At 73.9% G+C, this 57,671-nt stretch carries 47 protein-coding genes (1 of these 47 running past the window's edge); 25 read left to right on the plus strand and 22 right to left on the minus strand.

Annotated elements, in window-relative coordinates; genetic code table 11:
* Nucleotides 1–71: 71 nt before the first annotated feature.
* Nucleotides 72–1,571 carry a M1 family metallopeptidase gene (locus DQ238_RS10110; protein ID WP_233495864.1) on the plus strand — a complete coding sequence of 500 codons (1,500 nt, stop codon included), beginning with the start codon at nt 72–74 and terminating at the stop codon, nt 1,569–1,571.
* 12 nt (nt 1,572–1,583) lie between these two features.
* On the opposite strand, the gene DQ238_RS10115 is transcribed toward DQ238_RS10110, so the two are convergent.
* The 3 genes from DQ238_RS10115 to DQ238_RS10125 all read right to left on the minus strand — a co-directional run bounded on the left by DQ238_RS10115 (nt 1,584) and on the right by DQ238_RS10125 (nt 4,628).
* Nucleotides 1,584–3,140, minus strand: a complete 1,557-nt coding sequence (locus tag DQ238_RS10115) for a succinic semialdehyde dehydrogenase (protein ID WP_113781165.1) — start codon at nt 3,138–3,140, stop codon at nt 1,584–1,586.
* A gap of 170 nt (nt 3,141–3,310) precedes the next feature.
* Nucleotides 3,311–4,027: an FAD-binding oxidoreductase gene (locus tag DQ238_RS10120; protein WP_113781166.1), complete on the minus strand. Its 717-nt coding sequence runs from the start codon at nt 4,025–4,027 to the stop codon at nt 3,311–3,313.
* Nucleotides 4,020–4,628 carry a molybdopterin-dependent oxidoreductase gene (locus DQ238_RS10125; protein ID WP_113781167.1) on the minus strand — a complete coding sequence of 203 codons (609 nt, stop codon included), beginning with the start codon at nt 4,626–4,628 and terminating at the stop codon, nt 4,020–4,022. Before DQ238_RS10125 ends, DQ238_RS10120 begins: the two co-directional genes overlap by 8 nt.
* 184 nt (nt 4,629–4,812) lie before the next feature.
* On the opposite strand from DQ238_RS10125, the gene DQ238_RS10130 reads away from it, so the two are divergent.
* The 4 genes from DQ238_RS10130 to DQ238_RS10145 all read left to right on the plus strand — a co-directional run bounded on the left by DQ238_RS10130 (nt 4,813) and on the right by DQ238_RS10145 (nt 9,451).
* Nucleotides 4,813–5,508, plus strand: coding sequence for a succinate dehydrogenase cytochrome b subunit (locus tag DQ238_RS10130; RefSeq protein ID WP_113781257.1), 696 nt, complete (start codon nt 4,813–4,815; stop codon nt 5,506–5,508).
* 12 nt (nt 5,509–5,520) lie between these two features.
* Entirely contained in the window at nt 5,521–7,467 is a 1,947-nt protein-coding gene (locus DQ238_RS10135) for a fumarate reductase/succinate dehydrogenase flavoprotein subunit (RefSeq protein ID WP_113781168.1), read from the plus strand.
* 143 nt (nt 7,468–7,610) lie between these two features.
* Nucleotides 7,611–8,366: a succinate dehydrogenase/fumarate reductase iron-sulfur subunit gene (locus DQ238_RS10140; RefSeq protein WP_113781258.1), complete on the plus strand. Its 756-nt coding sequence runs from the start codon at nt 7,611–7,613 to the stop codon at nt 8,364–8,366.
* Nucleotides 8,367–8,560: 194 nt separating this feature from the next.
* Nucleotides 8,561–9,451: an acetoacetate decarboxylase family protein gene (locus DQ238_RS10145; RefSeq protein WP_113781169.1), complete on the plus strand. Its 891-nt coding sequence runs from the start codon at nt 8,561–8,563 to the stop codon at nt 9,449–9,451.
* Nucleotides 9,452–9,457: 6 nt separating this feature from the next.
* Here DQ238_RS10145 and DQ238_RS10150 read toward each other — a convergent pair whose 3' ends face one another.
* The 3 genes from DQ238_RS10150 to DQ238_RS10160 form a co-directional block, all read right to left on the minus strand.
* Entirely contained in the window at nt 9,458–10,075 is a 618-nt protein-coding gene (locus tag DQ238_RS10150; protein WP_199506250.1) for a hypothetical protein, read from the minus strand.
* A gap of 94 nt (nt 10,076–10,169) precedes the next feature.
* Nucleotides 10,170–10,517, minus strand: a complete 348-nt coding sequence (locus DQ238_RS10155; RefSeq protein ID WP_233495866.1) for a PspC domain-containing protein — start codon at nt 10,515–10,517, stop codon at nt 10,170–10,172.
* 168 nt (nt 10,518–10,685) lie between these two features.
* Complete coding sequence (locus tag DQ238_RS10160) at nt 10,686–12,086, minus strand: TonB-dependent receptor (RefSeq protein WP_113781172.1); 1,401 nt, start codon at nt 12,084–12,086, stop codon at nt 10,686–10,688.
* Nucleotides 12,087–12,502: 416 nt separating this feature from the next.
* On the opposite strand from DQ238_RS10160, the gene DQ238_RS10165 reads away from it, so the two are divergent.
* Together DQ238_RS10165 and DQ238_RS10170 are read left to right on the plus strand one after the other, a co-directional pair.
* Nucleotides 12,503–13,441 (plus strand): hypothetical protein, encoded by a 939-nt coding sequence (locus tag DQ238_RS10165; RefSeq protein ID WP_147263042.1) that lies wholly within the window; start codon nt 12,503–12,505, stop codon nt 13,439–13,441.
* Nucleotides 13,441–15,030, plus strand: coding sequence for an asparagine synthetase B (locus tag DQ238_RS10170; RefSeq protein WP_113781174.1), 1,590 nt, complete (start codon nt 13,441–13,443; stop codon nt 15,028–15,030). Before DQ238_RS10165 ends, DQ238_RS10170 begins: the two co-directional genes overlap by 1 nt.
* A gap of 58 nt (nt 15,031–15,088) precedes the next feature.
* On the opposite strand, the gene DQ238_RS10175 is transcribed toward DQ238_RS10170, so the two are convergent.
* The 7 genes from DQ238_RS10175 to DQ238_RS10205 all read right to left on the minus strand — a co-directional run bounded on the left by DQ238_RS10175 (nt 15,089) and on the right by DQ238_RS10205 (nt 25,935).
* Nucleotides 15,089–16,486 carry a sugar porter family MFS transporter gene (locus DQ238_RS10175; RefSeq protein WP_113781175.1) on the minus strand — a complete coding sequence of 466 codons (1,398 nt, stop codon included), beginning with the start codon at nt 16,484–16,486 and terminating at the stop codon, nt 15,089–15,091.
* Between the two features lie 11 nt (nt 16,487–16,497).
* Complete coding sequence (otsB, locus tag DQ238_RS10180) at nt 16,498–17,322, minus strand: trehalose-phosphatase (protein WP_113781176.1); 825 nt, start codon at nt 17,320–17,322, stop codon at nt 16,498–16,500.
* Nucleotides 17,319–20,567 (minus strand): HAD-IA family hydrolase, encoded by a 3,249-nt coding sequence (locus tag DQ238_RS10185; RefSeq protein WP_113781177.1) that lies wholly within the window; start codon nt 20,565–20,567, stop codon nt 17,319–17,321. The genes otsB and DQ238_RS10185 overlap by 4 nt, the downstream gene beginning before the upstream one ends.
* A 389-nt stretch (nt 20,568–20,956) precedes the next feature.
* Complete coding sequence (locus tag DQ238_RS10190; RefSeq protein ID WP_113781178.1) at nt 20,957–22,408, minus strand: sugar porter family MFS transporter; 1,452 nt, start codon at nt 22,406–22,408, stop codon at nt 20,957–20,959.
* An 84-nt stretch (nt 22,409–22,492) separates the two neighbouring features.
* Complete coding sequence (locus DQ238_RS10195) at nt 22,493–23,440, minus strand: ROK family glucokinase (RefSeq protein ID WP_113781179.1); 948 nt, start codon at nt 23,438–23,440, stop codon at nt 22,493–22,495.
* Between the two features lie 61 nt (nt 23,441–23,501).
* Nucleotides 23,502–24,467: a carbohydrate kinase gene (locus DQ238_RS10200; RefSeq protein ID WP_113781180.1), complete on the minus strand. Its 966-nt coding sequence runs from the start codon at nt 24,465–24,467 to the stop codon at nt 23,502–23,504.
* A 436-nt stretch (nt 24,468–24,903) separates the two neighbouring features.
* Nucleotides 24,904–25,935, minus strand: coding sequence for an aldo/keto reductase (locus tag DQ238_RS10205; protein WP_113781181.1), 1,032 nt, complete (start codon nt 25,933–25,935; stop codon nt 24,904–24,906).
* Between the two features lie 124 nt (nt 25,936–26,059).
* On the opposite strand from DQ238_RS10205, the gene DQ238_RS10210 reads away from it, so the two are divergent.
* From DQ238_RS10210 to DQ238_RS10220, 3 genes are all read left to right on the plus strand, one after another.
* Nucleotides 26,060–27,028, plus strand: coding sequence for a zinc-binding dehydrogenase (locus tag DQ238_RS10210; RefSeq protein ID WP_113781182.1), 969 nt, complete (start codon nt 26,060–26,062; stop codon nt 27,026–27,028).
* 198 nt (nt 27,029–27,226) lie between these two features.
* Nucleotides 27,227–28,858 (plus strand): hypothetical protein, encoded by a 1,632-nt coding sequence (locus DQ238_RS10215; protein ID WP_113781183.1) that lies wholly within the window; start codon nt 27,227–27,229, stop codon nt 28,856–28,858.
* A gap of 76 nt (nt 28,859–28,934) precedes the next feature.
* Entirely contained in the window at nt 28,935–30,113 is a 1,179-nt protein-coding gene (locus tag DQ238_RS10220) for an acyl-CoA dehydrogenase family protein (RefSeq protein ID WP_113781184.1), read from the plus strand.
* Between the two features lie 30 nt (nt 30,114–30,143).
* On the opposite strand, the gene DQ238_RS10225 is transcribed toward DQ238_RS10220, so the two are convergent.
* Genes DQ238_RS10225 through DQ238_RS10240 form a run of 4 tightly spaced genes read right to left on the minus strand, consistent with a single transcriptional unit; the run spans nt 30,144 to nt 35,370 of the window.
* Nucleotides 30,144–31,565 (minus strand): amidohydrolase family protein, encoded by a 1,422-nt coding sequence (locus DQ238_RS10225; RefSeq protein WP_113781185.1) that lies wholly within the window; start codon nt 31,563–31,565, stop codon nt 30,144–30,146.
* Complete coding sequence (locus tag DQ238_RS10230) at nt 31,562–33,889, minus strand: xanthine dehydrogenase family protein molybdopterin-binding subunit (protein WP_113781186.1); 2,328 nt, start codon at nt 33,887–33,889, stop codon at nt 31,562–31,564. The genes DQ238_RS10225 and DQ238_RS10230 overlap by 4 nt, the downstream gene beginning before the upstream one ends.
* 1 nt (nt 33,890) lies before the next feature.
* Nucleotides 33,891–34,421 (minus strand): (2Fe-2S)-binding protein, encoded by a 531-nt coding sequence (locus DQ238_RS10235; protein WP_113781187.1) that lies wholly within the window; start codon nt 34,419–34,421, stop codon nt 33,891–33,893.
* Nucleotides 34,422–34,473: 52 nt separating this feature from the next.
* On the minus strand, nt 34,474–35,370 hold the full coding sequence (locus DQ238_RS10240) for a xanthine dehydrogenase family protein subunit M (protein ID WP_113781188.1): 897 nt from the start codon (nt 35,368–35,370) through the stop codon (nt 34,474–34,476).
* Between the two features lie 173 nt (nt 35,371–35,543).
* Here DQ238_RS10240 and DQ238_RS10245 point away from each other — a divergent pair, with 173 nt between their 5' ends.
* Complete coding sequence (locus DQ238_RS10245; protein WP_147263043.1) at nt 35,544–37,118, plus strand: PucR family transcriptional regulator; 1,575 nt, start codon at nt 35,544–35,546, stop codon at nt 37,116–37,118.
* On the opposite strand, the gene DQ238_RS10250 is transcribed toward DQ238_RS10245, so the two are convergent.
* Both DQ238_RS10250 and DQ238_RS10255 read right to left on the minus strand, forming a co-directional pair.
* On the minus strand, nt 37,046–37,246 hold the full coding sequence (locus DQ238_RS10250; protein WP_113781190.1) for a hypothetical protein: 201 nt from the start codon (nt 37,244–37,246) through the stop codon (nt 37,046–37,048). The two genes, DQ238_RS10245 and DQ238_RS10250, sit on opposite strands and share 73 nt — an antisense overlap.
* 396 nt (nt 37,247–37,642) lie before the next feature.
* Nucleotides 37,643–38,458: an SRPBCC family protein gene (locus tag DQ238_RS10255; RefSeq protein ID WP_113781191.1), complete on the minus strand. Its 816-nt coding sequence runs from the start codon at nt 38,456–38,458 to the stop codon at nt 37,643–37,645.
* 127 nt (nt 38,459–38,585) lie between these two features.
* Here DQ238_RS10255 and DQ238_RS10260 point away from each other — a divergent pair, with 127 nt between their 5' ends.
* From DQ238_RS10260 to DQ238_RS23170, 5 genes are all read left to right on the plus strand, one after another.
* Nucleotides 38,586–40,067: a YdiU family protein gene (locus DQ238_RS10260; RefSeq protein WP_113781192.1), complete on the plus strand. Its 1,482-nt coding sequence runs from the start codon at nt 38,586–38,588 to the stop codon at nt 40,065–40,067.
* Nucleotides 40,068–40,148: 81 nt separating this feature from the next.
* Nucleotides 40,149–40,463, plus strand: a complete 315-nt coding sequence (locus DQ238_RS23160; protein ID WP_199506251.1) for a hypothetical protein — start codon at nt 40,149–40,151, stop codon at nt 40,461–40,463.
* A gap of 56 nt (nt 40,464–40,519) precedes the next feature.
* The gene (locus DQ238_RS10270) at nt 40,520–41,632 is read left to right on the plus strand and encodes a winged helix DNA-binding domain-containing protein (protein ID WP_113781193.1); all 1,113 of its coding nucleotides are present in this window, start codon (nt 40,520–40,522) and stop codon (nt 41,630–41,632) included.
* 86 nt (nt 41,633–41,718) lie between these two features.
* Entirely contained in the window at nt 41,719–41,970 is a 252-nt protein-coding gene (locus DQ238_RS23165; RefSeq protein WP_199506252.1) for a carboxymuconolactone decarboxylase family protein, read from the plus strand.
* On the plus strand, nt 41,949–42,185 hold the full coding sequence (locus tag DQ238_RS23170; protein ID WP_199506253.1) for a hypothetical protein: 237 nt from the start codon (nt 41,949–41,951) through the stop codon (nt 42,183–42,185). The genes DQ238_RS23165 and DQ238_RS23170 overlap by 22 nt, the downstream gene beginning before the upstream one ends.
* Before the next feature lie 214 nt (nt 42,186–42,399).
* Here the strand turns inward: DQ238_RS23170 and DQ238_RS10280 are convergent, their stop codons facing one another.
* On the minus strand, nt 42,400–44,853 hold the full coding sequence (locus tag DQ238_RS10280; RefSeq protein ID WP_158550754.1) for a LuxR C-terminal-related transcriptional regulator: 2,454 nt from the start codon (nt 44,851–44,853) through the stop codon (nt 42,400–42,402).
* Nucleotides 44,854–45,766: 913 nt separating this feature from the next.
* On the opposite strand from DQ238_RS10280, the gene DQ238_RS10285 reads away from it, so the two are divergent.
* The 5 genes from DQ238_RS10285 (at nt 45,767) to DQ238_RS23175 (ending at nt 49,781) form a co-directional block, all read left to right on the plus strand.
* Nucleotides 45,767–45,964 carry a hypothetical protein gene (locus tag DQ238_RS10285; RefSeq protein ID WP_113781195.1) on the plus strand — a complete coding sequence of 66 codons (198 nt, stop codon included), beginning with the start codon at nt 45,767–45,769 and terminating at the stop codon, nt 45,962–45,964.
* 80 nt (nt 45,965–46,044) lie between these two features.
* Nucleotides 46,045–46,602, plus strand: a complete 558-nt coding sequence (locus tag DQ238_RS10290) for a CAP domain-containing protein (RefSeq protein WP_113781196.1) — start codon at nt 46,045–46,047, stop codon at nt 46,600–46,602.
* Nucleotides 46,603–47,016: 414 nt separating this feature from the next.
* Nucleotides 47,017–48,192, plus strand: a complete 1,176-nt coding sequence (locus DQ238_RS10295) for a serine hydrolase (protein WP_199506254.1) — start codon at nt 47,017–47,019, stop codon at nt 48,190–48,192.
* A 172-nt stretch (nt 48,193–48,364) separates the two neighbouring features.
* Nucleotides 48,365–49,171 carry a DUF4239 domain-containing protein gene (locus DQ238_RS10300; protein ID WP_113781198.1) on the plus strand — a complete coding sequence of 269 codons (807 nt, stop codon included), beginning with the start codon at nt 48,365–48,367 and terminating at the stop codon, nt 49,169–49,171.
* Between the two features lie 286 nt (nt 49,172–49,457).
* Nucleotides 49,458–49,781: a hypothetical protein gene (locus DQ238_RS23175; protein ID WP_199506255.1), complete on the plus strand. Its 324-nt coding sequence runs from the start codon at nt 49,458–49,460 to the stop codon at nt 49,779–49,781.
* A gap of 209 nt (nt 49,782–49,990) precedes the next feature.
* On the opposite strand, the gene ychF is transcribed toward DQ238_RS23175, so the two are convergent.
* Nucleotides 49,991–51,064 (minus strand): redox-regulated ATPase YchF, encoded by a 1,074-nt coding sequence (ychF, locus tag DQ238_RS10310; protein ID WP_113781199.1) that lies wholly within the window; start codon nt 51,062–51,064, stop codon nt 49,991–49,993.
* A gap of 90 nt (nt 51,065–51,154) precedes the next feature.
* On the opposite strand from ychF, the gene DQ238_RS10315 reads away from it, so the two are divergent.
* The gene (locus tag DQ238_RS10315) at nt 51,155–53,218 is read left to right on the plus strand and encodes a transglycosylase domain-containing protein (RefSeq protein WP_158550755.1); all 2,064 of its coding nucleotides are present in this window, start codon (nt 51,155–51,157) and stop codon (nt 53,216–53,218) included.
* 7 nt (nt 53,219–53,225) lie between these two features.
* On the opposite strand, the gene DQ238_RS10320 is transcribed toward DQ238_RS10315, so the two are convergent.
* Nucleotides 53,226–54,647 (minus strand): LCP family protein, encoded by a 1,422-nt coding sequence (locus DQ238_RS10320; RefSeq protein ID WP_113781200.1) that lies wholly within the window; start codon nt 54,645–54,647, stop codon nt 53,226–53,228.
* Nucleotides 54,648–54,983: 336 nt separating this feature from the next.
* Between DQ238_RS10320 and DQ238_RS10325 the strand changes: the two genes are divergently transcribed.
* The 3 genes in view from DQ238_RS10325 to DQ238_RS10335 are tightly spaced (each overlapping or abutting the next) and all read left to right on the plus strand, a layout consistent with a single transcriptional unit that may run on beyond the window.
* Complete coding sequence (locus DQ238_RS10325; protein WP_199506256.1) at nt 54,984–56,180, plus strand: inositol-3-phosphate synthase; 1,197 nt, start codon at nt 54,984–54,986, stop codon at nt 56,178–56,180.
* Nucleotides 56,177–57,076 (plus strand): hypothetical protein, encoded by a 900-nt coding sequence (locus tag DQ238_RS10330; RefSeq protein ID WP_113781202.1) that lies wholly within the window; start codon nt 56,177–56,179, stop codon nt 57,074–57,076. The genes DQ238_RS10325 and DQ238_RS10330 overlap by 4 nt, the downstream gene beginning before the upstream one ends.
* Nucleotides 57,073–57,671, plus strand: partial view of a bifunctional 2-polyprenyl-6-hydroxyphenol methylase/3-demethylubiquinol 3-O-methyltransferase UbiG gene (locus tag DQ238_RS10335; protein WP_233495867.1) — the 5' portion only. The gene runs 493 nt beyond the window's last position; only the first 599 of its 1,092 coding nucleotides appear in the window; its start codon is at nt 57,073–57,075; its stop codon lies off the right edge, out of view. Before DQ238_RS10330 ends, DQ238_RS10335 begins: the two co-directional genes overlap by 4 nt.

Raw genomic sequence — 57,671 nt, forward strand, 5'->3', positions numbered from 1 at the left:
CGGCCGCGACCGCCGGGGCTAGCGTCCGGCTGTCCCGGGGCGGGACGACGGCCGGCACGCGGGGAGGGGCCATGACCTGCACGATCGCCCGCAGGGGGGCGGTGCTCGCGGCGACGACGCTGCTCGTGGGGCTGGTCCCGGCGACCGCGGTCGCCGACCCCGCCCAGCCCGACGCCGACCAGCCCGGCGCCCCGAGCCCGGGCGCGCCCGGCATCGGGGACCCGTACTACCCGCTGGACGGCAACGGCGGCTACGACGTCGGCCACTACGACCTGGACCTGCGCTACGACCCCGCGACCGACGTCCTCTCCGGCACCGCGACCGTCGCGGCGACGGCGACCCAGGCCCTCTCCCGCTTCGACCTGGACCTGCAGGGCCTGCAGGTCCACGCGGTGACCGTCGACGGCGCGCCGGCGACCTGGACCCGGGACGGACAGGAGCTGGTGGTCACCCCGGCGCGGCCGCTGTGGCCCGGCGAGGACTTCGCCGTCGCCGTCACCTACGACGGCGTGCCCGCCACGCTCACCGACGAGCTCGGGGAGTCGGGCTTCTTCCACACCGACGACGGCGCCCTGGTCGCCGGCCAGCCCCACGGCGCGGCCACCTGGTTCCCGGCCAACGACCACCCGCTCGACGCCGCCTCGGTCGCCGTGTCGATCACCGTCCCGGAGGGGCTGCAGGGGGTGTCCAACGGCGCGCTGGAGGGCAGCCAGACCCGCGACGGGTGGACGACGTGGTCGTGGGACGCGACCGAACCGATGGCCACCTACCTGGTGACGCTGGCCGTCGGCCACCTCGACCTGCGCGCGTACCAGGCCGGCGGAATCCGGTACTGGGACGCCGTCGACCCGGCCCTGGCCGACCTCGACCTGGACCCGGCGACCGAGGGGCCGCCCGCCGGCGAGGTCGTCGACGCCGCCCTGGCCCGGCAGCCGGAGGTCATCGGCTTCCTCTCCGACACCTTCGGCCCGTACCCGTTCGGCACGGCGGGAGCCATCGTCGACGACGTCCCCGACCTGCCGTTCGCCCTGGAGACCCAGACCCGGCCGGTGTACTCCCCCGTCTTCTTCACCGACGAGGAGACCGCCGACTCCGTCGTGGTGCACGAGCTGGCGCACCAGTGGTACGGCGACTCCGTCCGGCTCGCCGCCTGGCAGCACATCTGGCTCAACGAGGGCTTCGCGACCTACGCGGAGTGGCTGTGGGCCGAACGCGAGGGCATCGAGACGGTGCAGCAGCAGTTCGACGAGCTGTACGCCGACGCGGAGACGGAGTTCGCCGGGTCGGGGCCGTCCTTCTGGAGCGTCGTCATCGGTGACCCGGGTCCGGCCACCGACCTGCTGTTCCACCCGGCCGTGTACTACCGCGGTGCCATGACGCTGCACGCCCTGCGGCTCGCGGTCGGCGACGAGGCGTTCTTCGACATCCTCCGGGAGTGGGCCGCCTCCCGGGCCGGGCAGGCCGTCACCACCGGCGAGTTCGTCGACCTCGCGGAGAAGGTCTCCGGGCAGGACCTCGACGCGCTGTTCCAGGCCTGGCTGTTCACCCCGCAGCGGCCGGCGCTCGGCTGAGCCCCGACCGGGTCAGGCGACCGGCACCCGGCGCAGCAGCCGCAGCGCCGCGGTCATCACCCGCGCGTAGCGGTCCAGCGGCATCCCGGGCAGCGGTCCCAGCGGCAGTCCGCGCTGGACGGCGACGGTCTGCGCCTCGGTGACGGCGAGGATGCCCTCCCGGCCGTGCCGGCGCCCCAGGCCGGAGTCGCCCATGCCGCCCATCGGCGCGTCGTGGGATGCCCAGGCGGCGGCGTAGCCCTCGTTGACGTTCACCGTGCCGGCGCGGATGCCGGCGGCGACCGCGGCGCCCCGCCGCGGGGTGGACCACACGGAGGCGTTGAGGCCGTAGGGGGTGTCGTTCGCCCGCCGCACCGCCTCGTCGGCGTCGCGCACCCGGGTCACGGTCGCCACCGGCCCGAAGGTCTCCTCGCGGGCGACCGGCACGTCCCCGCCGACCCCCTCGAGCAGGGTCGGCTCGTGGAACAGCGGGCCGAGGTCCGGGCGGGGGCGGCCGCCGGCGAGCACCCGGGCCCCCGCGGCCACGGCGTCGGCGACGTGCCGGGTGACGACGTCGAACTGCGCCCGGTTGGCCAGCGAACCCATCTCGGCGTCCCAGCCGAACCCGCCGCCGAGCCGGATCCGCCGGGTGCGCTCGGCCAGCGCGGGCACGAAGCGGTCGTACACCGCGTCCTCCACGTACAACCGCTCGAGGTGCATGCACAGCTGGCCGCCGTTGGAGAAGCAGCCGCGCACCGCCCCCTCGACGGCCCGGTCGAGGTCGGCGTCGGCCAGCACCAGCATCGGGTTCTTGCCGCCGAGCTCGGCCGAGCACGAGACCAGCCGGCGGCCGCACCGCTCGGCGACGGTCCGCCCGGTGGCGGTCGACCCGGTGAACACCAGGTGGTCGACGCCGTCGACCAGCGGTGCGCCCAGCACCGACCCGCGGCCGGTGACCACGCCGAGCAGCTCCCGCGGCAGCCCGGCGCGGACCAGCAGGTCGACGGCGGCCAGGGCGGAGAACGGGGTCTGCGCGTCCGGTTTGAGCACCACGCCGTTGCCGCCCAGCAGCGCGGGGACGGCGTCGGACACCGCCAGCGCCATCGGGGTGTCCCACGGGCTGACGACGCCGACCAGCCCCTTCGGCCGGCGGTGCACGACCGGCCTGGTCAGCCCGGGCAGTGCTCCGCGCCGGCGCTCCGACCGCAGGTGCCGGGCCGCGGACCGGGCCGCGTAGCCGGCGCTGCGCGCGACGTCGACGACCTCCTCGAAGGCGCTGACCCGGGCCTTGCCGGTCTCCACCTGCAGGACGTCCATCAGCTCGTTCCGCCGCTGGACGACCAGGTCGCAGAAGCGCAGCGCGACGCGGCACCGGTCGGCGACGGGGCGGGCGGCCCACTCGGCCTGGGCCGCCCGCGCCCGCCGCTGCGCCTCGCGCACGTCGTCGGCGGTGCACGTGGGCACCTCCCCGACCGGCGAGCCGTCGAACGGTGCGCGGGAGCTCTGCCGCGGCCGGCCGGGGGCCGCGGTGACCAGCGTGGCCAGGCGGGTGAGGAGGCCGGCGTCCAGCCGGTCGGCGGCCGTCGTCATCGCAGTCCTCCCCGGCCCCCTTGCAGGGTCCCGCCGCTGGCCCCGTCCAGAGGCTCGTCCCGAGCCTGCGAGGCGGCCCCTCGCAGGGGCCCGCCGCGAGCTTGTGAGCGGTGGGGGGCGAGGGGTCCTTCGAGGGGTCCTTCCACGGTGGGGGGCAAGGGGGTCCTCGTTCAGCCGCTGGGGCCGAACCGCTCGACCCGGATGTCGGGAGCCGGCACGCCGATCCCGACCAGCAGCTGGCTGGCCGCCTCGGCGAAGGACGCCGACCCGCACACGTAGGCCGTCCGCCCCGGCTCCACCAGCGGCGCCAGGTCCGCGGCGGTCAGCCGCCCCGCCGGCCGGGCGCCGTGCGGCTCGCGGCTGGTGACCACCAGCGCCCCGGCCCTGAGCAGCTCGTCGGCATAGGGCAGCTCGGCGAGGGTGCGGGTGGAGACGGCGGTGCGCAGCAGGTCGGTGCGGCCGAGCTCGCGCGCGGTGCGCAGCATGGCCACCAGCGGGACGACGCCGGTGCCGCCGCCGACCAGCAGCGCCGGCATCGCGCCGTCCCACACGAACCAGCCGCCGATCGGGCCGCGCACCTCCAGCCGGTCACCGGGCTCGACGACGTCGGCGAGGAAGGTGGAGACCTCGCCCTCGAAGAGGCGCTCGACGAACAGCTCGACCAGCGGGTCCTCCGGTGCGGAGGCGACCGAGTAGGACCGCTGCGCGCGGTAGCCGTCCGGGGCGGTCAGCCGGACGACGTAGTGCTGGCCGGCCATGTGCCGGACGCGGTCGGCGACGTCGAGCCGCAGCTGGACGGCGTCCTCGAGGGGGTGCCGCACGTCGGTCACCGTCGCCGTCCGCCAGCCGCCGCTCGGTGCGGTCGGGCGGTGCGGCAGCTCAGTCACCCTGGTAGCGCTGCTCGCGCCAGGGGTCGCCGCGGTCGTGGTAGCCGTTCTGCTCCCAGAAGCCGGGCTGGTCGCGCTGCAGCAGGGTCAGCCGGGTGACCCACTTCGCGCTCTTCCAGAAGTACAGGTGCGGGACGAGCAGCCGCACCGGGCCGCCGTGCTCGACGGGCAGCGGCCCGCCGTCGTACTCCCACACGACCCAGGCCCGGCCACCGGTCACGTCCTCGAGCGGGAGGTTGGTGGTGTAGCCGGTCTTGGACGTCGCCACGACGAAGTGCGCGTCGGCCGTCGGGCGGGCCGCCTCGAGCAGGGTGTCGACGCTGACGCCGGCGAACCAGGTGTCGAACTTCGACCAGGTGGTGACGCAGTGGATGGCGCCGCGGTACTCCGAGCGGGGCAGCCGGTGGGCCTCGTCCCAGGTCCACGCCGTCGGGTTCTCCACCCGCCCGTCGACGGTGATGCTCCAGGTCTGCGGGGCGATGCGCGGGGTGGGCTCGGCGGTGAGCACGGGCCAGTCGCGGCCGACGTCGTACTGGCCCGGCGGGAGCCGGGGGTCGCGGTCGCGGCGGCGGCCCAGGAAGCCTCGGGTTGGTCCAGCCATGGCCTGCTCCTCCCCTGCCGGGGTCCCGGCCACCCCTGGCCGGGCTGTGGTGCGGCGCACCTGCGCGGCCGGTGCGGGCGCACCCTACCGCCTCTCCGGGTGAGGGCAGCCTTACGAGAGCTGTGTCACCCGTGGTTACGTGGCCGACCGAACGGCAACGACCTAGCTTGGTGCTGTGGTGACGGTGACACAACCCGGCCAGCGCAGGACGCCCAGGGCCGCGAGGACCAACTCGGTCGGCAAGAAGGTCGTGATGGCGGTCAGCGGCATCATCATGCTGCTGTACCTGGTCGCCCACATGATCGGGAACCTCAAGGCCTTCGCCGGCCGCGAGACCTTCAACAGCTACTCGCACTGGATCCGCACCATCGGCGAACCCGCCGTCCCCGCGCAGACGTTCCTGACGATCATGCGGATCCTGCTGGTGGTCACCGTGGTCGCGCACTTCTGGGCGGCGATCTCGCTGTGGCGGCAGGCCCGGCGTGCCCGACCCCAGCGGTACGTGACCAAGAAGCCGGCGGCCCAGAGCTACGCCTCGCGCACCATGCGCTGGGGCGGCGTGATCGTCCTGGCCTTCATCGTCTACCACATCCTCGACCTCACCCTCGGGGTGGCCAACCCCGAGGGCCCCGGTACCACGCCCTACGACCGGCTGGTCGCCGGGTTCTCCAACCCCCTCGTCGTCGCCTTCTACACGATCGCCCTGGTCCTGCTCGGGATGCACCTGCGGCACGGGATCTGGAGCGCCACGCAGACGCTGGGGCAGAGCAACAAGCGGCGCGAGAAGACGGTCAACCACTTCGCGCTGGCGTTCTCCGTGCTGCTGATCGGCGGGTTCCTCATCGTCCCGTTCAGCGTCCTCCTCGGGATCATCGACTAAGGAGCTCCCGCGATGCCCCTCGACCTGTTCACCGTCGGTGACCCGATCGCCGACACCAAGGCACCGATGGACGTGCCGATCGCCGAGCGCTGGAGCACCCGCCGCTTCCGCGCCCGCCTGGTCAACCCGGCCAACCGCCGCAAGCGGACCGTCATCGTCGTCGGCACCGGCCTGGCCGGCGGCTCCGCGGCCGCCACGCTCGGCGAGGCCGGCTACCGGGTCGAGTCCTTCTGGTTCCACGACAGCCCGCGCCGGGCGCACAGCGTCGCCGCGCAGGGCGGCATCAACGCCGCGAAGAACTACCGCAACGACGGCGACAGCGTGCACCGGCTGTTCTACGACACGGTCAAGGGCGGCGACTTCCGCTCGCGGGAGAGCAACGTCTACCGCTTGGCCGAGGTCAGCGTGGACATCATCGACCAGTGCGTGGCCCAGGGCGTCCCCTTCGCCCGCGAGTACGGCGGCCTGCTGGACAACCGCTCCTTCGGTGGCGCGCAGGTGTCGCGCACCTTCTACGCCCGCGGCCAGACCGGCCAGCAGCTGCTCTACGGCGCCTACCAGGCGCTGGAGCGGCAGATGGCGGCCGGCACCGTCGAGCAGCACGCCCGCCACGAGATGCTCGACCTGATCGTCGTCGACGGCCGCGCCCGCGGCATCGTGGCCCGCAACCTGGTCACCGGCGAGATCAGCACCCACTTCGCCGACGCCGTTGTGCTGGCCACCGGCGGGTACAGCAACGTCTTCTACCTGTCCACCAACGCCAAGGGCTCCAACGCCACGGCGATCTGGCGGGCGCACAAGCGCGGCGCGTACTTCGCCAACCCCTGCTACACGCAGATCCACCCGACCTGCATCCCGGTCAAGGGCGACTACCAGTCCAAGCTCACGCTGATGAGCGAGTCGCTGCGCAACGACGGGCGGGTGTGGGTGCCCAAGGAGCGCGGGGACACCCGCGACCCGCGGGAGATCCCCGAGGACGAGCGCGACTACTACCTCGAGCGCATCTACCCCTCGTTCGGCAATCTCGTCCCCCGCGACATCGCCTCCCGCCAGGCGAAGAACGTCTGCGACGAGGGCCGTGGCGTGGGTCCGGGTGGGCTCGGCGTCTACCTGGACTTCTCCGACGCCATGCAGCGGCTGGGCCGCCCGGCGATCGAGGCCAAGTACGGCAACCTCTTCGACATGTACGCCCAGATCACCGGGGAGGACCCGTACGAGGTCCCGATGCGGATCTACCCGGCGGTCCACTACACGATGGGCGGGCTGTGGGTCGACTACGACCTGCAGTCGACGATCCCGGGCCTGTTCGTGATCGGCGAGGCCAACTTCTCCGACCACGGGGCCAACCGGCTGGGCGCCAGCGCGCTCATGCAGGGCCTGGCCGACGGCTACTTCGTCCTGCCCAACACGATCGGTGACTACCTCGCCGACGGCCCGTTCCCGGTGCTCGACGACGGCCACCCCGCCGTCACCGAGGCGCTGGCCGGGGTGCAGGCCCAGGTGGAGAAGCTGCTGTCGATCGACGGCAACCGCACCCCGGCGTCCTTCCACCGGGAGCTGGGCCGGCTGATGTGGGACCTGTGCGGCATGGAGCGGTCGGAGGAGAGCCTGCGCAAGGCCCTGGACCGCATCCCCGAGATCCGGCAGGAGTTCTGGACCAACCTCAAGGTGACCGGCGACTGGAACACGCTCAACCCCACGCTGGAGCACGCCGGTCGGGTCGCCGACTTCCTCGAGCTCGCCGAGCTCATGTGCGTCGACGCCCTGCACCGCAACGAGAGCTGCGGTGGGCACTTCCGCGCCGAGAGCCAGACCCCCGAGGGCGAGGCGCTGCGCGACGACGCCGACTTCGCCTACGTCGCCGCCTGGGAGTGGACGCCGAACGGCACGGCACCGGTCCTGCACCGGGAAGCCCTCGAGTACGAGTACGTCCACCTCGCCCAGCGCAGCTACAAGTGAGAGAGCCCAGCGCAGCGACGAGTGACCGAGCTGCGCGCAGCGACCAGTGACGACCAGCGGAGCTACGAGTGACAGCCACACGTGAGGGCGCGACCTTCGCCACCGGCACGGCCGGCGACGACCCCGCCATGGAGAAGCACGACATGACCCTGACCCTGCGGGTCTGGCGCCAGAAGGGCCCGCAGCACAAGGGGAAGATGGTCACCTACCGGGTGACCGACATCTCGCCGGACATGTCGTTCCTCGAGATGCTCGACGTCCTCAACGAGCAGCTGATCCTCGCCGGCGACGACCCGGTGGTCTTCGACCACGACTGCCGCGAGGGCATCTGCGGCAGCTGCGGTCTGATGATCAACGGCCAGGCGCACGGCCCGGAGCAGACGACGACGTGCCAGCTGCACATGCGCAAGTTCAAGGACGGCGACTCGATCGACATCGAGCCGTGGCGCGCATCGGCGTTCCCGGTGATCAAGGACCTGTCGGTCGACCGCCGCGCCCTCGACCGGATCGTCCAGGCCGGCGGGTACATCAGCGCCCCGACCGGCACCGCGCCGGAGGCCCACTCGATCCTGGTCGCCAAGAAGGACTCCGACGCCGCCTTCGACGCGGCCACCTGCATCGGCTGCGGCGCCTGCGTGGCGGCGTGCCCGAACGCGTCGTCCATGCTGTTCACCGCGGCCAAGGTGACCCACCTGGGCCTGCTGCCGCAGGGCCAGCCCGAGCGCAACGACCGGGTGGTCAACATGGTCGCCCAGCAGGACCGCGAGGGCTTCGGCGGCTGCTCCAACATCGGCGAGTGCTCGGCGGCCTGCCCGAAGGGCATCTCGATGGAGACCATCTCCCGGCTCAACCACGACCTGCTCGGCGCCCTGCGCGCCGGCGCCCGGCCCAAGAGCTGAGAAAGGACCCCGTCCTCCTCACCCCTCGCAGGCTCGCGGCGGGCCCCTGCAGAAGGGCCGGCGGCGGGTGGGGACCCTCCCCGGGTCCCCGCCCGTCGTCGTTCTCCGGCCCTCCTCGCCCCGGGTCGGCCGGCCCTGGACGCGCCGTCCCCGGCCGGGGAGCCTGGGCCCAGCCCCGGTCGAGGGAGGCAGCCGTGTCGCACCGCAACGACCCCGACGGCTGGGCGGGCCCGACGCCGCAGGTGCGCGTCGGGGACCGGTCGCTGCGCCTGCCGCTGCGCTACTCCGACAACTCCTGCCTCGCCGCGGTGCACGCCGCCGACCCCGACGCCGTCGCCGCCGCGCTGCCGGACGGGCCGCTGCGGCCGGCCCGCTGGGTGGACGGCCGGGCGCTGGTGTCGGTGGCCGCCTTCCGCTACCGCGCGGTGACCACCGCCGACGACCCCCCACAGCTGCTGGCGCCGTACGGCGAGCTGTCGGTCGCGGCCGTGGTGACCCTCGGCCCGGCGCCGCGGCTGCTGCCGGTGCTGCGCCGCCGGCTGTCGCTGTTCGTGCTGCACCTGCCGGTCACCACCGCCGAGGCGCGGGACGCCGGCGCCGCGCTGTGGGGGTTCCCCAAGTTCGTGGCCGACCTGGACTTCGCCGAGGAGCGCACCGCGCGGCGGGTGACCCTGGCCGAGGCCGGGGCGACGGTGCTGACCCTGACCGTGCGGGGCCGCGGGCCGGTGCTCACCGACCGGCGCCCGGCGGTCATGTACACCGAGCTGGGCGGTCAGCTGCTCGAGACCGTGGTGCCCATGGCCGGCCGGCTGCGGGTCGCCTTCGGCGCCGACGCGGGGCGGCTGCAGCTCGGGGACCACCCGGTGGCCGAGCAGCTGCGCCGGCTGGACGTCGCACCGGCGCCGCTGGCGGTGTTCGACCACCTCGACCACCGCAGCCTGCTGCCCGCGGGCCGCCCGATCGGCCCGGTGCCGCCCTACCGGGGGCACCGCGGCGAGGACCGGGCGCACGGGCGGCTCACGGTGCGCTACCCCGGGACGCCGCCGCTGGACCTGTACGCGCCGCCGGTCCCCTCGCCCGCGTGAGCGCGGTCAGCGGCTCTGCAGCGCGTCCAGGGCCACGGCCATGGACGCCGCGACGCGGAAGTCCAGCCGCGGGTCGGGCAAGGTGACGGTGTAGCGGTCGCGGACGGCCTTCTGCCGCTCGCTCACCAGCACCGGAGCGCCGGTGGCGGTGTCGACGAAGTCGAAGTGGAAGACGAACGGCACCCACACCTCGCCGACGTAGGGCAGGACGTCCCACACCCGGCGCAGGACGGCGATCGACTGGCGGCGCTCCCGGCCCACGGCCTCGATGCCCGGCGCCGACAGGTCCCAGGTCGAGCGCAGCAGGCTGGCGCCGAACCGCTTGCGGAAGCGGCCCAGCACGGTGCCGTGCTCGTCGAGGACGTCGTTCTCGGCGTGCACGTCGAGCACCTGGCGGGCCTTGAAGGAGAACAGCCGACGGGTCCTGCCCGGGTCGGTGAAGACGACCTCCTCCTTGAGCTTCATCCGCTTCTGCTCGGCGAAGGCCAGCATCGGCCCCTCGGAGCCGTCGGAGTTGGCGGCCAGGATCTCGTAGCGGTTGACCATCATGGTGATCTGCTGCTTGACGACGAACGCCGGCACGGTCATCGGGGCGCGCGGTTGCAGTCCGGAGGGGAGGGTCACGGCGAGGTCTCCCGTGCTGGTCGGGGGCTGGGGAGGCCCATGGTGGCCCACCCCCGGTCCGGCGGGCCGGGTCGGGCCGCGGCCCGTCGTCCGGTCACCGGCCGCGGCCGAGGCCGGAGACGGCCGCGTGCAGGCGGTCGACGAGCTCGTCGACCGGGCTGGGCCGGCGGTCCGGGCCGAGGGGGCCGGCGGGCATCAGCACCCACAGCAGCAGGTAGACCAGGACGCCGGCGCCACCGGCGACGGTGAGGCCGACGAAGCCGGCCCGCCACAGGACGGCGTCGATGCCGCTGTACTCGGCCAGGCCGCCGCAGACCCCGCCGAGCATCCGGTCGGTGCCGCTGCGCCGCAGCTGCGGGCGGCCCGGCGGGGACGTCGGAGGGGTCGGCTCGCCGGGAGTGGACGGGGTCGGCAGCGGTGCAGGCGTCATGTCAGGTGTCATGGGCATGAGCCTGCCGAGCGCCGGGGGCCCCGGACCATCCGGGAGCGCCCGGATCCCGCCCCGGTTCCCGCCCTCGGGGTGTCCCCGGTCCAGCCCCCGCGGCGGCAGCCGCAGGTCGGGCACCGCGGGGGCAGCTGCAGATCAGTCCCCGCGGTGGCAGCCGCAGGTTCAGTCCCCGCGGTGGTAGCCGAAGAAGCCGCGCCGCTTGATCAGCTCGCCGACCTCGGCCGGCACCATCGACTCCCAGCCGGTGTCGTCGGTGGGGATCCGGGCGAGGACGTCCCGGCTGAGGATGGGCAGGTAGTCGGGCTTGTAGTCCTCCAGCGCCACGAAGCTGCCGCGCCGGTTGAGGTAGTCGAACAGGGGCCGCAGCTCCTCGGCGACCTCGACGGTGTCGAGGGTGACCACCCGGTCGTCCCGGAGCATCGGGTAGACGAACAGCCGCAGGTCGTTCTTGAACAGCCGGCCGAAGCTCTCCAGGATGCCGCCGGGCAGGTCGGCGTGCTTGGCCTCGTCGAACAGGTCGAGCAGGCTCGGGACGCCCATCACCATCCCGATCCGGCCGTCGGTGCGCCAGGCGAGGTAGGCGGCCAGTCGGTGGTAGGCCAGGTAGTCGGAGATGAGCACCGTCATGCCGCAGGCGGCCAGCAGGTCGGCCCGGGCGAGGAAGTCCTTGCGGTCGACGACGTCGCCGCCGGCGCGCAGGTTGGCCATCGTCAGCTCGGTGAGCAGCAGGATGTCCCGACCGGCCACCGCGGGGTCGGTCTCGAACTTCGCCCGCGCCGCCTCCAGCATGTCGATGTTGACCACCGTCGGGGGGCGGAAGCTGCCGCGCTCGACCAGGATCGCCTTCTTGCGCAGCACCTCGCTCGGTTGCAGGACCCGCCGGTCGGGGCCGAACATCGCCGCGCCGGACAGGCCCAGCTGCACGAGCTTGAGCGCGAGCACCCGGTTGTCGACCGCCCGGAACTCGATGCCGGTCATCTCGATCAGGTCGATCTCGATGCGGCCGGTGGTCAACCGGTCGAGCAGGCTCTCCACCAGGCGGTCGGCCTCGTGGTGGTGGAAGAAGGCGGCGTACAGCAGGTTCACGCCGACGATGCCGAGCGCCTCCTGCTGCTGCGGCGCCTCGTCGTCGAGCATCCGCACGTGGACGACGACCTGGCTGGGCTCGTCGTGCGGACGGGACTGGAACTTCACCCCCATCCAGCCGTGGCACTCGTTGCCGCCGCGGTAGCTGCGGGCCACGACGGTGTCGGCGAAGGCGAAGAAGGCCGTCTCCTCGCCGCGCTGCTCCCCGAGCCGGTCGAGGTTGAGCTGGTACTCGTGGTCGAGCATGGCCTGCAGCCGGCCCTTGGAGACGTAGCGGTCGGCCTTGCCGTAGACGGCGTCGCTGACCGCCATGTCGTAGGCCGACATCGTCTTGGCCACCGTGCCCGCCGCGCCGCCGGCCCGGAAGAACCAGCGCGCGACCTCCTGGCCGGCGCCGATCTCGGCGATGGTGCCGTACCAGCGGGGGTCCAGGTTGATCTGCAGGGCCTTCTGCAGCGTGTCGACGCCGGCGTCCATGCGCAGTCCCCTCGCAGTGCCCTCTGTGCCAGGCGGCGAGCGTAACCGGGCGGGGCGCGCCGCGGACGGCCTCGGGCTCCTGCTCCTCGACCCATCCGGCGGGCCGGGCGCGGCGCCGTCCCCGACGGAGGGTGGGGGCGGTCACGCAGCGGCGCGAAACGGCGGGGACGGGACCGGGTGCGTTCCGGATCGACGACGTCCCCCCTCGGCGCTGGCACGGTCCGGACGGACAGCGCTGGCTCCCCGTCGTCGGCTCCCTGGCGGTCCTGCTGCTGGCGGGCGTGCGGCCGGACGCCGTCCTCCTGCACGACGCCTCGGCGTCGAACACCCCCGCCGGGAGGGACGACGGGACGTGCAGGGCCGCGGGACGCCGGTACACCTGGTCGGCGCCCGCTGGCGTTCGTACAGTCCCCCGGGTGGAGGACCTCCCCGCCCGCCGAGTCCCACCGAGCCGACGCGCAGAGCGGGAGCGGGGGTCACCCGCCGGTGGGGCCCGGGGGACGGCGACGATCGGCCCCCAGCCCGCGGACCTGGCCGCCTACCGCCGGGCGGTCGACGACGTGCTCCGGGACGTCCGGGACGGGACCGTCGAGGCAGCCCTGCCCCGGGCCGCCGGGTGCCCGGAGGTGCGCGCGGTCCTCGACCGGGTGCCCGGCGGCGGGCAGGGTGCGCTGGACCGGATCGCCGCCCAGCTCTCCGACTTCCGGCCCAGCGCCCGGTCCAACGCCCGCACCCCGGCCACGCTGCTGCGGATCGCGCTGCTGCAGCAGGTCGACGTCGTGTGGTGGGGGTCGCTGACCCCCTTCGCCGACGACGCGGACGTCCTGGGCTCACCGCAGCTGACCTCGCTGCCGGCGCTGGACCGCCGGGGGCTGCTCGCCTTCCGCTACCGGGTCGGCACGGCCGCCTGGGCGGGTCGGGCCCGCAACTACGCGGTGCGCCGGTGGGCTCCCGGGCGCGAACCCGTCTCGTCGGGGCTGAGTTTCCCGGTGGCCCGGCCGGCGATGGTGGGCCTGCTCAACGAGATCGCCACTCGGTTCGCCGCGGCGGCGCCGTCCTGGGCCGGGAGGCTGTGGGTGAACTGCATCGTCCGCAGCACCGCCGGCCAGCTGCGGCTGCGCGAGCTGGGGTACTCGGCGCTGCTGCCCAGCGCGCACTGCACCGGGTACGCCGCCGACCTCGAGATGGCCTGGCTGCGCCGGCACGGCGTGGCGCCGGCGCTGGAGGGCGTCCTGACCGCCTACCGGGACGCCGGGGTGCTCAACGTCATCGATGAGGGGCAGGCCTGGCACGTCTGCCTGGACCCGGCCTCCGCGGGCCGCTACGCGGACCTCGCGCCCCGGGTGAGCGGCTGATGTGCGGCATCGCCGTCGTGCTCGGGCCGCGGGCCGGGGACGAGCGTTCGCTCTTCGACGCGATGCTGGCCGCGATCTCCCCGCGCGGGGAGGTCGACGAGGTCCTCTGCGCGGACGACGCCCTGCTGGGCACCGCCCGGCTGCGCATCGTGGACCGCGAGCACGCCGTGCAGCCCTGGACGTCGGCGGACCGGCGGTGGGCGCTGTGCTTCAACGGCGAGGTCTTCAACCACGCCGACCTGCGGGCCGAGCTGCACGCCGAGGGACGGCGCACCCGGTCGGTGAGCGACACCGAGGTCGTGCTCGAGACCGTGCTGGCCTGGGGGGAGGACGCGCTGCTGCGGATGCGCGGCGAGTTCGCCTTCACCCTCGTCGACCGCGACACCCGCCGGGTGTTCCTCGCCCGCGACCCGGTCGGGGTCAAGCCGCTGTACTGGGCACGGGCCCGCGGCCGCCTGCACCTCGCCTCGGAGGTCAAGGCGCTGGTGCCGCTCGGCGTGCCGGTGCACGAGGTGCCCCCCGGCCACTGCGGCTGGGCCGACCCGGGCGCCGGGCCGGACCTGCACCCTTACCTCGACCTGTACCGGCTGGGCGAGGGCCGCCCCGAGCTCACCGACGTCGACGAGGCGGCCGACGCGCTGCGGGAGACCTTCACCGACGCGGTGCGCATCCGGGTGGACACCGACCTGCGCGTCGGCGTCATCCTCTCCGGCGGCCTGGACAGCTCGCTGACCCTGCTCACGGTGCGCGAGCTGCACCCGGACTGCGTGGCGTTCACCGTGGGGACCGAGGGCAGCGAGGACCTGGCGTACGCCCGGCGGCTCACCGCCGACCTGGGCGTGGAGCACGTCGTCGTCCCGGTCCGGCCGCGGGAGCTGGGCCTCTCCGACGTGCGCGAGGCGATCCGGGTCTCCGAGCTCACCGAGTACGGCGACATCATCAACGCCGTCGTCTCCCAACGGCTGTTCGCCGCCGTCCACCGGGCCGGGGTCAAGGTGGTGCTCACCGGCGACGGCTCCGACGAGCTGTTCGGCGGGTACGCGATGTACCGCCGGATCGGCGAGGCCGACCTGCGCCGGCTGTTCCTGCACAAGATCGGCCACCTCAGCCACACCGAGCTGCAGCGCGTCGACCGCACCTCGATGGGTCATCGCGTGGAGGCGCGGGTGCCGTTCCTCGACGTGACCATGCTCGACCTGGCGATGCGCATCCCGCAGGAGCTCAAGCAGCGCGACGGCTACGAGAAGTGGATCGTGCGGCACGCCTTCGCCGACCTGCTGCCCGACTACGTCATGGCGCGGCACAAGAACCCGATGTCGCACTCCAGCGGCCTGCACGAGCGGATCCGCCTGTTCCGGCCGCTGTTCGGCCGCATCTACCGCGGCTACGGCTATCCGTGCGCGGCGCCGCTGCAGCGCGACTTCTCCGAGGTGCTCAAGGACCACGACTACGACCTCGACGCCGCCGTCGCCGCGGCCCGCACCCCGCGGGACCTCACCCCCGCCGAGCACGCCCGCGACCTGGCCGGCGCGCTGCGCTGGAACCTCGCCTCCCGGGTGCGCCGGCCCGCCCGCACGACCGGCCGGTGACGGGAGCGGTCCCCGCGGCGCCCGGGCGCCGCGGGGACCGCTCCCTGCCGGTGACCGGTCAGTGGCTCCTCGGCCCGGAACCGGCCGCGGCGACGTCCTCGGCGGTGAGCTCGATGCCGAGGTTGCGCTCCATCTCCTCCAGCGGGACGTTCTTCGTCTCCGGCATGACCCGCAGGACCCAGAACAGCTGGCCGATCATGCAGACGAAGAACAGCCCGAACGCCGCCCCGCCGCCGAGCACCGCGGCGATGCCGGGGAAGGTCCAGGAGACCACCGCGGCGAACACCCAGTGCGTCAGGCTGCCCAGCGACTGGCCGCGGGCCCGGATCCGGCTGGGGAAGATCTCGGAGATGAAGACCCAGATCACCGACCCCTGACCGAAGGCGTGCGCGGCGATGAAGACGACCAGCGCCCCCAGCACCATCACGCTGGACGCGCCGGAGAAGCGCTCCTTGTAGACGGTGAACACCAGCGCCAGGGCGCCGAGGCTGACCAGGTAGCCGATCGACCCGATCAGCATGAGCCGGCGCCGGCCGATCTTGTCGATCACCGTCAGGGCGGCCATCGTCGTCACCAGGTTGACCAGCCCGACGACGACGCTCTGCAGCGCCGCGGCGTTGTCGCCGGCACCGGCCATCCGGAAGATGTCGTTGGCGTAGTAGAGGATCGCGTTGATCCCGGACAGCTGGTTGAACGCGGCGATCGCGAAGGCCAGCAGGATGACCTTGCGGTTCTGCCGCACGAAGAACGGCGCCCGCGTCGCCGAGGCGTCCCTGGCCTGCGCCTGCTCGATCTCCCGGATCTCGAACTCCGCCTCCTGCGGGGAGTTGGTGAGCCGGTGGACGACCTCGACGGCCTCCGTCCGGCGTCCGACCAGGTAGAGCCAGCGGGGGGTCTCCGGGGTGGTGAACAGCAGCAGGAAGAAGATCACCGCCGGGACGGCCATCACCATGAACATCCACCGCCAGGCGATGTCCGAGGGCAGCGTGCTGGCCAGGATGAAGTTCGACAGGTAGGCCAGCAGGATGCCGAGCACGATGTTGAACTGCACCAGCCCGACGAGCCGTCCCCGGTACCGGGCCGGAGCCACCTCGGCGGTGTAGATGGGCGCCACCACCGACGCCACGCCGACGCCGATGCCGCCGAGGAAGCGGAAGAACATGAACAGCCCCAGGTGGGTCACCAGGCCGCTGCCCAGCGCACCCACGAAGTAGAGGATGCCGATCGCGAACAGCACCTTCTTGCGGCCGTAGCGGTCGACCGGCCTCCCGGCGACCAGCGCGCCGACGATGGTGCCGATCAGCGCGGTGGCGACGGTGAAGCCGAGCATGAAGCCGCCGATGTCGTAGACCCGTTCCAGGTCCTTGGTGGTGCCCGAGATGACGGCGGTGTCGAAGCCGAAGAGCAGGCCGCCGAGGGCGGCGACGATCGCGCTCCGGAGGACGAGCGGGTTCATGGCGGATCTCCCTACGCCTCGACGACAGGTCCGTGGTCGGCAGCGAGCCGGCGGAGGAACTCGAGCACGCCGTCGGGCCCGTCGACCACCAGGTCGGCGGCGCCGAGCAGGTCCGGTGGCGCCTCCTCCGACCGCACCGCCACCCGCAGCCCCTCGTGCCCCTCGGACACGAGCCGGGTCACCGCCGCGAACGCGGGCAGGTCGCCGAGGTCGTCCCCGACGACCACGACGACCCGCGCGCCCGACTCCGCGGCGACCCGGCGCACGGCGTCCCCCTTGTCGCCGCGCACCTCCGGCCGCAGCTCCCAGACCAGCTTGCCCGGGACGATCTCCAGCCCGTGCTCCTCGGCGACCTGCCGGGCGGTCCGGTCGATCGGGTCGGCCCACCGGTCGCGGTCGGGGACGCGGCGGGTGTGGACGGCGACCGAGTAGACCTTGTCCTCCAGCCACGCGCCGCTGTCGCGCACGGCCGGGGAGTCCCGCAGCGCCTCCTCCGCGGCGGCGACCCGCGGCCGGGCCTCCTCCAGCCGCGGGTCCACTCGGACCTGCTCCGCGTAGACCTCCTGCAGCCCGTAGAGCCCCAGGTAGCGGACGCCGGAGGCCGCGACGTGCTCGGCGAGGTAGGGCGCGGGCCGCCCGGAGACGATGGCGACGGCGGCGTAGCGCTCGGCGAGCGGAGCGAGCAGCTCCACCACCCCCTGCAGCGGCCGGGCCGCCTGGGGTTCGTCCACCACGGGGCTGAGCGTGCCGTCGAAGTCCAGGCAGACGGCGACCTCCGCCGCCCGCGCGGCCAGTCCCCGCGCCGCCTGGTCGACCTCGGCCGTCCCGGCGGTCACGACACGCGCTCGATGGTGAGCTCGCGCTCCTGCCCGGGCGCGAGCTCCACGGGCTGGCCCTGCACGAGCAGGTTGACCGGTGTCGTCCCCCCGGGGCGGACGGCCAGCTTGATGCGGTCCTCGGCCAGGTCGACGTCCACCCGCTGGCCCCGGTAGTGCACGCTGAACCGCAGCTGCTTGACCTCCGCCGGCAGCGCCGGGTCGAAGCGGAGCACCGGCCCCAGGGCGCGCATGCCGGTCAGGCAGCGCAGCACGATGTCGACCGTCCCGGCCATCGCGCCCAGGTGGATGCCCTCGGACGTGGTCCCGCCCTGGACGTCGGAGACGTCGCTCTCCAGCGCGTGCTGCAGGTAGCGCCAGGCCTCCTCGGGCCGGTAGCGGGACAGCACCCAGGCGCTCACCACGCCGGACAGCGTGGACCCGTGCGAGGTGCGCTCGAGGTGGTAGTCCACGGTCCGCTCGAGCTGCTCGGCGCTCACCTCGTACCCGAGGCCGTGCAGCAGCCCGCGCAGCTCCTCGCGGGAGAGCAGGAACAGCAGCATCAGGACGTCGGCCTGCTTGGCCAGCTTGTACCGGTTGGTGCTGTCGCCCTCGGCCTCCAGCAGCCGGTCCAGCCGCTGGATGTTGCCGTAGCGCTCCCGGTAGCCCTCCCAGTCGAACTCGGGCAGCTGCTCGTAGCCCTCGAACTGGGTCAGGACGCCGTCGGCGTGGAAGACCACCTTCATGCGCGCGGCGATGTCGCGCCAGCGCTCGAGCTCCTCGTCCCGGATGGTCAGCTCCTGGACCAGTTCCTCGCGGTAGTGCGGCGGCAGGACGTCGAGCGTCTCCAGCGCCCGCTGCAGCACCCACACCACCATCACGTTGGTGTAGGTGTTGTTGCGCAGGCCGGGTTGGTCGGAGTCCGGGTAGTTCTCGTGGTACTCGTCCGGGCCCATCACGCCGAGGATCTCGTAGCGGCCCTCGGCCTCGTCGTAGGTCGTGGCGCTGGACCAGAACCGGGCGATCTCGATCAGCATCTCGGCGCCGGTGAAGCGCAGGAAGCCGGTGCTGCCGGTCACCATGTAGTGCTGCCAGACGTTGTAGGCGATGGCGATGTTGACGTGCCGCTGGTTGTGCGAGTGGTCGGGCAGCCAGCGGCCGGACTTCGGGTTGAGGTGGACCCTCTGGGTCTCCTCCCGACCGGTGGCCCCGCTCTGCCACGGGAACATCGCGCCCTCGTAGCCCTCCGCGCGCGCCGCGGCGCGGGCCGTGCCGAGCCGGTCGTAGCGGTACTGCAGCAGCGCGGCGGCCAGGCTGGGCCGCTCGAAGTTGAAGAACGGGAAGATGAACAGCTCGTCCCAGAAGACGTGGCCGCGGTAGGCCTCCCCGTGCCAGCCGCGCGCCGGGACGCCGACGTCCAGGTGCGCCGTGTGCGGGGAGATGGTCTGCAGCAGGTGGAAGATGTGCAGGTGCAGGACCGTCTCGGTCCACTCGTTGGCGCTGTCCAGCTCGACGTCGAAGCGGTTCCACAGGCTGTTCCAGGCGCCCTCGTGCCGGGCGAGCAGGGCGGTGTAGTCCTCCGCCTGCGCCGCGGCCAGCCGGGCGTCGTCCCGGCTCTCGGAGATGGCCCGGTCCCGGGAGGTGTAGAGCGCGGCGATCCTCTCGACGCTCACCGGGCTGCCCTCGGACAGCTCCAGGACCAGGTCGTGGCCCACGTACCCGGGTTCCTCCACCAGCCGCCGCTGGGCCTCGGTCGGCTGCCCGTCGCCGACCACCCGGGTGCGCGCCGCCACGGCCACCCGCACGCGGGACTGCAGGGTCTGCACCTGCAGGTCGACGGTCTGCTGGTCGACCTCGCCCTGGCCGAGCACCTCGAGGTGCCGGCTGGTCAGGTCGCGGTAGCGCTTGACCCCGGTGTTCTCCACCCGGCCGTCCAGCCCGGAGGAGACCTCGAGCCGGCCCGACCAGTTCTCCGCGGTGAACGTGGTCAGCATGCCGGCGAGGTGCTCGTCCTTCATGCTCACGAACCGCTGCTGGGTCATGCTGGTCCGCCGCCCGTCGGCGTCGGTCCAGGTCAGGTCCCGGGTCAGCACCCCGCGGCGGATGTCGAGCTCGAAGCGGTGCTCGGTGACGTCGGCGCGGCGGGCGTCGAACCACTCCCCGCCGTCGACCTCCCCGTCCGCGATGCGGAACCGCAGCGGCAGCCAGTTGGGGACGTTGACCAGGTCCTCGTTCTCGACCATCCGGCCGGAGACCTCGGTCAGCGCGCGGTCGTAGAGGCCCGCGACGTAGGTGCCGGGGTAGTTGCTGTCGTCCGCCTGCGCCTCGGACAGGGCGCCGCGGGTCATGAAGTACCCGTTGCCCAGCGCGCACAGCGCCTCGCGCAGCCCCTGCCGGGCCGGGTCGTAGGAGTCGTAGACCAGCGTCCACACGCTCGGCGGCGTCTGGGTGCGCCGCTGTCGCATCTCCGCGGCCGCCCGGCGCTCCTCCAGCTGCCCCTCGGCCAGGGCCCGCCGGGAGACGTCGTCCAGGGTGGTGACGACCAGGTCCGCGCCGGCCTCCTGCAGCAGGTCGCGGTCGTCGAGGCGGGCCACGCCCAGCCCGGCCATCCCCGCCGCCTTGGCGGCCTGGACGCCGGTGCTCGCGTCCTCGGTGACGAAGCAGTCGGCCGGGTCCACGCCGAGCTCCTCGGCCGCGGTCAGGAAGATCATCGGGTCGGGCTTGCCGCGGGGGAAGTCCCGGCCGGAGATGTCGACGTCGAACAGCTCGAGCAGCGTCATGCCCTCGTGCAGAAAGTCGCAGTCGATCCGCTGCTCGGCGGCGAACAGGTCCAGCCGGATGCGCTCCAGGAACAGCTTGGCGTTCTTCGACGACGACGCCGCGGCCACGGGGATGCCCGCGCTCTTGACCGCGAGGATGAAGCGCAGCGCGTCGGGGAAGGCCATGAAGCGGCCCTGCTCGATGAGCTTGACGATGTGCTCCTGCTTGGCGTCGGCGTACTGCTGGACCCGGGCGTCGATGTCGGGCACCCCGAAGTGCTCCATGACCGCCCGCGCGCCCTCCATGCGCGGCCGACCGGCCATGACCTGCTGGTAGACGGCCGGGGTGAACCGCTCGGGGGTCCAGGTCGTCTGGTCGCGGACGTCGCGCCAGTCGCTCTCCATGAGGGCCCGGAACGCCTCCCGCCAGGCGAGCTCGTGCGGCGAGTCCACGAGCACCCCGTCGACGTCGAAGATGGCCCCGCGGAACTGCTGGGTGGTGGTCATGGGGTCTCCCTCCACCGGCCTGCGGAGCGCGGCCGCCGCGCCGGGGACGTGTCGTGGACGCACGGGCCGGCGGGGCTCCGTGCCGGGTCGGGTCGTACGACGGGCGTGGACGGACGCGGTCGGCCATCGGCCTGCCAGCCGTGAGGCGGAGGCTGCCAGCCGCCCTGCCGGGTGTGATCTGGACCTCACTGGCAGGAAGGACACTAGCGGGCGCTCCGGGCCAGTTCCAGCCCTGCGCCCCTCCCCCGGCCCCCCGACCGGCGGCTCCCGCGCCCGCAACCCCCGGGTGCCCCCGCCGAGGACGAACCGCTGGCCCCCATGAGAAGCCGACGGGACGGCTCGTCATGACATCCGGTCCGGGGCCGCCCCCGACGGGCGGCCCCGGCCACTCACCGCACCGTGGCCTCGGAGGGCATCTCCTCCAGCTCCTTGCCCTTGGTCTCCGACACCCAGCGCAGCACGAAGAAGAACGAGAGCACCGCGCAGACGGTGTAGAAGCCGTACGCCAGGGCGAGGGAGACGTCGCTGAGCGCCGGGAAGCTCACGGTGATCAGCCAGTTGGCCACCCACTGGCCGCCGGCGGCGAAGGCCAGCGCCGCGGCGCGGATCCGGTTGGGGAACTTCTCGCCCAGCAGGACCCAGACCACCGGGCCCCAGGACATGCCGAACGCGACGACGAACAGGTTCGCGGCGATGAGCGCGATCGGCCCGGTGGCGCCGGAGAGCACCGGGCTGCCGTCGGCGTCGAGCGGGGCCGTCCCGAAGATGACGGCCAGGGTGCCGAGCGTGACCGCCATGCCCACCGAGCCGATCAGCAGCAGGGGTCGCCGGCCGAAGCGGTCGACGCTGGCGATGGCGATGAGCGTGGTCGCGATGTTCACCACCGACGTGATCACGGTGATGATGAAGGAGTCGTTCTCGCTGAACCCGACCGCCTCCCAGAGGACGTTCGAGTAGTAGAAGATGACGTTGATCCCGACGAACTGCTGGAAGACCGACAACCCCAGGCCCACCCAGACGATCGGCAGCAGCCCGGTCCGCGGGGCACGCAGGTCGGCCCACGACGGCGGCTTCTCCCGCTCCATGGTCTCCCGGATGCGGTTGATCTTGATGTCGAGGCCGCGCTCGCCGAGCAGCGTGGACAGGATCCGCCGCGCCTCGGGGATCCGGTGGGTGGCGATGAGGTAGCGCGGCGACTCGGGGATGGTCAGGGTGAGGACCCCGTAGAGCACGGCCGGGACGACCATGGCGAGGAACATCCAGCGCCAGGCCTCGAGGCCGAACCAGAACTCGTTGCGGGACCCGCCCGCGGCGGTCGCGAAGAGGAAGTCGACCAGCAGCGAGACGAAGATGCCGGTGACGATGGCGAGCTGCTGCAGGGAGCCGAGGCGGCCGCGGATCCGCGCGGGGGCGACCTCGGCGATGTAGGCCGGGGCGATGACCGACGCCACGCCGACCCCCAGACCGCCGATGACCCGGCCGACGATCAGGATGACCAGGTTGGGGGCCAGACCGGCGACCAGCGCGCTGATGAAGAACAGCACCGCGGCGACCTTCATGGTGAACAGCCGGCCGAAGCGGTCGGCGAACCGCCCGGCGAACAGCGCGCCGGCCGCGGCGCCGAGCAGAGCCGAGGCGACGGCGAACCCCAGCGGGCCCGCGGCCACGTCGAACTGGTCCTGGATGGCGGCGACCGCGCCGTTGATGACCGCGCTGTCGTACCCGAAGAGGAACCCGCCCAGCGCGGCGACCGACGCTATCCGGACGGCACTGCGACCACTGCCGGTGTCCGTGTCGTCGTAGATGGACGCCTGCTCGCTGAACGAACCGTGCTCACTCATCGGATCCCCTCCACCGTGTCCTGACCACCCCTGCGTCCGTGCCGCTCGGTCCTCCCGGCCGCGCTCCTCTGGATCCCACACCGCTCAGCGGCGCCGCGCGAGGTCTGCGGCGCCGACGATGCCGGCCTCCGGGCCGAGCTCGGCCAGCCGCACGCTCGGCACGTCCTTGCGGTAGGCACGCGCGGTGATCCGCTCCTGCAGCGCGCGGGCGGCCGGCTCGCGCACCAGCTCCCCCGCGGCCGACACCCCGCCGCCGAGCACGAACATCCCCGGGTCCAGGACGGCGGCCAGGCTGGCCATGCCGTGCCCCAGCCAGGTCCCGACGACCCGGAACGCCTCCAGCGCCGCCTCGTCCCCGTCCTGGGCAGCCTGCGTGATGGCCAGCCCGGTGATCGTCTCGGGCTGGCCCCCGGCCAGGTCCAGCAGCCGGCCGGCGATGGCGGGCGAGACCGAGGCCAGCTCCTGGGCCTCGCGGACCAGCGCCGTCCCGCTGGCGTAGCGCTCCCAGCAGCCGCGGCCCCCGCAGCCGCAGCGCCGCCCACCGGGCTCCACCGTCAGGTGCCCGAACTCCGCGGCGATGCCGAGCCGGCCGCGGTACAGCTCGCCGTCGACCACCACGCCCCCGCCCAGGCCGGTGCCCAGCGTGAGGATGACGAGGAAGTCCTGACCGCGTCCGGCGCCGAACCGGGCCTCCGCCCAGGCCGCCGCGTTGGCGTCGTTCTCGACCACGACGGGCAGGCCGCACCGGGCCTCGATCTCGGCCCGCAGGGGCTCGTCCCGCCAGGCCAGGTTGGGCGCGAAGACCACGGTGGAGCGGGCGGCGTCGACGAAGCCGGCCGCGCCGATGCCCACGGCCTCCACCTGGTGCACGGCCCGCAGCTCCTCGACGACGTCGGCGATGATCTCCTGGATCTTCGCCGGGTCGCGCGACGGCGTGTCGCGGCGGGCGGTGGAGACGAGGCCGCCCTGGTCGTCGACCACACCGGCCGCGACCTTGGTGCCTCCGATGTCGACGCCGATCGCGAGGGCCACGGTCTACCTCCTGGCACTGGTCGGGGTCGGAGCGCTCGGCCGGGACGTCGTCGGCTCGACCTCAGGTGGTGCGACCGGGCGGGGCGGACGCGGCGAGCCGCGACGCGGCCCGGGCGGCGTCCACCTCGGCGCGCGTCGGCGGGTCGGCACCCGGGCGGGAGCAGGTGATCGCGGCGATCAGGCCGGCCTCGTCCAGGACGCTGACCAGACTGGCCTCGTCGATCTCGGCCAGCGCCCCGCGACGGGACCCGCCGAGCAGGTCGGCCCGCCGCAGCCCGTCGAGCAGACCGGAGGTGAAGGAGTCGCCGGCGCCCACGGTGTCGACCAGGTCGATCGACGTCGCGGGACGGCGCACCTCCAGCTCGGCGGTGAGGGCGAAGACGCCCTGGCCGCCGCGGGTGACGACGACGAGGGCCGGCCCGGCGCCGAGCCACTCCCGGGCGACGTCCTCGTCCTCGCGGCCGGGGTGGAGCCAGTGCAGGTCCTCGTCGCTGACCTTGACGACGTCGGACAGCGCGACGATCCGCTCGATGCCGGGCCGGGCCTCCTCCGGCGTCCGCAGCAGCGCGGGGCGCACGTTGGGGTCGTAGGAGATGGTCACGCGGCCCCGCTGGCGCTCCCGCTCGAGCAGGTCCAGCACGTCGTCCCGGCCGGGAGCCAGCGCGGTCGCCAGCGAACCGGTGTGCACGCAGCGGGTCTCCACGGGCAGCGGCGCGAGGGCGCCGATCTCCCACTCGATGCGGAAGTCGTAGCTCGCGATCCCCGCGGCCAGGGTCGCGATCGCCAGGCTGGTCTTGCTGTCCGCGTCGGCGCCACCCTCGACCCGGACGCCGCTGGCCTGCAGGTGCCGGGAGATCATCTCGCCGAAGGCGTCCCGTCCCAGGTGCGTCACCAGGGTCACCGGGTCCCCCAGCCGCCCGAGGCCGAGGGCGACGTTGGCCGGGCTGCCCCCGGGGTGCGCCACGAGCGTGCGGCTGCCCCGCTGCCCGACCAGGTCGACGAGTGCCTCACCGATCACGACGAACATGCGTCCTGCTCCCCTCGGGGACGGTGGTCGGTACGCCGGTGCGGCCGGTGCCCGGTCAGCGTGTGCGGTGCCCTCGGTCGTTCCCCGGCCGGAGCGCGGGTGGGGTGGGGTGTCGGGGCGGACGGACGGGTCGTCGGGTCATCAGACCCCCCAGCCACGAGACCCACGCAGCCGGAGGCCGGGTGGGTGTGATGTGCATCTCACCAGGCGTAGGGGACACTAGCCGGCTCCCCCGACCACTTCCAGTCCTGCCCTCCTCACCGCCTCCGGCCGCCCCACCGGCGCGGAGCCGGGGCTCGGGGCACGTCGTGCGAGGGGTGGGGAGGACGGCGGCCCCGTCCCGGGCACCGCCGGCCCCTCTGCAGGGTCCCGCTGCGAGCCTGCGAGCAGTGGGGGGCAGAGGGGTCCTTCTACCTGCAAGGGGGCCGGGGTCCTCTCAGGCGCCGGCGACGTCGCGGCTGCGCTGCTCGGCGCCCACGTCGCCGTACGGGTAGTCGGCCGCGCCCGGCGCGCTCACCGCGTCGAGGCGGGCGACGTCCTCCGGCTCGAGGGTGAGGTCGACCGCGCCCAGGTCGTCCCGCAGCTGCGCGGCCGTGCGGGCGCCGAGGACCACCGAGGTGACCGCGGGCCGGTCGACCAGCCAGGCCAGGGCGACCTGCGGCATGGACGCGCCCCGCGCCTCGGCGACGTCCTGCACGGCCTCGAGGACGTCCCAGGTGCGCTGCCGGGCGCTGACCCGGTCGTAGGCCTCCATGCCGCGCCCGGGGTCCTCGCCGAGCCGGGTGGCGCCCTCCGGTCGCTGGTCGCGGGTGTACTTGCCGGACAGCCACCCCCCGCCGAGCGGCCCCCAGGGCAGGATGCCCAGGCCGTTGTGCCGGCACGCGGGGACGATCTCGAACTCGACGTCCCGGACGAGCAGGCTGTACGAGGGCTGCAGGGTGACCGGGACGGCGAGGTGCTCGTGCTCGGCGAGGTCGACGGCCTTCTGCACCTGCCAGCCGGTGAAGTTGGACAGCCCCGGGTAGCCGATCCTGCCCGCGGAGACGGCGTCGTCGAGGAAGCGCAGCGTCTCCTCGAGCGGGGTGAGGGGGTCCCACGCGTGCAGTTGGTAGAGGTCGACGGAGTCGACGCCGAGCCGGCGCAGCGAGTCGTCGAGGGCCCGGCGCAGGTGCCGGCGGGAGCTGCCCACGGCGTTGGGCTCCCCGCCCATCGGCATGCGGCCCTTGGTGGCGAGCACGACCCGGTCGCGGACGTCGGCCGGGCGGGAGGCCAGCCAGCGCCCGATGATCTCCTCGGCCGCGCCGGCCGAGTAGACGTCGGCGGTGTCGACCAGCGTGCCGCCGGCCTCGACGAACAGGTCGAGCTGCTCGTGCGCGCCCGCCTCGTCGGTCTCCGCGCCGAAGGTCATCGTGCCCAGGGTGAAGGCCGAGACCGCGCAGCCGCTGCGGCCGAGCGTGCGGTACTCCACGACGGTGCTCCTGTCTGCGAGGGGCGCGGGCCGCGCAGCACGATGCCGCACGAGGCGCGAGACCACCACCGGAGGGTCAGACTCGGGGGTCCGCTGCGGAGGCCTCGTCGGTTGGGGAGGGCACGTGCGACGCATCGTGTGCCGGGAGTTCGGCCCGGTCGAGCGGCTGGCGCCGGTCGAGGAGCCGGATTCCGCACCGGGACCCGGCGAGGTGGTCGTGGCCGTCGAGGCGGCCGCCGTCAGCTTCGTCGACGGGCTGATCGTGCAGGGGCGCTACCAGGTGCGCCCACCGCTGCCCCACACGCCGGGGTCCGCGGTGGCCGGCCGGGTGCGGTCGGTCGGGGCGGACGTCGCGGCCGTCTCGCCCGGTGACCGGGTGGTCGTGCTGTCGATGGCAGGGGGCGGGTTCGCGACCGACCTGGTGGCACCGGCGTCGGCGGTGTCCCCGCTCCCGGTCGGCCTGGCACCGGCGCTGGCGGCCACCGCGGTCGAGAACTACAGCACCATGGCCTTCGCCCTCTCCTCCCGCGTGCGGGTCGACCCGGGTGAGTGGGTCCTGGTCCTGGGCGCCGGCGGCGGCATCGGCCTGGCCGCCGTCGACGTCGCCCGCGCGGCCGGTGCCCGCGTCGTCGCGGCCGCGTCCAGCCAGACCAAGCGGGAGGCGGCCCGCGCGGCCGGTGCCGAGGTGGTCGTCGACTACGCCGACCTCAAGACCCGGGTCCGGGAGGTGACCGGCGGCGGGGCGGACGTCGTCGTCGACCCGGTCGGCGGACCGCTGGCCGAGGCGGCGCTGCGCTCGCTGACCGGCTACGGCCGGTTCTGCGTGCTCGGGTTCGCCGGCGGGGAGATCCCCCGGCTGCCGGCGAACCTCGTGCTCCTGCGCAACCGCACCGTGGTGGGCGTCGACTGGGGTGACTGGGCGCGGACCCGGCCGGAGGCGGCGACCGCCCTCGTGCGCGACGTCCTCGGCCGGATCGCCCGCGGCGAGCTCCGGCCGCCGGACCCCACCTGCCTGCCCCTCGACCGGGCCGCGGACGCCCTCGCCCGCCTCGGCCGGCGAGACGTCGTCGGCAAGCTCGCGCTCGTCCCCTGACCGGTTGCCGAGCCGTCCCGGTCCGGGCGGGACGCGTCGAGATCCTGCGGCGTGACCCGTGTCCGCCTCGGACGCTCCCGGGCCGTCATCGGCCCCTGACCGACGGTGCGGGTTGGCGGGCCGCGCGCTGGGTAGCTGCGGTCGGCGACCGTCGGCCCAGCAACCGGGTCACCAAGCGCTCGAGCACAGGAGGCGGCTGTGACACTGCCGGATCGGGACGCGGCGAGGGACTGGATCGGCAAGACGGTGGTCGACCGCGACGGCGCCGAGATCGGTGTGTGCGTCGCCCTGCTGGCCGACGAGGCGACCGGTCTGCCGGAGTGGATGTACACCGAACGCGACGAGGTGACCGTGGTGGTCCCCCTCCTCGACGCGACCGGGAGCGGTGCCCGGGTGCAGGTCACGGTCACCCGGAGCGCCGTCGAGGCCGCGCCACGGGTCGGCTCCTCGCGCGAGCTGTCCCAGGACCAGGAGGCGGCGCTCTACCGGCACTACGGGATCGAGTACTCGACGGACTCGTCGGACAGCCTCCTGCCGGCCGAGGTGGAGCCGACCGGACCCGAGGTGGCCGCGTCGGACACCCCGCCGCCCGCCGAGGTCGAGCCGACCGGACCCGGGGTGGCCGCACCGGACACCCCGCCGCCGGCCCAGGTGGAGCCGACCGGACCCGCACCCGAGGAGGCCACCCGCCGGCCCGTCGCGAGCGGCGCCGCGCGGCGCGGTCGCGGAGTGGGAGGCGCCGTGGCCGTGGTCGCCGCCCTCGCCCTCGCCGTCGCCGTCGCCGTGGTCGTGCGCCGGCGCCGGCGCCTGCGCCTGGCCCTCGCCCGCCCGGTCGCACGGCGCAGGGCTCTGCTGGGGAGGCGGGCCGCACTCCCCGGGGTCCTCACGCGGGCGTGGGCCGCACGCGGTGCCCGCGCAGGTGCCGCCGCCGCCCGGGCCCGAGCCGCGCAGGTCGCAGCGGCGGCCGGCCCGGTGGTGGAGGCCACCGGCCGCCTGGCCCGGCGTGAGGCGTCCGCCGGAGCCCGATCGGTCCGCGACGCCGTCGGTACCGCCGCCCGGCAGGGCCGCGCGGCGTCGACGGCGGTGAGGAGCCACGCCGGGGAGGCCGCCACGGCGCTCGCGCCGGTGCTGGTCAGGTCCGGGCAGGTGGCCTGGCAGGCCACGAGCGCCGGCGCGGCCGCGCTCCTGAACGCCGCCGATGCGACCACCAGGTCGGCCGCGGCAGCCGTTCCCCGGGCGACCGCGGGCGCCGTCCGTGCCGGACGGACGGGCCTGCGCGCCCTGCTCGCGGTGGGCTCCGCGGTCGACGTGGTGCCGGAGGTGGTCGCCGAGACCGGCGACCGACTGGAGAAGGGGTGGCGCAGGCTCGTGAACAGGGTGGCGTTGGGGCTCGGTTTCGGTGTCGGGTACGTCCTCGGTGCGCGCGCCGGGCGGGGACGGTTCGAGCAGATCAAGCAGGCCGCGGTCGGCGTCGTGGAGCGGCCGGAGGTCCAGCAGGCCCTGGAGAGGGTGCGGGCAGCTGCCCCGGCTCCGCTGCAGGACGGCATCGACAGGCTGACCCGGCGCGGGTCCGGCCGCCGGCCCACCGGCGACGAGAGCACCGCCGGTACCGGCACGGGCGCCGGCACCGGCACCGGCACCGGCACCGAGGGGATCGTCGTCGAGGAGGTCGTCCTCGAGGAGGTCGTCGTCGTGGTGCCCCCCTCGCCCGTGTCCGGCACGGACGCTCCCCTGCCGACGGACGCTCCCCTGCCGGCGGACCCGATCGTCCCGCCGGACCTGCTGGACGGCGGCTCCGGCGGCTCCGGCGGCTCCGGCGAGCGGTCGTGACCGGGGCGTGGCCGCACCGGGTACGCGCAGCCCGGTACGGGTAGGACGGCGGGCCTGACGACGAAAGGGTGCCGCGATGTCCGACGACCGGATCCTGGGCGACCTCTACTCCTACGAGTCGCTGCTCGGCGACGACGAGCGCAAGGAGCTCGCCGGTATCCGGGAGTTCCTGCAGACCGAGGTCAAGCCGCGGGTCGCCGAGTGCTGGGCGACGGCCACCTTCCCGATGGACCTCATCCCCAGGTTCGCCGAGCAGGGGCTGGTCGGTCGCAGCTACGACACCGCGGGCTCGCCGCGCGCCTCCCGGCTGTTCACCGGCTTCATCTCGCTGGAGGCCTCCCGGGTCGATCCGTCCATGGCGACCTTCCTCGGCGTGCACAACGGCCTGGCGATGGGCTCGATCGTGCTGCTCGGCTCCGAGGAGCAGAAGCGGCGCTGGCTGCCCGACATGCTGGCGTTGCGCAGCATCGGCTGCTTCGCGCTGACCGAACCGCACGGCGGCTCCGACGTCGCGCTCGGGCTGGAGACGACGGTGCGCCGCGACGGGGACGCCTGGGTGCTGAGCGGCGCCAAGCGCTGGATCGGCAACGGCACCTTCGCCGACGTCGTCGTGGTCTTCGCCCGCGACGAGGACGACGGCGCGGTGAAGACCCTCGTCGTGGAGAAGGGCACTCCTGGGTTCACCGCCACCAAGATGGAGGGCAAGTACGCGCTGCGCACGGTGCAGAACGCCGATCTGGTGTTCACCGACTGCCGGGTCCCCGCGGAGAACAAGCTCGAGGGCGGCAACACCTTCAAAGACGTCAACCGGGTGCTCAAGCTGACCCGTGGCGGGGTGGCGTGGAACGCCGTCGGCTGCCAGATGGGCGCCTTCGAGGCGGCGCTGGCCTACGCCAAGGAGCGGGTGCAGTTCGGCCGGCCGATCGCGGGCTTCCAGCTCATCCAGGACCTCCTCGCCCGGATGGCGGGCAACGTGACCGCCAGCCTCGGCATGGCCGTACGGGTGGCCCAGCTGCAGGAGGAGGGCGTCTTCCGCGACGAGCACGCCGCGCTGGCCAAGGCCTTCGTCACCGGCCGCGCCCGGGAGACGGTGGCCTGGGCGCGGGAGCTGTTCGGCGGCAACGGCATCCTGCTGGAGAACGACGTGGTGCGGTTCTTCAACGACGCCGAGGCGCTGTACTCCTACGAGGGCACCAAGGAGATCAACCACCTCATCGTCGGCCGCGCGCTCACCGGACACAGCGCCTTCGTGTGACCGCACGCCCCCCTCGACGGGAGGGCGACCTCACGCGCCGATGAGGGACCGCCACCGCCGGTGGGCAAACCGGTCGGTGCCGGCCCGGGCCGTCAGCGCGGCGGCGGCGGCCGCGGAACGGGAACGGACCTCGGCTTCGTCGGCCGTGACGAGGCGCCCGCCGTCCACCACGAGCCGCCCGTCGACGTACACCCGCTCCACCTCGTCGCCGCGCTGGCTGTAGACCAGCGACGACACCGCCGCGTGCAGCGGCGTGGCGCACAGGTTGGACAGGTCCAGGACGACGACGTCGGCCCGCTTGCCCACCTCCAGGGAGCCGACGGCGTCCTCGAGGCCCACCGCCCGGGCGCCGTCGATCGTCGCCATCTCCAGCGCCTTTTCCGCGGTCATGACCTCCGGGTCGCGGTGCACCCCCTTGTGCAGCAGCGCGGCGAACTTCATGGCCTGCAGCATCGAGTGGTTCGACGACGACGCCGGCCCGTCGCTGGCCAGGCCCACGGGGATGCCGCGCCGGTGCATCGCCGGGACGGGGGCGAACCCCGAGCCCAGGTAGAGGTTCGAGCAGGGGTTGTGCGAGACCTTGGTGCCGGATTCCCCGATCAGCCTGAGGTCGTGCTCGTCTACCTGGACGCAGTGCACGGCCAGCAGGTCCGGCCCCAGCAGCCCGGTGCGCTCGGCCAGCGGCACGTCCCGGATCCCGAACCTGCGGACGGACTCCTCGACGTCGAAGGCCGACTCGGCCAGGTGCATGGTGACCAGAGCGCCGGTCCGGTCGGCCAGGGCCCGGGTCTCGCGCAGCGTCGGCTCGTCCACCGTCCAGCTCATGCACGGGGCCAGGCCGACGGTCACCCGCGATCCCGGCCGGTTCCACTCCCCGATCAGCCGTTCGGCGTCGCCCAGCGCCGCGTCCAGCGGCTGGACCAGCTCCGGCGGGGCACCGACGTCGGCGCCGGCGGTCATGTAGCCCCGGGCCACCACGCCCCGGATGCCGATGTCGGACATGGCGGACGCCACCGCGTCACCGAGCCGGGGGCGGGGGTGGACGTACATGAAGTCCACGAGCGTGGTCGTCCCGGTGGTGAGCGCCTCGGCGCACCCGTGCAGCGCTGCGGCGGAGCAGTCCTCCTCGGTCAGTTCGGCCGCCGACGGCCCGGTCATCGTGAGGAACCAGTCGGAGAGCACGCGGTCGTCACCCAGCCCCTTGAGCAGGGTCTGGAAGAGGTGGGTGTGCGTGTTGACGAAGCCCGGCAGCACCAGGCGTCCGGTGCAGTCGACGACGTGGGCGTCCGGGTGTGCCGCCCGGACCTCGGCCGTGGGCCCCACCGCCAGCACCCGGTCGGTGAAGGCCACGGCTGCGTCGTCCAGCACCCGCCGGGCGGGGTCCACGGGCACGACCGTCGCCCCGGCGAGGACGGTGACGACCCCAGCGGACGGCGGGTCCTCCCGGCTCATGCGGGGGCACCCGCGGTCGCCGACCGGAGGAGTTCCCACACCGCGGCGGGTGTGAGCGGCGTCCGGGTGACCCGGCAGCCCAGGTGTTCGATGGCGTCGGCCACGGCGTTGGCCACGGCGGTGTGCGCTCCGATGGCGCCGCCCTCCCCCATGCCCTTGACGCCCAGCGGGTTGAGCGGCGTGGTCGAGGCCAGGTGGGCGATCTCGACGTCCGGCACGTCGAGGCTGCCGGGCACCAGGTAGTCCAGGAAGGACGTCGTCTGCGGCTGGCCGTCGGGGGCGTACACCAGCTCCTCCATCAGCGCTCCGCCCAGCCCCTGGGCCACTCCGCCGACGATCTGGCCCTCGGCGTTGCGGGGGTTGACGATGCGGCCGGCGTCGTTGACCACGACGTACCGGGTGACCGTGGTGTAGCCGGTGTGCGGGTCGACCTCGACCTCGGCGACGTGGATGCCGTAGGAGTACGGGGCGGCCATGTTCTCGAAGTACTGCACCGCCTCCAGGTCCGGCTCCATCCCCGCCGGCCGGTTCCCGCCCGGCGTGGCGGCGGCGGCGACCCCGGCCCAGCCGACCCGGGAGGTCGGCACGCCCCGCACGGTGAAGGCGCCGTCCTCGAGCTCCAGGTCGGCCGGGTCGGCCTCGAGCAGGTGCGCGGCCAGCTCGCGTGCCTTGTCCCGCACCTGCCGCGCGGCCATGACCACCGACGTGCCGGCCATGACCGCGTTGCGGCTGGCGTAGGTCCCCATCCCGAACGGGAGCCGGCCGGTGTCCCCGAACACGACCTTGATGCTCTCGTGCGGGACCTGCAGCTCGTCGGCGGCGATCTGCGCCAGCATGGTCGCGGTCCCCTGCCCCTGGGGCGCGGCACCGGAGGTGATGGTGACCTCGCCGGTGGGGTCGACCCGCACGCTGCCGCCCTCGAACGGGCCGGTACCGGTGACCTGGTGGTAGACGCAGATGCCCAGACCGATCAGCCGCCCCTCGTCGCGGGCCGCCTGCTGGCGTGCGGAGAAGTCGGCGTAGCCGGCCATCTCCAGCGCCCTGTCCAGCGCGGCCGGGAAGTCCCCGCTGTCGAGGACGACGGCGGCCTCCAGCGAGACCAGCCCCGTGTCGTGGGGCAGCTCGTCGGGGGTGAGCAGGTTGCGTCGGCGCAGCTCGACCCGGTCGATGCCGAGCTCCCGCGCGGCGATGTCGAACAGCCGCTCCCGGGCGAAGGTGGCCTCCGGCACGCCGGCTCCCCGGTAGGGCGACGCCGGTGCCTTGTTGGTCGAGGCGCAGACCGCCTCGACCCGGTAGGCCGGCACCCGGTAGACCCCGCCGAGGCTGGTGCCGGCGAGCGAGGCGTTGACCAGCCCCAGGGGCCGCTGGTAGGCGCCGCAGTCGGTGATGTGCCGGGCCCGCAGGCCCAGGATCGCGCCGTCGTCGCGCAACGCCAGCTCGACCTCGTGGATCTGCTCCCGGGAGTGCGCGATGGCCAGGAAGTGCTCGTTGCGGTCCTCGATCCACTTGACCGGCCGGCCGATCCGGCCGGCGACGTAGGGCACGAGGAAGTCCTCCGGGGAGAAGTCGGCCTTGACGCCGAACCCGCCGCCGATGTCCGGGGTCACCACGCGGACGGCGCGCGCCGGCACGCCGAGCATCCCGGCCAGGATGGTCCGCATCGTGTGCGGCCACTGGGTGGAGGCCCAGACGGTCAGCTCCCCGGTCACCGGGTCGCGGTGCGCGACCACCCCGCGGGTCTCCAGCGGGATGCCGGTGTAGCGCTGCACGTCCAGCCGCTCCCGGACGACCCGGTCGGCGCCGGCGAACGCGGCCTCCACGTCGCCGCTCTCGTAGACCATCGTCGCGGCCACGTTGTCCGGGGCGTCGTCGTGCAGCACCGGGGCGCCGGGCTGGATCGCCGCGGAGGCGTCCACCACCGCCTCGAGCGGTTCGTAGTCCACCTCGATCAGCTCGAGGGCGTCCTCGGCGACGTGCCGGCTCTCGGCGACCACGACCGCCACCGGGTCGCCGACGTAGCGGACGGTGTCGACCGCCAGCGGGTACTGGGGCGCCGGACGGAAGGACTCCACCGCGAACAGGGCCGGGATGGCCGGCTGGTCGCGCCCCAGCTCGGCGGCGGAGAAGGCGTCCACGACCCCGGCCAGGGCGCGGGCCGGACCCACGTCGACCGACCGGATCCGTGCGTGCGCCTCCGGGCTCCGCAGCACCGCCATGTGCAGCACGCCGGGGATGCGCAGATCGTCGACGTAGGCGCCCTCACCGCGCAGCAGCCGCGGGTCCTCCGTCCGCCGGACGCTGGCACCGACCGTCTGCACGCCCATGTCAGCGCTCCCAGCTCTCGTCGGCAGCCTGGATGGAGCGGACGATGCCCTGGTAACCGGTGCACCGGCACAGGTTGCCCGACAGCGCCTCCCGGATCTCCGCCTCGCTCACGCCGTGCCGCTCCCGCAGGAGGTCGTAGGCGGTCAGCAGGATCCCGGGGGTGCAGAACCCGCACTGCAGACCGTGGTGCTCCCAGAACGCCTGCTGGAGGGGGTGCAGCTCGTCCCCGGTCGCCAGGGCCTCCACCGTGGTGACCTCGTGACCGTCGGCCTGCACGGCGAACAGCAGGCAGCCCCGGACGGGTTCGGCGTCCAGCAGGACGGTGCAGGCGCCGCAGACCCCGTGCTCGCAGCCGACGTGCGACCCGGTCAGGCCGAGGTCCTCCCTGAGGAAGTCGACCAGTGAGGTCCGCACCGGCACCGGCCGCTCGTGGACGGCGCCGTTGACCGTGACCCGGATCGTCACCTCCTGCACCCCGGCGGCGGGTCCGGCCGCCGCGGGGTCGACGACGCTCTCCTGCTGGACGTCCATCGTCTGCTCGCTCTCCGGCCGGTCCTCGCCGGGCCGACCATCGGTCCGGGGGTCAGGCGGCGGCCGCTGCGCCGGTCGGGCTGGTGGCGTCGAGGAGGGCCCGCTGCAGGAGGTGTCCGGCCAGAGCGCGCCGGTAGCCGGCCGAGCCGTGGGTGTCCGACGGCGGGTCGAGCCGAGCGCAGAGGTCGTCGGCGAGCTCGGCGATCAGCTGCGGCCGTGGCACCTCACCGACCAGCCCGGCGGCGACGTCCGGGGCCTCGACCGTGCTGGCCCCCACGCCGGCGAGCGCGACGCCGGCCCGGACCACCCGTCCGTCGGCCATGGCCACCACCGCGGCCACGGCCACCTGGGCGAAGTCGCCCCGCCGCCGGCTGACCTCGAGCAGGCAGCTGCGCGTCCCCTCCGGCCAGCTCGGCACCCGCACCCGGGTGAGCAGCTCGTCGGGTCGCAGCGCCGTGGTGAAGAACCCCTGGAAAAACTCGTGCGGGGCGATCTCGCGCTCGCCGTCCCGGCTCCGGGCGACGAGGGTGGCGCCGAGTGCGCTGACGGCGGCAGGGAGCTCCGCGGCCGGGTCGGCGTGGGCCAGGCTGCCGCCGACGGTTCCACGGGTGCGGATGTGCAGGTGCCCGATGTGGCCGGCCGCCTCGCCCAACAGGGCCCAACCCCCGTCCTGGGCGCCGGAGCCTCCGGCCGACAGCCGACGCTCGAGGGTCCGCTGCCGGGTGGTCGCCCCGACGGAGAGCGTCCCGTCCTCGACCTCGATGCCGTCGAGGCCCGTGACCGAGTTGACGTCGATGAGCACGGCCGGGCGGGCCAACCGGAAGTTGAGCATGGGGACGAGGCTCTGTCCGCCGGCGAGCACCTTGGCGTCCTCGCCGTGCTCCCGCAGGAGCTCGACGGTCTCCTCGATGCTCCTGGGGGCGAGGTACTGGAACGGAGCTGGTTTCACGAGGGCTCCCTGTGGCTCCCGCGCGGGCCGTCCGGTCTGGTCGCGGTGTCCGTGCGAGGTCGTGTCCGTGCGAGGTCATCGTCGCGATCGCGAGCCGCCGGCGCCACGGACGTTGTGGTGCAGCTTGGCGGCGAGGACTGGACGTTTCGTCCGGCTGCTGCTGGGCTCCTCCCGTGACGGTGACCCTGGCCGAGGTGCTGGCGCTGGACGTCCTGCGCCGTGCGGACCCCCAGGTCGTCGTGGGAGGGGAGCTGCTCGACCGCCCGGTGCGGTGGGTGCACACCAGCGAGCTGGCCGAGGCCGCCTACCTGCTCAAGGGCGGCGAGCTGCTGCTCACCACCGGCCTGGGCATCACCGGACGGGGCGCGGTGGGCGAGGCCGCCTACGTCGAGGCGTTGGCCCACCGTGGGGTGGCCGCGCTGGCGCTGGAGCTGGGCTGGACGTTCCCCGAGGCGCCGCCCGCCCTCGTGCAGGCCTGCCGACGACACGCTCTGCCCCTGCTCGTCCTGCGCGAGATCGTCCCGTTCGTCGAGATCACCGAGCGGGTGCAGGCGGCGATCCTGGACCGTGCGGCCGGGACGGCGCGCCGGGAGCGGGAGCTGCGCGAGGTGTTGACCGATGCCCTGCTCGACGGTGCAGGCCCGCAGGAGCTCGCCGCTGTCCTCGCCGACCTGGTGGCCGCCCCGGTGGTCGTGACGACCGCGGAGGGTGCTCTGGTGGCGGCCGCTGGGACGGACGCCGGCTCCGGAGGCCGGCGTGGGCGCCCCGTCGCGCGCCGGGACGTCGTCCTGTTCGACCGGCACTGGGGCCAGGTCGCGGTCCTCCCTCCGGCTCGGCCCGACGACCCCCTCGTCCCCGCCGCGTGCGGGTACGGCGCCGAGGCGCTCGGGCTGGCGCTGCTCCGCTCCACCGCCGACGACGACCTGCAGGCCCGCCGGCGCTGCCTGGTCGACGACCTCGCCGAGCGGCGCTGGCGGAGCCCGGCCGAGCTGGTCACCCGGGCACGGGTCCTCGGGTTGCCCTTCCCCGCGGAAGCCCGGTACGCGGCCCTGGTCCTCACGGGCCTGAGCCCGGTCGACCCCGACGCGGCGGTCCGGGCGGTCACCGGCGCGCTGGCGCCCGGAACCGCCCTGGTGGCCGACGTCGGTGAGGACGTGGTGGTCGTCGTCAGGACGTCGGCGCCGACGGTCACCGCACGTGTGGTGCTGCACGCGGTCGACGCGCTGGGGCCGACCGACGCTCGGGTCGTGGCCGGCACGGTCGTTCCCCGGCTGGAGGACGTCGACCGCTCACTGGCACGCGCCCGCGCGGCCGTCGGCCTGGCTCCTCCCGACGACGATCGGGTGGTCTCCGCGGCGGCGCTGACCGCCCAACTGCTGCTCGCCGGTGTCCGCGGCGGGTCGCTGGCCGAGCAGCTGGTGCACGAGGAGATCGGCCCGCTGCTCCGGTACGACGCCGCCCACGGGACCGAGCTGGCCCCTACCCTGCGGGTGTACCTCGCCCACGACTCGTCGAAGGTGCGGACCGCGCAGTTCCTGCGGCTGCGTCGCCAGACGCTGTACGGCCGGCTGCAGCGGATCCGTGAGCTGATCGGGGACGTCTCCGCGCCGCACCGGCACACCGCACTCGTCCTGGCGCTGGCCCTCGACGAGCTGAGCGGGTCATCGCCCGTGGCTCAGCGGCCGGTCATCCGGCCCAGCGGCCCGCCGCCGAGCTTGGAGACCACCTCCTGGGGCTGCAGGCCGTAGGAGTTCAGCAACTCCACGTGCTCGTCGGTGTCGACCCGGTCGGGCAGCTCCCGCGCAGCCTGCTCGGCCGTCGACGCCTCCCCCTTGGCGCGCAGCAGTTCGAGGACCTGTTCCTTGTCGATCTGCACCGATCTGGACTACCCCGTGCCCTCGGCCCCCTACCCCCGGAGGCAGCCGGGACCAGCCCGGCCCCGCGCTCTCCACCGCGGTCGCCTCCGTGGAAGGGCGCCGGTTCCCGGGCCCTCGGTCGGTCGTGGCCCTCGGCCTCGCCCTGCTGCAGGGCTGCGATGAACCCCTCGACGGCGACCTGCGCCCGCCCGGATCCCGACTGCGTCATGTCGTGTCCTCGTCCCGCCGTGGCGTCGTCCTCGGCCGCCGTCCCCCGACCCGGCAGAGGACGCACAGGGTGTTCTGGACCGGGCCGGGTGTCAAGATCTGCCGGCGAGCCCGCTGGAGCACCTGACGCAGACGGTGCCGGTGGCCGGAGGAGGAGGCGTCGACCCCTCCTCCACCGACCGCGTGGATCAGCGGTTGCCGCCGCCGATCATGGGGTCGTCGCCGCTGTCCCGCACACTCCTCTCGACGCCCTCGGTGGACGACGGGGCGGTGTAGCCCTCCGGGCTGGACTCCTCGACCAGCACGTCGTCCCGGACGACGGCGTCCGCCGGTGGCTGCTCGACGACGGTCACCTCCTGCGGCTGGCGCACCCCCTGCGGCTGGTCCTCCTCCTGACCGCTCTTCGACACGGCGGCCGCGACGCCTGCTGCGGCGACACCGGCCACGGCCGCGACGCCCGCGGCGACGGCCTTCCCCGAGACCCCGGCCTTGCCGCTGTCCCCTCGCGAGCCGGAGGCGTCTCCCACACCGGGTGTGCCGACGTCGACGTGCTCGTCGACCGAGCCCCGCCACGCGCCGGTGGCGTAGCCCTCGTCCTCGATCAGGTCCTTGAACCTCTGCAGGTCGGACTTCACCTGCCGCTCCACGATCCCGAGCTTGTCGCCCACCTGCTCCACGACGCCCTCGGGCTCGTACTCCAGGGTCAGGTACACGGTCGTCGCGCTCGGGCCGGTCGGCTCGAAGCGGACCGCTCCGGCGTTGGTGGCGCCGCTGGTGGCCGCCCAGGCGATCTTCTGGTCGGGCACCTGCTCGAGGATCGTCGCCTCCCACTCCCGCCGCACACCGGCGATCTCGGCGACCCAGTGCAGGCGCCGGTCGTCGAGCTGGCGCACCTCCTCGACGCCGCCCATGAAGTGCGGGAAGTCCTCGAACTGGGTCCACTGGTTGTAGGCCTGGTCCACCGGCACGTCGACCTGGATCGACTTCTCGACCTTGGTGCTCATCGCTGACCCCCTCGTCGCAGGACACCCGGATCACCCGCGCTACCCCGGCCGCGCGGAGGTGATGCACGCCACAACGGACGAGGAGGGCCGCCGGCCGGTTCCGGGTGTCCGACGTACTGTCGACGACGTGAGCGTCGCACCGCCACCGACCGTCACCCTCGGCCACCGCTTCGCCCGCGAGCTCCCGGAGCTGGCCCTCCCCTGGCAGGCCGAGGAGGCTCCCGACCCGCGGCTGCTGGTGCTCAACGAGCCGCTGGCCGCCGAGCTCGGCCTCGACCCCGACTGGCTGCGGACCCCCGAGGGCACCGGCCTGCTGACCGGCACGGTCGTTCCCGACGGTGCCACGCCGGTGGCGCAGGCCTACGCCGGGCACCAGTTCGGCGGGTTCGTCCCGCGTCTCGGCGACGGGCGCGCTCTCCTGCTCGGCGAGCTCGTCGACGCCGACGGTCACCTCCGCGACCTACACCTCAAGGGCTCGGGCCGCACGCCGTTCGCGCGCGGCGGCGCCGACGGCCGGGCCGCGGTCGGTCCGATGCTGCGCGAGTACGTGGTCAGCGAGGCGATGCACGCCCTCGGCATCCCGACGACCCGCTCCCTCGCCGTGGTGGCGACCGGGCGCCTGGTGCGCCGGGAGACCCTGCTGCCCGGGGCCGTCCTGGCCCGGGTGGCCAGCAGCCACCTGCGCGTGGGGACCTTCCAGTACGCCCGCGTCACCGGCGACGTCGACCTCCTGCGCCGCCTCGCCGACTCCGCGATCCCCCGGCACGGGGTCGGCGTGGGCGATGGTGAGGCCGCGGAGGCCGAGCACCCGTACCTGGCCCTCTTCGAGTCGGTGCTCGCGGCCCAGGCGTCGCTGGTGGCCCGGTGGATGCTGGTGGGGTTCGTGCACGGGGTGATGAACACCGACAACACGACGATCTCGGGCGAGACCATCGACTACGGTCCGTGCGCGTTCATGGAGGCCTACGACCCGGCCACGGTCTACAGCTCGATCGACACCGGCGGGCGATACGCCTACGGCAACCAGCCGGCCGTGGTCCAGTGGAACCTCGCCCGGTTCGCCGAGGCCCTGCTCCCCCTGTTCTCCGACGACGTCGAGCAGGCGGTCGCGCTCGCGACGGAGTCGCTCGGCGCCTTCCCCGGGCAGTACGACGCCGCGTGGTCGGCCGGCATGCGCGCCAAGCTCGGCCTGCCCGAGGGCCTGGACGACGCCGTGGCCCGGCCGCTGGTCGAGGAGCTGCTGGCCCAGCTACAGCAGAGCTCCGTCGACTTCACCTCGTTCTTCCGCGCCCTCGGGGCGGCCGCCCGCGGCGACGCAGAGCCCGCGCGCGAGCTGTTCCTCGACCTCGCGGCGTTCGACGGCTGGCTGGAGCGCTGGCGGGCCCTGGGGCCGGACGCCGAGGTGATGGACCGGGTCAACCCCGTCTACACCCCCCGCAACCACCTGGTCGAGGAGGCCCTCGCCGCCGCGACCGAGGGCGACCTGGACCCGCTCGAACGGCTCCTGGACGCCGTGACCGGGCCCTTCGAGGAGCGCGCCGGCCTCGAGCGGTACGCGGCCCCTGCTCCGCAGGACTTCGGCGTCTACCGGACCTTCTGCGGCACCTGAGGCGGCTGTGGCGGCTGTGGCGGCTGTGGCGGCTGTGGCGGAAGCGTTCCACCGGGCGTTCGGTCCGCCGATGAGGGAGGCATGCGCGCCAGCCACGTCACCACCGCCCTCGCCGCCTTCACCGCCGGCCTGACCGCGGCAACGGCTCTGCACCGACGCGCGGAGCGTTCCGTGCCGGTGACCGCGGCCGCTCCCGCTGCGGACCTCCGCCCGCCGGCGGACGGCGACGCCGTCGTCCTGCCCTTCGCCCGCCCGGCGGCAGCCGCGCCGGCGGCCGAGCGGCCCGCGGCTCCGACCCGCTGCGGGGACAGCGGCGGCCGGACCAGGGCCGGTGCGCCGTGCGGTGCCCGGGCCACCACCGGGGGCCGCTGCCACCACCACCGGCTGGCGGCCTGATCCCGCTGGTCCGTCACCGACCGCGGGACGTCGCACCCCTGCGGTAGACAGCGGGGGTGCGACGGGCGACGGGAGCCGAGGTCCTCGACCGGCGGACGCTGAACCGCGCCACGCTCGAACGGCAACTGCTGCTGCGGCGGGATCCGCGGACCGCGGTCGACGCCGTCGAGCACCTGGTCGGCCTGCAGGCGCAGGAGCCCCAGGAGCCGTACGTCGGCCTGTGGTCGCGGTCGGCCTCGTTCGCACCGGGCGACCTCGTCGACCTGCTCAAGACCCGGCGCGTCGTCCGTACGCTGCTCATGCGCCGGACGCTGCACCTGGTCACCGCCGCGGACTGCCTGACCCTCCGGCCGGTGCACCAGCCGATGCTGGTCGCGCGCATGGTCGGCACCCTGGGACGCCGGCTGCCCGGGGTCGACCTGGAGGCACTCGGCGCGGCCGGGCAGGCCCTGTTCGCCGAGGAACCGCGGACGCTGCCCGAGGTGGGACGTCGTCTCGGCGACCGCTGGCCCGGCGTCGCCGCGCGGGACCTCGGCGATGCCCTCTCCAGCCTGGTGCCGCTGGTGCAGACGCCGCCGCGGGGGCTGTGGCGCCGGCAGGCACCGGCCCGCAACACGACGGTGGGCGCCTGGCTCGGGCGCGAGCCGGAGACGCCGGAGCAGGACGACGTGCTCGCGGCTCTGGTGCTGCGCTACCTGCGGGCCCACGGGCCGGCCGCGGGTGCGGACCTGCGGGCCTGGTCCGGGCTGAGCGGTCTGCCGCCGGTCGTCGAGCGGCTGCGGCCGCGCTTTCGGACCTTCCGCGACGAGCGCGGCCGCGAGCTGCTCGACGTCCCCGACGGCCCGCTGCCCGACGGCGAGCAGAGCGCACCGGTCCGCTTCCTGCCCGCCTTCGACAACGCCGTCCTCGGCTACGACGACCGCTCGCGGATCGTCGGCGACGAGCACCGGGGCCTGAGCGTGACGGGGGCACGGTTCGTCCTGGTCGACGGCTTCGTGGCGGCCACGTGGACGAGCAGCGACCGCGCGGACGGCGGGGTCGCGGTCACGGTCCGGCCGCTGCGCCCGCTGGACGCGCACGAGCGTGATGGCCTCGAGGCAGAGGGAGCGAACCTGGCCGCCTTCCTGGGCGACGGGACGCCGGGATCGCTGACGGTGGCGGACCCGTAGGCACGCGCCGGCTCGCACGGTGGAGCGGGACGACCAGCGGGTGTCACACCCGGATCGCGGCCGGGGTCATGTGGCACCACCCGGCGGTGTTCGAGGACTCGATGGGCGTCGGCCGGAAGGTCGACCCGTGGCACCGGCTGGATCGCAACCTGGCGTCCTTCGCCGCCATGGCCGCGGCCGGCGTGATCGGCTGCGGCGTCTGCCTCGATCTCCACTACTCCATGACGCACGACCGCGGGCTCGACGAGGCCAAGGCGCGGGAGGTACCGCGGTGGCGGGAGTCCACCGCCTTCACCACCCCCTGGAGGGCAGGGTCATGGAGTCCGCCGAGGCGGTGAGCCGGACCCCGCCGGCCGTGACCGACGAGATGTCGGCCGCCCTGCTCTCGGGCCTGGGCGCACCCGCGCTCGTCGAGCTGACCGCCCGGATCGGGATGATGAACACGACCGCCCGGGGGAACGTCGCACTGGGCATCCGGTCGCAGGAGTTCTCCGCGTCCTGCGGCCTGCCGCCGCTGGCGGCCCCGACGGCGGACGGCGTCGCCTCGGCGTGACCGACGATCCGTTCCTCGCCCACCGCAGCCTGCTGTTCACCGTCGCCTACGGGATGCTCCGCTCGGCCGCCGACGCCGGCGTCTGACCCAGCTGATCGTCAACCCCTTCGTCGTCTGGCGGTCGCGAGGGACGAGCCCACAGTCGTTGGCCGAGTCATCGAGTCGTTGACGGGGTCGGCCCCTGGCCTCCCTGGTTCAGGCCGGGTTGCTCAGGTCAGCTCATGAGCCCGTGCTGGTGCGTCCAGTTGGTGGCTTCGACGCGGCTGCGGACGCCGATCTTGCGGTAGATGGCGGCGCAGTGGTTGCTGACGGTGCGCACGCTCAAGCCCAGCTCGGAGGCGATCTCGGAGTCGGAGAGTCCGGCGGCGACGGCGCAGAGGATGTCGATCTGGCGGGCGGTGAGGACGCTGTGCGGCTGTGCCGCGCCGTCCGTCCTGTCCGGGTCGACCCGGACGGCGACCGTGGTGGCGTAGTCGAGGGCGAGGCAGAGGGCTGCTTCGGCGGAGAGCCGGGCTCCTTCGCGGCCGAGTGTGGTGTAGCGGTGGGGGCCGAGGCGGCGTCGCACGGTGCGCAGGGCGTCGTCATAGCGCGCACGGCGGGCGGGGACGAGGACCGAGTGCAGCACCGGGGTGAGGTGTTCGAGCCGGCCTTGCAGGGTCGCGGCGGCTTCCAGGTCGCCGGTTTCGGCGGCCAGGGTGACCAGGGTGACGTGGGTGAGGGCGGGTTGGATGGTGTCGGCGGCCCTGAACTGGTCGACGAGCTGCAGGTGCTCGACTGCGGCCGTGGCGGCGCCGGAGTAGTCGTGGTCGAGCAGCAGCCGGCCGGCAGAGACGGCGAGGAGGTAGCTGCGGGCGTACTGGTCGTTGACGGTGCGGCACAAGCTCAGCAGGTGGGCGATGTCGGGCAGGGCGGCAGGTGGGGGATGTGGCAGGCCGAGGAGCGCCAGGGCGGCGAGGATGGTGGCGCGGGCGTCGTCGTGGGCTTGAGCCCGGTCCAGCGCGGCCCGGCCGAGGTCGAACGCGGCGTCGGGGTCGCCGGCTTGGTGGGTGAGCATGGCGGCGTAGGCCTCGAACCGGGCCAGGCGCCGCTGGTCGCCCCGGCGTTCGCAGCGGTGGCGAGCCTCGGCGACCGCGGCGGTGGCGGTCTTGCGGTCCCCGGTCACGGGGTAGGTGGTGAACGCCAGCTCGAGGCCGAGCAGCAGGACGGTTTCCTCGGCGCAGTCGCGGGCCAGCTGCAGCCCGTCGGCGAGGCGTTGCCGAGCCCACCGGGAGTGGGCTTGGGGGTTGGTGGTGTGGCGGGTGAGCGCGGCGCTCCACAGCAGGCCGCGGGCGACCAGGTTCGGGTCGACGCCGTCGAGGGGATGGGTGGCTTCGAGGAGCTGCTCGATGCGGAGCCGGGCTGCAGCGTCGTGACCGACGGCGACCAGGTACGGTGCGCAGTCGACCGCGCACCGCAACGCGGCCAGGACCTCGCCGCTGCTGCGGTGTCGGTCCACGGCAGCCAGGATGTCGGCCCAGTAGGTGTCGAGGAGCCGGTAGGCGAGGGTCAGGTCCCCGGCCAGGTGCGCGGCACCGGCCTTCGCGGCGAGAGCGGTGACGTGACGCAGGTGCCGGTCGGCGACCTGGGCCGAGTCGGTGCCGTCGAGGTGTCCGCGGGCGTACATGCGCACCAGCGTGGGCAGGTGGTAGAGCCCCGGAACTGCAGGGTCCTGCTCGGTGCCGGGGTCGACCAGCTCGACGTCGACGAGCTCGGCGAGGGTGTCGAACAGATCCCCCACGCCGGTGCTGTCGGTGCTGCCGGTGACGGCGGCGGCGTCGTCGAGGGTGAACGGCCCGGCGAACACCGCTAGGTCGCCCAGCAACGACTGCGCCGCAGGCGGGACGTGGCGCACGGTGGCGTCCAGCGCGGCGGCCATCGACGTGTGCCGGGCCGGGCCGGGAGAGGTGTGGCGGGGGCGGGGGGCGCGGAGCAGCTCCAGGCCCGCACCGTTGCGCAGCGCGTCGACGAACGCCTCCGGCGGCAGGCTCGCGACTCGGGCGGCGGCGAGCTCGAGGGCCAGCGGGTGCCCCGACAGCAGCCGGCAGAGCCCGGTGACCGCGGCGGTGTTCATCGAGGTCAGTTGGAAGGTGGCGTCGGCCTCGGCGGCGCGGGCGGCGTAGAGGGCCACCGCGGGTGGCGTTGCCGCTGCCGGCGGGCGGAGTCGCGGCCCCGGGCCGGGAGGCGTCGACCCGGCCGTCGCCCAGGGGAGGGGCCGGACCCGGTACACGATCTCCCCCTCGACTCCGAGGGGGGTCGCGCTGGTGGCCAGTACCCGCACCCGTGGGCTGGCGGTCCGGGCCCGCTGCAGCAGCCCCCGCAGATCGAGCAGCTGCTCGGCGTCGTCGAGCACCCACAGCACGAGCTGAGCCTGCTCCGCCGCCGCAGCCGCCATCGAGTGGTCACCGGCCGCTGAGGTGAGCGGCCTGGACCGGACCGGCGCCGGTGCGCCTCGTGACGCCTTGCCCACGGACCAGGGCACCACCGGGATCCGTGCAGCCAGCCGAGTGGCGACCGCGGCCGCCACCGAGGTCTTCCCGACCCCACCCATCCCGGTCAGGGTCACCAGCTGCGTGCCCTCCCGGACGAGGAGCTCGCTCAGGTGGTCGACGTCCTCGTCGCGACCGATCACCCGACCCCGCCCCGGCCACGCCGGCTCTCCGACCGGCGTCGCTGCCGGCTGCGCGGTGACCGCATCTGCTCCCGCGTCCGAGGGGAGGGCACCAGGCACGCAGATCACCCCCCTTCGCTCTGCGCCGTCTCGCCCAGCTGGCTGACCCGATGATCGTGGAAGTCCGGCGAAGTGGAGGCCATGAGTAATTCTGCTCATCGTGGCCGGGTCGAGCCCGGCGTTAGCGTGCCGCCGCCCGACCGAGGAAGCGATGGGGTCAGCCGAGGCGCCGCAACCAGACCTCGGAGCTCCGCAGACGCGGGCACACGCCTCGACAAAGGGGGTGAACGCCGTGGAAACAGACCAGGCGGTCGGACGCGCACTCGGAACACGGCTCCTGCTCCCGGCGGTCTCGGGCTGTTCGCCGCCAGCGCCTCACCGTCACCGAACGACGGCGAGTGCGTCAACGAGAGGGTTGTCGACCCTTCTACGGGCACGTTCGAGCCCTTCGCCTCTCAGTCGTTCGTGTCCGGTGAGCGAGCACCGGAGCACACAACGGGAATCAGCAGAGCGACGGCAACAGCCGCCTCGTGACCGGCGTCAACTGTCTGCGGTTCTGAACCCGGACTCGCCTCCTCGAACGGGGCAATGGCGTCCCAGCGAAGAGTTCACCGGCGGTCGTCCCGGCAGAAGGGATCTGGGTCTGTTGCGGGAACAGGACCTGGGTCCATTGGTCCCAGCCGTCGCGAGCGCGACCCTCGATGCGTCATTCCGATCCGGGCCGGTAGCGGCTGCTGAACAGTCGGATCGGCCGGGCAGACAGCCCGCTGGCGGCTGGGGCTGGGCACGGTCCCGGCTGCGGTCGCCGACGTGCTGCTCCATCAGGTCCGTCTCGGACCGGCGCCATCCAGACCGTCACGTCGGAGGGACGACCATGACCGCCACCACACCCGTCACCACGCCCGTCAACGCTCCGGCGACCACCGGCGGCCGCATCCTCGCCTGGTTCCGGGTCAGCACCACACGCAACCGTGCCCGGCGCGTGGCCCCGGTCGCCGCACCGACGGCGATGCCGACCCGGTTCGGCGACAGCTACCTCTGGCCTGACGGCAGTTGGACGCACTCCAGCTGAACCCGACAGCGCCAGCCGCCCCACCGCATCAACGTGCCCGCGATGGCCCAGGACCTGAACCAGGTTCGAACACAGGAGGGATGACGATGAACAGAATCGCCAAGACCATGGGGGCAGCCGGTGTCAGCGCGGCCGTCCTGATCGGTCTCCCGGGTACGGCCTCGGCCGCGTTGGACAACAGCCAGAAGGACCGGATCGTGGCCCAGCACAACCTGTACCGCGACGAGGTCGGCACCCCGCCATTGGCATGGGACGACACGCTCGCGGCGGCGGCGCAGGCCTACGCCGACAAGCTGCTGCCCACCGCGCAGGCCGACGGACCCCTGCTCCACGACCCCAACAGGGGCGAGGTCGGTGAGAACCTCTACAACGCCTGGAGCTCAGGATTCGGCGCGACGGCTCCTGATCCCCTCGACGCCTTGGCTTGGTGGTACTCGGAGAAGGCCATGTACGACGCCAATCCTCAACCGGTGGGCAACTCCATCCAATCGTGGGGCCACTACTCGCAGATGGTGTGGAAGGACACCCAGCGGGTCGGCTGCGGTGCTGCCAGTGGGTCCCGAAACGGTCGCTTCGACACCGTGGTGGTGTGCCGCTATGACCCGCCGGGCAACATGATCGGCGAGATGCCGTACTGAATGCCGTACTGAGTCGTGCGACATGCCGTACTCGGTGGTGCTGCGTCGGGCGCCGGAATGCAGAGCACTCGGTGCCCGGCCCAGCACGCCCGGGTGGCATCACCGGATGAGCGCTGCGGCCCGTCGGGCCGGCAGCGGGCTCGCTGACCACCCGGTTGGGCACGGTCCCGGCCCCGGTCGCCGACGTGTTGCATCGCCGGAGCCGTCCTGGACCGGCGCCGTTCTGATCGTCTGGGTGGAGGGGATGGTCATGACACCGCACGCCGCCGTGGTCCTGCGCTCGTGGTTCCTCGGCCGGTCGCCACGGGGCTCGGCCTCGCCGTGGCACGTGGCCAGGCGGTGATGGGCGCCGTGGCGGCTGTACCGGCTCGAGCCGGACGGCGGTTCGCGTGGCGGCGTGCTGCGCTGACCGTCGTGGCGGTCGCTGTCGGGATGAGCGTGCTGACCTGCGCCAGCAGCGACGTGGCCAGCGCGTCGGGCGTGTCGGCGTCGACGAGGGACGCCACCGAGTTGGGCGCCAGGCTGCGCCCGATCATCACCGGAGCGCTGCACGAGCTGGACGTCCCGGGAGCAGTCGTCCTGGTCCGCACACCGGCCGGACAGTACGAGGAGGCGTTCGGCACCCGCCAGCTGGGCAGCAACGACCCGGTCGGGATCGATGACCACTTCCGGGTCGGATCGATCACCAAGACGATGACCGGCACCGTCGTGCTGCAACTGGTGCAGGAGCGCAGGATCGCGCTGAGCGACCCGGTCTCGAAGTACCGCCCCGATGTCCCCAACGGCGACCACATCACCATCGCGCAGCTGCTGGACATGCGCAGCGGCCTGCACAGCTACACCGAGCTCGAGTCGTTCAACCGCATCCTCGACCAGGACCCCACCAGGGTGTGGCATCCCGAGGAGCTGCTCGCGCTCGGCCTGGCCCAGCCCCCCTACTTCCCGCCCGGCGAGGGGTACCACTACTCGAACACGAACACCGTCCTACTGGGCCTGATCATCGACCAGCTCACCGGTCGCCAGCTCGCCGACGTCTTCCGCGAACGGATCTTCCAACCGCTCGGTCTGCGCCAGACGCTGCTGCCGCCGATCGAGGACAACGCCATCCCGGCTCCCCACCCACACGGCTACCTCTTCGGCACCAACCTCTCCACCCTGACCGACCCGGCGCTCCCACCCGACCAGCAGGCCGCCGTCCGCGACGGCACACTGCTGCCCAACGACGTCACCGCTCTGAACCCGTCGTGGGGCTGGGCGGCCGGAGCCGTGATCTCCACCGCCGCCGACCTGGCCGTCTACGTCAGAGCACTGGTCACCGGCGGCCTGCTCGACCGCGCCTTGCAGCAGCAGCGGCTAGACAGCCTCACCCCGGTCGATCCCGCCGATCCGGACAGCGCCTCCTACGGCCTGGCGTTGGCCCGGTTCGGGCCGATGATCGGCCACGACGGTTCGTTGCCCGGATACCAGTCGTTCATGGGCCATGACCCGGTTCGCGGGAACACCCTCATCGTCTTGACCAACCTGCAGACCGCCCCCGACGGCACCCAGCCGGCCAACGAGATCGCCAGGCGCATCCTCGCCCGGCTCTGATCCGCACAGATCCGCAACCGCCCCACCGGAGCACCCCGGCCACCACCACCAGGGGCGAGGACTCCGACGCCCGCCGGTCGATCACGGCCGTCAGCGGTCCGAAGCTGGCAGCGCAGGCAGCCCGAGCGGGCACGGCGTCACGGCTGGCAACACCCCCGACCGAGGAGCAGACGTGCACGCCTCCCTGATCATCGTCATCCTGGTGCTGCCCCTCCTCGTCGGTCTGTGGGTACAGCACCGCCTGATCCAGCGGTCCCCGGACAGCGGGATGGGTGGGCTGTCGGTCAGCGACCTGATCGAGCCCGTCCGCACACTGGCGGTGCTGCTCCTCGCATTCGTGCTGGTCTCGGCCTACAGCTCGTACGACACCGCCAGCCAGCAAGCGGCGGCCGAAGCCGGCGCGGTCCAGGCGATGGCGGAGAGTGCGGCACTGCTGACCCCGGAGTCGCGCCGCGATGTGCTGGGCCCGTTGCAGTGCTACGCCCGAGCGGTCGCCGGGCCGGACTGGCGCGCGCAGGCTGAGGGCAGCGCGTTGTCCCCGATCGCCGATGCGGCATCCCACGGCATCGATGCAGCGCTCGCACGAGCGCGCAGCGACGAGCGCAACGTCGCCGTGGTCGAGCCGATCACGTTGGAGAACAACCGCCGCATCGAGGCGCGCATCCTGCGGGCCGAGGAGGGCCAACCCGCCGTCCCCGGTCAGGCGTGGACGCTGATGCTGGTCACGGTGGCCATCACGGTGGGCGTTGCGGCGCTGCTGGGCCATCCGCCGGTACACCGGCGTCTGCAGCTGGCCGTGCTCGTCGGGACAGTGGTCGTGTACGGCCTCTCCCTGCTCATCATCCAAGACCTCGACACTCCCTTCACCGGCCCGGCGAAGATCGAGCCCACCGCGATGCTCGACGTCGAACAGCGGATCGCCGCTCTGCCCGATGGCACCGCAGTCCTCCCCTGCGACGGGCAAGGCCGCCTCCTCTGAAGATCATCAAGGGGAGCAACACCTGCAGCTCATCGAGCTGGGCGGCGCTGAGCCGGCTTCGACCGCAAGGTCGACACCCAGCGCTGGCTCGACGAGGTCGCCGCTGCCGTGGTCACCGGCTCCTACGTCGACCCGGGTGCGGGCCGGCAGACCTTCGCCCAGTACTACGCCGAGTGGTCGGCCCGCCAGGTGTGGGCGCCCGGCACCGAAACGGCGATGAGCCTGGCCGCTCGCACGTCGAGCACCGGGTCGAGAGCGTGGTCAACCGCGGCCTGGCGCCGGGCACGTGCACACCCGGATCAACGACGTCCGCGCTGTCCTGCGCGGCGCCGTCGCCGACCGGGTGATCCCGCGCGACCCGAGCGAGGGCATCGCCCTCCCCTGCCGCCGCACGGCCGCCACCATGACGCTGCGGCAGGTGTGCCTCGCGCCGTCACTGGTCGACCTGCTGGCCGAGCACGTCGCCGCCCACTGCCCGGAGGGCACCTGGCTCTTCACCGGAGAAGCGGGACAATCCCCGCACCAGAACACCGTCGGCTACCGCTGGCGCACCACCATCCGGGCCGCCGACCTCACGGGCGTGAAGCTGCACGACCTCCGGCACTCCTAGGCCTCCGGGCTCATCGCCTCCGGCTGCGACGTCGTCACCGTCCAGCGGGCCCTCGGGCACGCCAGCGCCACCACGACGCTGAACACCCACAGCCACCTCCGGCCTCCCGCGGAGGACCGCACGAGGCGGGCCGTCGATGAGGCGTGGAGTGCCATCACCGTGCCATCGGAGCGGTCAGCGACTCGCTGACCTGCATAAATGTCACTGGCTCACACGTTGAAGCGGAACTCCACGACGTCGCCGTCCTGCATGACGTAGTCCTTGCCCTCGATGCGCACCCAGCCGCGGGCCCGGGCCTCCTGCAGGGAGCCGGCCTCGACCAGCTGGTCGTAGGAGACGATCTCGGCCTTGATGAAGCCGCGCTGGAAGTCGGTGTGGATGACGCCGGCGGCCTCGGGGGCGGTGGCGCCCGTGCGGATCGTCCAGGCGCGGGCCTCCTTGGGCCCGGCGGTCAGGTAGGTCTGCAGGCCGAGGGTGGCGAAGCCGACCCGGGCCAGCTGGTGCAGGCCGGGCTCCTCCTGGCCGATGCCGGTGAGCAGCTCGGCGGCCTCGTCCTCGGGCAGCTCGACGAGCTCGGCCTCGATCTGGGCGTCCATGACGATCGCCTCGGCCGGGGCCACGAGTGCGCGCAGCTCGGCGAGGAGCGCCTCGTCGGCCAGCTCCTCCTCGTCGACGTTGAAGACGTAGAGGAACGGCTTGGTGGTCAGCAGGGTCAGCTCGCGCAGCGGCTCGGGGTCGACGCCGGCGGCGAAGAGGGTCCGCCCCTCGTCGAGCACCTCCTGGGCGGCCCGGGCGGCGTCGAGGACGGCGGCCCGCTCGCGGTCCTTGCGAGCTTCCTTCTCCAGCCGCGGGATCGCCCTCTCCAGCGTCTGCAGGTCGGCCAGGATCAGCTCGGTGTTGATCGTCTCGATGTCGTCGGCCGGTGAGACCTTGCCCTCGACGTGCACCACGTCCGGGTCGCCGAACACCCGGATCACCTGGCAGATCGCGTCGCTCTCCCGGATGTTGGCCAGGAACTTGTTGCCCAGGCCGGCCCCCTCGGAGGCGCCGCGCACGATGCCGGCGATGTCGACGAACGACACCGTCGCCGGGACGACCTTCTGCGAGGAGAACAGCTGCGCCAGCGTCTGCAGGCGGGGGTCCGGCACACCGACCACACCGACGTTGGGCTCGATGGTGGCGAACGGGTAGTTCGCCGCCAGGACGTCGTTCTTGGTCAACGCGTTGAACAGCGTCGACTTGCCGACGTTGGGCAGCCCGACGATGCCGATGGTGAGACTCACGGAGGTCCAGCCTACGTGGGCCCGCCCGCCGCGCCCGCCCGCCGTCCGGCGCCCGGCCGGCCCCCAGGAAGACGAGGCATACTGCGGCGGATGCACGTGCGCGTGCTCCTGCGCCCCGCCCTCGCCGTCCTGCTCGTCGGCAGCCTGATGGGCGTCCTCGCCGTCCCGCTGTTGCTGGCCCCCGGGATCACCCTGGGCCGGCTCGTGGACCGCGCCAACGCCCAGCCGACCACGCCGGTCGACCGGCCGCTGACCGGCAACACCCGCGTGCTCGCCGCCGACGGCTCGCTGATCGCCCAGTTCTACGAGCACGACCGGACGCTGGTCACCAGCGTCCAGATCGCCCCGGTGGTGAAGCAGGCGCTGATCGACATCGAGGACTCCCGCTTCTACCAGCACGGAGCGCTCGACCCCAAGGGCATCGCGCGGGCGGTGGTCACCGACCTGCGCTCCGGCGGCAATGCGCAGGGCGGCTCCACGCTCACCCAGCAGCTGGTCAAGCAGACCCTGGTGCAGAACGCGACGACGCCGGAGCAGCAGCAGGCGGCGGTCGCCGACAGCCTGGCCCGCAAGCTCGTCGAGGCCCGCTACGCCACCGAGCTGCAGGGTGAGTTCACCAAGGACGAGATCCTCACCCGCTACCTGAACACGGTGTACTTCGGCGCCGGCGCCTACGGGCTCGAGTCCGCGGCGCAGACCTACTTCTCCACCGACGCCGCGCACCTGACCCTCGCCCAGGCGGCGACGCTGGCCGGGCTCGTGCAGAACCCCAGCGCCCTGAACCCGATCGACCACCCGCAGGCCGCCCAGGAACGGCGCGACCAGGTCCTCACCCGCATGCACGACCTGGGCCACATCAGCGCGCAGGACCTCGTCGCCACCACGGCGCAGCCGGTCACCGTCCGGCCGGGCGGGACGGCCAACGGCTGCGCCGGCGCCGCGCTCGGCGGGTTCTTCTGCGACTACCTGCAGGACCACCTCACCGGCACCCTCGGGCTCACCCCGGACCAGCTGAGGAACGGCGGGCTGACCATCCGGACGACGCTGCGGCCGGACCTGCAGCGCGCCGGCGACCAGGCGGTCGTCGCGACGCTGCCGATGGACAGCAGCCTGGCCGCCATCTACACCGTCGTCGAACCGGGCACCGGAGCGGTGTTGGCCATGAGCGACAACCGCAGGTTCGGCTGCACGGGCACGGGCTGCACGTCGGTGGACCTCAACGTCGCCGCGGCCGCGGGGGCCGGATCGACCTACAAGCTGTTCACGGCGGCGTCGGCCATGGAGCAGGGCTACACCATGGACTTCACCCAGACGACGTCCAACCCCTACTACTCCCGGGTCTTCGAGCAGAACGGCGGCCGCGTCGGCGCCCCCTACAGCGTCGAGAACGCGACCGACCACTACCCGGCCACGCTGGACATGGCCGAGGCGTTGGTGCGCTCCTCCAACACCTACTTCGTCGCCCTCGAGGACTCACTCGGCAGCGTGGCCGGACCGGTGCGCACCGCGCAGCAGCTGGGGCTGTCCTCGCTGACCGACGACCTCGCGCACCAGTTCACCTCCGCGGAGCTGGGCTCGTTCACCCTCGGCCCGATCGCCACCAGCCCGCTCGCGCTCGCCACCGCCTACGCGACCGTCTTCTCCGGCGGCACGCGCTGCGACCCGACCCCGGTCATCGCGATCCTCACCCCCGACGGCACGCCGCTGACCGGCCCCGACGGCACGCCGGTCGACACCGGCACGCACTGCACCCCCGGCGTGCTCCCCGCCGGCATCGCCGACACCCTCACCCAGGTGCTGCGCGGCGACGTCGAGAGCTCCATCGGGACCGCGACCCGCGCGGCCGTCCCCGGCCACCAGATCGCCGGCAAGACCGGCACCACCCAGGACCACCACTCGGTCGCCTTCGTCGGGTCCACGCCGCAGTACACCGCCAGCGTCATGGTCGAGAACCCCGACACCGCCCAGGACGTCGGCGGGTACGGCGGCGACAAGGGCGCGCAGATCTGGCACGACGCGATGCAGCCGATCCTCACCGACGAGCCGGTCAGGGCCTTCCCGCCGGCCGACCCCGCCCACCTCGGCCGGCTCGCCGACCGGAGCGGGGGCACCTGCACCGCGCAGGTGGGCGACCTGCAGATCCCCTGCAGCTGACCGGCGGTCAGTTCACGCAGGAGGAGGCGGAGAAGGTCGACGTCAGGCCGTCCGACCCGACCGGGGACGGCGACGACGACGCGGCCGGTGAGGGTGCGGACGGCGACAGCGAGGCCGCCGGGGCCGTGGACCCGGCCGACCCGGCGGGCGCCACCGTGCGGCCGTCGGTGCCCAGGGTGAGCGTCACCCGGTCCACGTCGGAGGAGGCGCCCACGGCGACGCCCGGGACCGCCTCGGCCACCGCCTTGGCCTGCGCCTCCGTCCCCGGCGGGTAGGTCACCGTGGTCAGGCTGCTCGTCGTGCCCGTGTCGGCGACGGAGGCCGGAAAGCCGAGGCCCCGCAGCGCGTCGGCCTGCTGGGTGGCCAGCCCGGCGGTGTCGGTGCCGTTGACCACCTGCACGTCCACCGCCGCCGGCGCGGCCGCGGGAGCGTCGACGTAGGCCGCGGGCTCGCCGACGACCTCGGCGACGAACGCCGGCAGCGCGGCCCGGTCGACGGCCACGACGGACACGGCGTTGCCGCTGTCGTCGCGGATGGTCGGCGTCCCGAGGGTGGGGATCGTGGTGAAGGCGACGTCGCCGGAGGCGATCGCGGCGAACTGCTCGGCGAACTGCAACAGGTCCAGGCCGGGGTCGGTCTGCACCGCCGAGCCCACCGCCTGCAGCAGGCGGCGCAGCTTGGCCGGGTCGAGCAGCACCCCGCTCGAGGTGGCCTTGCGCAGCTCGGTGGAGAGGAAGTACTGCTGGCGGACCACCCGGTCCAGGTCGCCCCGCGGCAGCCCGTGCCGCTGGCGGACGAACGACAGCGCCTGCTTGGCGTCCAGGGTGGAGACCCCGGCCGGCAGGTCGGTGCCGGAGTACGGGTCGCTGGCCGGCTGGTTCAGGCACACCTGGACCGGGCCGAGCACCTGCGCCACCTGGTAGAAGCCGAGCAGCGACACCCGCACGAAGTGGTCGACGTGCAGCCCGGTCAGGTCCTGGACGGTCCGGATCAGCAGGGCCATGCCCCCGGCGTCCCCACCGCCGTTCGCGGCGCCGGCGGCGAACGCCGAGTTCAGCTTGCCCTTGCCGACGCCGGGGATGTCGACCCAGGAGTCGCGCGGCAGCGAGATCACCGTCGCCCGGCCCCCGCCGGCCGGGACGTGCAGCAGCATCATCGTGTCGGTGTTGACCGCCCCGTCGACCTCTCCCGTGCTCAGCTCGGCCAGCACCTCCGGGCTGGCGCCCTCGGGGCGGTGGTCGTCGCCGACCAGCAGCACGTTCTGCTCCGCGGACGCGCCGGAGGAGCCGGGCCCGGCGATCTGGGTGACGCTGGAGCCCAGGGTCCGGTAGGCGTACCAGCCGTAGCCGCTGCCGGCGAGCACCAGCAGCGACAGCACCGCCGCCAGGGCGCGCGCCAGCCGGACCGGGAGGCTCGCGCGCGGCTGCACCTGCTCGACGGTAGGCCCGGCTCCTGGGCGTCACCTGGGCGGCGGCGTGGAGAACAAATTCCCGGTGCCGGGCGGGACCGCGTCCCGTGGCGGCCACGACCCTGCGTGTGCCAGCCTCGGCTCCGCCGAGGTCGTCGTCCGGAGCCGGGCAGCAGGCCGCGTCCCCCGGCAGACCCCAGCGCGCAGGGCACCGTCCCGAGTTGCGCTGGACCCACTCCAGGACTGGACTGACTCCACGTCACCCGGCAGGGTGACGTGACGTGCGTCGCCCCCGGTCGCGCACGACCCAGTCGAGTACAGGAGGACGCCTTGTCCGGTGAACCACGACGGGTGGGGATGGCCGTGGTCGGCCTCGGAGGAGCGGTCGCCACGACCGCCGTCGCGGGCCTGGAGCTGCTGCGCTCCGGTTCGAGCGACACCTCGGGGCTGCCCCTCGCAGGAGTGGAGGTGGACGGCGTCCCCGTCGAGGAAGCGACCGGGCTGGTGCCCTACACCGACCTCGTCGTCGGCGGCTGGGACCTCGACGGCTCCGACCTGCGCAAGGCCGCCGAGCAGCACGGCGTCCTGGACTCCGCCCAGCTGGAGCGGGCCGCGGCCCACCTCTCCTCGGTGACGCCCTGGGCGGCGGCCGGGGACGCCGACTTCTGCCGCAACGTGACCGGCGGCAACGTGGTGCTGGCCGAGACCCGCCGGGCCCAGGTCGACGCCGTCCGGGCCGACCTGGCCCGCTTCCGCGAGGAGCAGCGGCTCGACGGGCTGGTCCTGGTCAACCTGGCCTCGACCGAGCGCTGGCCCGACCCGTCGGCGCCCGCCCTGCAGTCGGCCGAGGCGTTCGAGGCCGGCCTGGACGCCGACGACCGCTCGATCACCCCGGCGATGGTCTACGCCTACGCCGCGATCGCCGAGGGCGTCGGCTACGTCAACTTCACCCCCTCGCTGGCCGCCGACGTCCCGGCCCTGGTGGAGCTGGCCGAGCAGCGCGGGGTGCCCGTCACCGGCAAGGACGGCAAGACCGGGCAGACCATGATCAAGACGGTGCTGGCGCCGGCCTTCCGCAGCCGGGCGCTGACCGTCGAGGGCTGGTACTCGACCAACATCCTGGGCAACCGCGACGGCCTGGCCCTCGAGGACCCGGACTCGCTGTCGAGCAAGCTGCAGACCAAGGGCAACGTGCTCGACTCGATCCTCGGCTACCCGGTCGAGGACCACCTGGTGCGCATCGACTACTACCGGCCGCGCGGCGACGCGAAGGAGGCCTGGGACGCGATCGACCTGGTCGGCTTCCTCGGCCGGCGCATGCAGGTCAAGATCGACTTCCAGTGCCGCGACTCGATCCTGGCCGCGCCGCTGGCCATCGAACTGGCCCGCCTCACCGACCTGGCCCAGCAGCGCGGCGAGCGCGGCGTGCAGACCCAGTTCGGCTGGTTCTTCAAGGCGCCGATGACCCCCGACGGCAACACGCCCGAGCACGCCCTGCACCGGCAGGAGCGCGTGCTGCTCGACTGGCTGGCCGCGGGCCCGGCCGACCGGTGACGGGCGGGCCCCCCGCCCTCGCGCGGCTGCGGCCCCTGCTGGCCGAGATCGGCGACGCCAAGCGGGTCCGCGTCGCCGACGCCCCCGGGTCGCTGGCGGAGCAGGCCTTCGCCCGCGCCTGGGGGCGGCTGGTCGCCGGCGAGGACGCGGCCGCGGTCGCGCTGTCGGAGGCGGCGGCAGCGGTGGCCCGGGCCCGGCTGGCCGGCATCGACGGCGCGGTGCTGCGGACGGCCGGCCTGTCCGACGGCGAGGCGCGTGAGGTGTTGCGCCGCGGGTTCGACGAGGTCGCCGGGCCGGTCGACCCCGCGCTGCGGGACACGCTGCGGGAGGCCCTGCCCCTCGTCGTCCCGGCGCCGGAGCCGCCCGCGCTCGCCGGGCGGCTCAACCGCCAGCCGCGCGCCGGGGCCACGGCCCCGGGCCGGGCGCGGGTGATCGTCGAGCCCCCGGAGAGCCACGGCGACCACTGCCTGACCGTGGCGGTCTACGGGGTGCTCGTCGCGCCGGTGTTCGGCGCCGACCCGGTGCCGCCGTTCCTCGTCGGGCTGGCCCACCACCTGCACAACGGAGCGCTGCCCGACGCCGGGTTCGCCGGCGAGGTGCTGCTCGGGTCCGCGCTGCCGCGGGTGATGGCCACGCTGGAGGAGCGCGAGCTGGCGGCCCTGCCCGCGCCGCTGGCCCGGCGGCTGCGCGCGGTGCTCGGGCTGCGCGCGGACGCCGGGGCTCGTGAGTCGCAGGCCTTCCACGCCGCCGACGTCCTGGACCGGGTGCTGCAGGTGCACCACCACGCGCGCGCCGCGGGGTTCACCGCCGACCAGGCGCTCGACGACCTCGAGCTCGTGCACGCCGGGCCGGTGCAGGCCTTCCACCTCGACGTGCTGGCGGCGGCAGGCCTGTGAGCGGCTCTGTCGACCTGCGGCTGCGCCGTGCGGGAGCGGACGGCGACGCCGCGACCGCTGCCGCACCCGACGTCCCGGTGGTCGACGGCATCCCGTTCGCCCGCGCGGGGCGCGACGAGCTGCGCGCGCAGGTGGCCGGCCTGCTCGCCCGCGGCGAGGTCGACCGGGCCCGGGTGGCGCTGCTCGCCGACGCCGACGACTGGTGGACCGAGCCGGCCCCGCCCCCCGAGCAGCTGGCCCGCGTACCGGCCGCGACCACGCTGCGGGAGGCGATGGGGCTGCTCGGCATGGGCCGGGTGGGCGACTACTTCGCCCACCGCTGGTCCGACCCGACCCACCTGGCCGGGCTGGCGCTGCTGCAGCAGCACTGGCCGGGGAGGAGGCCGGTGGTGGACGTCGCCTGTGGCACCGGCACGCACCTGCGCGAGCTGGCCCGCCGCGGCTGCACCGACCTCACGGGCGTCGACGTCGTGTGGGCCAAGCTGTGGCTGGCGCGGCGGTTCGTCTGCGCAGGAGCGCGCTACGTCTGCGCCGACGTCACCGCCGCGCCCGACCTGGCCGCCGCCCACGGCGTCCGGGCCCCGGCCTACGTGCT

It is taken from the genome of Geodermatophilus sp. TF02-6 (assembly GCF_003319115.1).
In the GTDB taxonomy this organism is placed as follows: Bacteria; Actinomycetota; Actinomycetes; order Mycobacteriales; family Geodermatophilaceae; genus Geodermatophilus.

Coding starts and splice junctions, on each gene's coding strand:
- DQ238_RS10315 (WP_158550755.1), top strand. CDS start 51,155: ATGCACGTGCGCGTGCTCCTGCGCCCCGCCCTCGCCGTCCTGCTCGTC.
- DQ238_RS10290 (WP_113781196.1), top strand. CDS start 46,045: ATGACGATGAACAGAATCGCCAAGACCATGGGGGCAGCCGGTGTCAGC.
- DQ238_RS10115 (WP_113781165.1), bottom strand. CDS start 3,140: ATGACGACGGCCGCCGACCGGCTGGACGCCGGCCTCCTCACCCGCCTG.
- DQ238_RS10225 (WP_113781185.1), bottom strand. CDS start 31,565: ATGAGCCGGGAGGACCCGCCGTCCGCTGGGGTCGTCACCGTCCTCGCC.
- DQ238_RS10140 (WP_113781258.1), top strand. CDS start 7,611: ATGACCCTGACCCTGCGGGTCTGGCGCCAGAAGGGCCCGCAGCACAAG.
- DQ238_RS10110 (WP_233495864.1), top strand. CDS start 72: ATGACCTGCACGATCGCCCGCAGGGGGGCGGTGCTCGCGGCGACGACG.
- DQ238_RS10155 (WP_233495866.1), bottom strand. CDS start 10,517: ATGACACCTGACATGACGCCTGCACCGCTGCCGACCCCGTCCACTCCC.
- DQ238_RS10220 (WP_113781184.1), top strand. CDS start 28,935: ATGTCCGACGACCGGATCCTGGGCGACCTCTACTCCTACGAGTCGCTG.
- DQ238_RS10160 (WP_113781172.1), bottom strand. CDS start 12,086: ATGGACGCCGGCGTCGACACGCTGCAGAAGGCCCTGCAGATCAACCTG.
- DQ238_RS10190 (WP_113781178.1), bottom strand. CDS start 22,408: ATGAGTGAGCACGGTTCGTTCAGCGAGCAGGCGTCCATCTACGACGAC.
- DQ238_RS10135 (WP_113781168.1), top strand. CDS start 5,521: ATGCCCCTCGACCTGTTCACCGTCGGTGACCCGATCGCCGACACCAAG.
- DQ238_RS23170 (WP_199506253.1), top strand. CDS start 41,949: ATGGAGTCCGCCGAGGCGGTGAGCCGGACCCCGCCGGCCGTGACCGAC.
- DQ238_RS10230 (WP_113781186.1), bottom strand. CDS start 33,889: ATGGGCGTGCAGACGGTCGGTGCCAGCGTCCGGCGGACGGAGGACCCG.
- DQ238_RS10175 (WP_113781175.1), bottom strand. CDS start 16,486: ATGAACCCGCTCGTCCTCCGGAGCGCGATCGTCGCCGCCCTCGGCGGC.
- DQ238_RS10285 (WP_113781195.1), top strand. CDS start 45,767: ATGACCGCCACCACACCCGTCACCACGCCCGTCAACGCTCCGGCGACC.
- DQ238_RS10185 (WP_113781177.1), bottom strand. CDS start 20,567: ATGACCACCACCCAGCAGTTCCGCGGGGCCATCTTCGACGTCGACGGG.
- DQ238_RS10170 (WP_113781174.1), top strand. CDS start 13,441: ATGTGCGGCATCGCCGTCGTGCTCGGGCCGCGGGCCGGGGACGAGCGT.
- DQ238_RS10325 (WP_199506256.1), top strand. CDS start 54,984: ATGGCCGTGGTCGGCCTCGGAGGAGCGGTCGCCACGACCGCCGTCGCG.
- DQ238_RS10235 (WP_113781187.1), bottom strand. CDS start 34,421: ATGGACGTCCAGCAGGAGAGCGTCGTCGACCCCGCGGCGGCCGGACCC.
- DQ238_RS23160 (WP_199506251.1), top strand. CDS start 40,149: ATGCGCGCCAGCCACGTCACCACCGCCCTCGCCGCCTTCACCGCCGGC.
- DQ238_RS10125 (WP_113781167.1), bottom strand. CDS start 4,628: ATGGCTGGACCAACCCGAGGCTTCCTGGGCCGCCGCCGCGACCGCGAC.
- DQ238_RS10255 (WP_113781191.1), bottom strand. CDS start 38,458: ATGAGCACCAAGGTCGAGAAGTCGATCCAGGTCGACGTGCCGGTGGAC.
- DQ238_RS10200 (WP_113781180.1), bottom strand. CDS start 24,467: ATGTTCGTCGTGATCGGTGAGGCACTCGTCGACCTGGTCGGGCAGCGG.